54 protein-coding genes (1 of these 54 running past the window's edge) are annotated in these 57,671 nt (G+C 59.7%); 33 read left to right on the top strand and 21 right to left on the bottom strand.

Going from position 1 to position 57,671, the window contains the following annotated elements; genetic code table 11:
• On the top strand, positions 1–453 hold the 3' portion of the coding sequence (locus C7401_RS31895) for an ABC transporter substrate-binding protein (RefSeq protein WP_112175446.1). Its footprint begins 576 nt before the window's first position; the window shows 453 of its 1,029 coding nt (coding positions 577–1,029); the start codon falls outside the window, past its left edge; it ends in the stop codon at positions 451–453.
• A 47-nt stretch (positions 454–500) separates the two neighbouring features.
• Here C7401_RS31895 and C7401_RS31890 read toward each other — a convergent pair whose 3' ends face one another.
• Entirely contained in the window at positions 501–2,045 is a 1,545-nt protein-coding gene (locus C7401_RS31890; RefSeq protein ID WP_112175444.1) for a UxaA family hydrolase, read from the bottom strand.
• Between the two features lie 269 nt (positions 2,046–2,314).
• Between C7401_RS31890 and C7401_RS31885 the strand changes: the two genes are divergently transcribed.
• From C7401_RS31885 to C7401_RS31865, 6 genes are all read left to right on the top strand, one after another.
• Positions 2,315–3,046, top strand: coding sequence for a GntR family transcriptional regulator (locus C7401_RS31885; protein ID WP_112175442.1), 732 nt, complete (start codon positions 2,315–2,317; stop codon positions 3,044–3,046).
• 215 nt (positions 3,047–3,261) lie between these two features.
• Positions 3,262–4,029: a cysteate racemase gene (gene cuyB / locus C7401_RS31880; RefSeq protein WP_224044891.1), complete on the top strand. Its 768-nt coding sequence runs from the start codon at positions 3,262–3,264 to the stop codon at positions 4,027–4,029.
• A gap of 446 nt (positions 4,030–4,475) precedes the next feature.
• Entirely contained in the window at positions 4,476–4,775 is a 300-nt protein-coding gene (locus tag C7401_RS44610) for a hypothetical protein (protein WP_146758035.1), read from the top strand.
• Between the two features lie 114 nt (positions 4,776–4,889).
• On the top strand, positions 4,890–5,288 hold the full coding sequence (locus tag C7401_RS31875; protein WP_112175440.1) for a DNA-binding transcriptional response regulator: 399 nt from the start codon (positions 4,890–4,892) through the stop codon (positions 5,286–5,288).
• Positions 5,289–6,225: 937 nt separating this feature from the next.
• Entirely contained in the window at positions 6,226–7,182 is a 957-nt protein-coding gene (locus C7401_RS31870; RefSeq protein WP_258397308.1) for a GlxA family transcriptional regulator, read from the top strand.
• Between the two features lie 395 nt (positions 7,183–7,577).
• Entirely contained in the window at positions 7,578–7,976 is a 399-nt protein-coding gene (locus C7401_RS31865) for a response regulator transcription factor (protein ID WP_112175436.1), read from the top strand.
• Positions 7,977–8,023: 47 nt separating this feature from the next.
• Here C7401_RS31865 and C7401_RS31860 read toward each other — a convergent pair whose 3' ends face one another.
• Positions 8,024–8,347 (bottom strand): hypothetical protein, encoded by a 324-nt coding sequence (locus tag C7401_RS31860; protein WP_112175434.1) that lies wholly within the window; start codon positions 8,345–8,347, stop codon positions 8,024–8,026.
• 171 nt (positions 8,348–8,518) lie between these two features.
• Complete coding sequence (locus C7401_RS31855) at positions 8,519–8,806, bottom strand: hypothetical protein (RefSeq protein WP_146758034.1); 288 nt, start codon at positions 8,804–8,806, stop codon at positions 8,519–8,521.
• A 198-nt stretch (positions 8,807–9,004) separates the two neighbouring features.
• Here C7401_RS31855 and C7401_RS44605 point away from each other — a divergent pair, with 198 nt between their 5' ends.
• Positions 9,005–9,301, top strand: a complete 297-nt coding sequence (locus tag C7401_RS44605) for a hypothetical protein (protein ID WP_220092877.1) — start codon at positions 9,005–9,007, stop codon at positions 9,299–9,301.
• A gap of 80 nt (positions 9,302–9,381) precedes the next feature.
• Here C7401_RS44605 and C7401_RS31850 read toward each other — a convergent pair whose 3' ends face one another.
• Positions 9,382–9,930, bottom strand: a complete 549-nt coding sequence (locus C7401_RS31850) for a dTDP-4-dehydrorhamnose 3,5-epimerase family protein (protein WP_112175430.1) — start codon at positions 9,928–9,930, stop codon at positions 9,382–9,384.
• 364 nt (positions 9,931–10,294) lie between these two features.
• On the opposite strand from C7401_RS31850, the gene C7401_RS31845 reads away from it, so the two are divergent.
• Together C7401_RS31845 and C7401_RS31840 are read left to right on the top strand one after the other, a co-directional pair.
• A complete protein-coding gene (locus C7401_RS31845) occupies positions 10,295–11,302 on the top strand; it encodes a helix-turn-helix domain-containing protein (RefSeq protein WP_112175428.1) in 1,008 nt (335 codons plus the stop codon).
• Between the two features lie 497 nt (positions 11,303–11,799).
• A complete protein-coding gene (locus C7401_RS31840) occupies positions 11,800–12,834 on the top strand; it encodes a helix-turn-helix domain-containing protein (RefSeq protein ID WP_112175426.1) in 1,035 nt (344 codons plus the stop codon).
• 162 nt (positions 12,835–12,996) lie between these two features.
• On the opposite strand, the gene C7401_RS31835 is transcribed toward C7401_RS31840, so the two are convergent.
• Complete coding sequence (locus C7401_RS31835; RefSeq protein WP_112175423.1) at positions 12,997–14,082, bottom strand: GlxA family transcriptional regulator; 1,086 nt, start codon at positions 14,080–14,082, stop codon at positions 12,997–12,999.
• Positions 14,083–14,554: 472 nt separating this feature from the next.
• Between C7401_RS31835 and C7401_RS31825 the strand changes: the two genes are divergently transcribed.
• The 12 genes from C7401_RS31825 to C7401_RS31775 all read left to right on the top strand — a co-directional run bounded on the left by C7401_RS31825 (position 14,555) and on the right by C7401_RS31775 (position 31,001).
• Positions 14,555–15,724 (top strand): porin, encoded by a 1,170-nt coding sequence (locus C7401_RS31825; protein WP_112175419.1) that lies wholly within the window; start codon positions 14,555–14,557, stop codon positions 15,722–15,724.
• A 564-nt stretch (positions 15,725–16,288) separates the two neighbouring features.
• The gene (locus C7401_RS31820) at positions 16,289–17,668 is read left to right on the top strand and encodes an undecaprenyl-phosphate glucose phosphotransferase (protein ID WP_112175416.1); all 1,380 of its coding nucleotides are present in this window, start codon (positions 16,289–16,291) and stop codon (positions 17,666–17,668) included.
• A gap of 373 nt (positions 17,669–18,041) precedes the next feature.
• Positions 18,042–19,214: a polysaccharide biosynthesis/export family protein gene (locus tag C7401_RS31815; RefSeq protein WP_373864473.1), complete on the top strand. Its 1,173-nt coding sequence runs from the start codon at positions 18,042–18,044 to the stop codon at positions 19,212–19,214.
• A 49-nt stretch (positions 19,215–19,263) separates the two neighbouring features.
• The gene (locus C7401_RS44600) at positions 19,264–20,919 is read left to right on the top strand and encodes a hypothetical protein (RefSeq protein WP_146758032.1); all 1,656 of its coding nucleotides are present in this window, start codon (positions 19,264–19,266) and stop codon (positions 20,917–20,919) included.
• 61 nt (positions 20,920–20,980) lie between these two features.
• Positions 20,981–21,454 carry an arsenate reductase/protein-tyrosine-phosphatase family protein gene (locus tag C7401_RS31810; protein WP_165842078.1) on the top strand — a complete coding sequence of 158 codons (474 nt, stop codon included), beginning with the start codon at positions 20,981–20,983 and terminating at the stop codon, positions 21,452–21,454.
• Entirely contained in the window at positions 21,451–23,709 is a 2,259-nt protein-coding gene (locus tag C7401_RS31805; protein ID WP_112175412.1) for a polysaccharide biosynthesis tyrosine autokinase, read from the top strand. The genes C7401_RS31810 and C7401_RS31805 overlap by 4 nt, the downstream gene beginning before the upstream one ends.
• Before the next feature lie 19 nt (positions 23,710–23,728).
• Positions 23,729–25,861 carry a glycosyltransferase gene (locus tag C7401_RS31800; protein WP_181565750.1) on the top strand — a complete coding sequence of 711 codons (2,133 nt, stop codon included), beginning with the start codon at positions 23,729–23,731 and terminating at the stop codon, positions 25,859–25,861.
• 42 nt (positions 25,862–25,903) lie between these two features.
• Positions 25,904–26,944 (top strand): EpsG family protein, encoded by a 1,041-nt coding sequence (locus C7401_RS31795; RefSeq protein ID WP_112175408.1) that lies wholly within the window; start codon positions 25,904–25,906, stop codon positions 26,942–26,944.
• A gap of 28 nt (positions 26,945–26,972) precedes the next feature.
• Positions 26,973–28,112 carry a glycosyltransferase gene (locus tag C7401_RS31790; RefSeq protein ID WP_181565749.1) on the top strand — a complete coding sequence of 380 codons (1,140 nt, stop codon included), beginning with the start codon at positions 26,973–26,975 and terminating at the stop codon, positions 28,110–28,112.
• Positions 28,109–29,272: a polysaccharide pyruvyl transferase family protein gene (locus tag C7401_RS31785; RefSeq protein ID WP_112175404.1), complete on the top strand. Its 1,164-nt coding sequence runs from the start codon at positions 28,109–28,111 to the stop codon at positions 29,270–29,272. Before C7401_RS31790 ends, C7401_RS31785 begins: the two co-directional genes overlap by 4 nt.
• A gap of 249 nt (positions 29,273–29,521) precedes the next feature.
• Positions 29,522–30,448, top strand: coding sequence for a UTP--glucose-1-phosphate uridylyltransferase GalU (gene galU, locus C7401_RS31780; RefSeq protein WP_112175402.1), 927 nt, complete (start codon positions 29,522–29,524; stop codon positions 30,446–30,448).
• Between the two features lie 253 nt (positions 30,449–30,701).
• A complete protein-coding gene (locus tag C7401_RS31775; protein ID WP_112175400.1) occupies positions 30,702–31,001 on the top strand; it encodes an H-NS histone family protein in 300 nt (99 codons plus the stop codon).
• 93 nt (positions 31,002–31,094) lie between these two features.
• On the opposite strand, the gene galE is transcribed toward C7401_RS31775, so the two are convergent.
• Positions 31,095–32,126 (bottom strand): UDP-glucose 4-epimerase GalE, encoded by a 1,032-nt coding sequence (gene galE / locus C7401_RS31770; RefSeq protein ID WP_112175398.1) that lies wholly within the window; start codon positions 32,124–32,126, stop codon positions 31,095–31,097.
• A 506-nt stretch (positions 32,127–32,632) separates the two neighbouring features.
• Between galE and C7401_RS31765 the strand changes: the two genes are divergently transcribed.
• Entirely contained in the window at positions 32,633–33,007 is a 375-nt protein-coding gene (locus C7401_RS31765) for a hypothetical protein (RefSeq protein WP_146758030.1), read from the top strand.
• 100 nt (positions 33,008–33,107) lie between these two features.
• Here C7401_RS31765 and C7401_RS31760 read toward each other — a convergent pair whose 3' ends face one another.
• From C7401_RS31760 to C7401_RS31735, 6 genes are all read right to left on the bottom strand, one after another.
• A complete protein-coding gene (locus C7401_RS31760) occupies positions 33,108–34,463 on the bottom strand; it encodes a purine-cytosine permease family protein (protein ID WP_112175394.1) in 1,356 nt (451 codons plus the stop codon).
• A gap of 216 nt (positions 34,464–34,679) precedes the next feature.
• Entirely contained in the window at positions 34,680–35,675 is a 996-nt protein-coding gene (locus C7401_RS31755; RefSeq protein ID WP_112175392.1) for a 5-oxoprolinase subunit C family protein, read from the bottom strand.
• A complete protein-coding gene (locus C7401_RS31750) occupies positions 35,665–36,540 on the bottom strand; it encodes a 5-oxoprolinase subunit B family protein (RefSeq protein WP_112175575.1) in 876 nt (291 codons plus the stop codon). Before C7401_RS31750 ends, C7401_RS31755 begins: the two co-directional genes overlap by 11 nt.
• Positions 36,537–38,003, bottom strand: coding sequence for an acetyl-CoA carboxylase biotin carboxylase subunit (locus C7401_RS31745; RefSeq protein ID WP_112175390.1), 1,467 nt, complete (start codon positions 38,001–38,003; stop codon positions 36,537–36,539). Before C7401_RS31745 ends, C7401_RS31750 begins: the two co-directional genes overlap by 4 nt.
• 4 nt (positions 38,004–38,007) lie before the next feature.
• Complete coding sequence (locus C7401_RS31740) at positions 38,008–38,250, bottom strand: acetyl-CoA carboxylase (RefSeq protein ID WP_112175388.1); 243 nt, start codon at positions 38,248–38,250, stop codon at positions 38,008–38,010.
• Positions 38,251–38,271: 21 nt separating this feature from the next.
• On the bottom strand, positions 38,272–39,054 hold the full coding sequence (locus C7401_RS31735; protein WP_112175386.1) for a 5-oxoprolinase subunit PxpA: 783 nt from the start codon (positions 39,052–39,054) through the stop codon (positions 38,272–38,274).
• A 176-nt stretch (positions 39,055–39,230) separates the two neighbouring features.
• Here C7401_RS31735 and C7401_RS31730 point away from each other — a divergent pair, with 176 nt between their 5' ends.
• Entirely contained in the window at positions 39,231–40,139 is a 909-nt protein-coding gene (locus C7401_RS31730) for a LysR family transcriptional regulator (protein ID WP_112175384.1), read from the top strand.
• Between the two features lie 44 nt (positions 40,140–40,183).
• Here C7401_RS31730 and C7401_RS31725 read toward each other — a convergent pair whose 3' ends face one another.
• On the bottom strand, positions 40,184–41,332 hold the full coding sequence (locus tag C7401_RS31725) for a branched-chain amino acid ABC transporter substrate-binding protein (protein ID WP_112175382.1): 1,149 nt from the start codon (positions 41,330–41,332) through the stop codon (positions 40,184–40,186).
• Positions 41,333–41,875: 543 nt separating this feature from the next.
• Here C7401_RS31725 and C7401_RS31720 point away from each other — a divergent pair.
• The 4 genes from C7401_RS31720 (at position 41,876) to C7401_RS31705 (ending at position 45,598) form a co-directional block, all read left to right on the top strand.
• Positions 41,876–43,051, top strand: coding sequence for a porin (locus C7401_RS31720; protein WP_165842082.1), 1,176 nt, complete (start codon positions 41,876–41,878; stop codon positions 43,049–43,051).
• A 181-nt stretch (positions 43,052–43,232) separates the two neighbouring features.
• The gene (locus tag C7401_RS31715; RefSeq protein WP_112175380.1) at positions 43,233–44,066 is read left to right on the top strand and encodes an ABC transporter substrate-binding protein; all 834 of its coding nucleotides are present in this window, start codon (positions 43,233–43,235) and stop codon (positions 44,064–44,066) included.
• Between the two features lie 96 nt (positions 44,067–44,162).
• On the top strand, positions 44,163–44,894 hold the full coding sequence (locus tag C7401_RS31710; protein WP_112175378.1) for an amino acid ABC transporter permease: 732 nt from the start codon (positions 44,163–44,165) through the stop codon (positions 44,892–44,894).
• Positions 44,891–45,598, top strand: coding sequence for an amino acid ABC transporter permease (locus C7401_RS31705; protein ID WP_112175571.1), 708 nt, complete (start codon positions 44,891–44,893; stop codon positions 45,596–45,598). The genes C7401_RS31710 and C7401_RS31705 overlap by 4 nt, the downstream gene beginning before the upstream one ends.
• Positions 45,599–45,630: 32 nt before the next feature.
• On the opposite strand, the gene C7401_RS31700 is transcribed toward C7401_RS31705, so the two are convergent.
• The 6 genes from C7401_RS31700 to C7401_RS31675 all read right to left on the bottom strand — a co-directional run bounded on the left by C7401_RS31700 (position 45,631) and on the right by C7401_RS31675 (position 50,300).
• Positions 45,631–46,395, bottom strand: coding sequence for an amino acid ABC transporter ATP-binding protein (locus C7401_RS31700; protein ID WP_112175376.1), 765 nt, complete (start codon positions 46,393–46,395; stop codon positions 45,631–45,633).
• Complete coding sequence (locus tag C7401_RS31695; RefSeq protein WP_112175374.1) at positions 46,395–47,072, bottom strand: amino acid ABC transporter permease; 678 nt, start codon at positions 47,070–47,072, stop codon at positions 46,395–46,397. The genes C7401_RS31700 and C7401_RS31695 overlap by 1 nt, the downstream gene beginning before the upstream one ends.
• Before the next feature lie 13 nt (positions 47,073–47,085).
• Positions 47,086–47,865 carry an amino acid ABC transporter substrate-binding protein gene (locus C7401_RS31690; protein ID WP_112175372.1) on the bottom strand — a complete coding sequence of 260 codons (780 nt, stop codon included), beginning with the start codon at positions 47,863–47,865 and terminating at the stop codon, positions 47,086–47,088.
• A gap of 16 nt (positions 47,866–47,881) precedes the next feature.
• Positions 47,882–48,484: a nitroreductase family protein gene (locus C7401_RS31685; protein WP_112175370.1), complete on the bottom strand. Its 603-nt coding sequence runs from the start codon at positions 48,482–48,484 to the stop codon at positions 47,882–47,884.
• Positions 48,485–48,644: 160 nt separating this feature from the next.
• Entirely contained in the window at positions 48,645–49,514 is an 870-nt protein-coding gene (locus C7401_RS31680) for a CmcJ/NvfI family oxidoreductase (protein ID WP_112175368.1), read from the bottom strand.
• Between the two features lie 12 nt (positions 49,515–49,526).
• The gene (locus tag C7401_RS31675) at positions 49,527–50,300 is read right to left on the bottom strand and encodes an SDR family NAD(P)-dependent oxidoreductase (protein WP_112175366.1); all 774 of its coding nucleotides are present in this window, start codon (positions 50,298–50,300) and stop codon (positions 49,527–49,529) included.
• A 462-nt stretch (positions 50,301–50,762) separates the two neighbouring features.
• On the opposite strand from C7401_RS31675, the gene zigA reads away from it, so the two are divergent.
• The 3 genes from zigA (at position 50,763) to C7401_RS31660 (ending at position 53,819) form a co-directional block, all read left to right on the top strand.
• Positions 50,763–51,983 carry a zinc metallochaperone GTPase ZigA gene (zigA, locus tag C7401_RS31670; protein WP_112175364.1) on the top strand — a complete coding sequence of 407 codons (1,221 nt, stop codon included), beginning with the start codon at positions 50,763–50,765 and terminating at the stop codon, positions 51,981–51,983.
• Positions 51,984–52,123: 140 nt separating this feature from the next.
• Complete coding sequence (locus tag C7401_RS31665) at positions 52,124–53,212, top strand: CobW family GTP-binding protein (RefSeq protein WP_112175569.1); 1,089 nt, start codon at positions 52,124–52,126, stop codon at positions 53,210–53,212.
• Positions 53,213–53,258: 46 nt separating this feature from the next.
• On the top strand, positions 53,259–53,819 hold the full coding sequence (locus tag C7401_RS31660) for a gamma carbonic anhydrase family protein (RefSeq protein ID WP_112175362.1): 561 nt from the start codon (positions 53,259–53,261) through the stop codon (positions 53,817–53,819).
• A gap of 8 nt (positions 53,820–53,827) precedes the next feature.
• Here C7401_RS31660 and C7401_RS31655 read toward each other — a convergent pair whose 3' ends face one another.
• Positions 53,828–54,313 (bottom strand): Fur family transcriptional regulator, encoded by a 486-nt coding sequence (locus C7401_RS31655; RefSeq protein ID WP_181565748.1) that lies wholly within the window; start codon positions 54,311–54,313, stop codon positions 53,828–53,830.
• A 208-nt stretch (positions 54,314–54,521) separates the two neighbouring features.
• Between C7401_RS31655 and C7401_RS31650 the strand changes: the two genes are divergently transcribed.
• Positions 54,522–56,240, top strand: coding sequence for an FAD-dependent oxidoreductase (locus C7401_RS31650; RefSeq protein ID WP_112175358.1), 1,719 nt, complete (start codon positions 54,522–54,524; stop codon positions 56,238–56,240).
• A gap of 81 nt (positions 56,241–56,321) precedes the next feature.
• Here the strand turns inward: C7401_RS31650 and C7401_RS31645 are convergent, their stop codons facing one another.
• Positions 56,322–56,597: a XapX domain-containing protein gene (locus tag C7401_RS31645; protein WP_112175356.1), complete on the bottom strand. Its 276-nt coding sequence runs from the start codon at positions 56,595–56,597 to the stop codon at positions 56,322–56,324.
• 287 nt (positions 56,598–56,884) lie between these two features.
• Between C7401_RS31645 and C7401_RS31640 the strand changes: the two genes are divergently transcribed.
• On the top strand, positions 56,885–57,571 hold the full coding sequence (locus tag C7401_RS31640; RefSeq protein ID WP_112175354.1) for a hydrolase: 687 nt from the start codon (positions 56,885–56,887) through the stop codon (positions 57,569–57,571).
• Positions 57,572–57,671: the final 100 nt, after the last annotated feature.

The following is a 57,671-nucleotide window of genomic DNA, read 5'->3' as shown; positions in this document are numbered from 1 at the left end:
CTGAAAGTGGTGGCGAGCGTGAACGGCAACTGGACGCAGACGATCGCGCAAAAGGCCGTGGCGGGCGTGTTGCCGACCTTGCCGAAGATCGACGGCGTGACGACCCAGGGCGACGACGGCTTTGGCACCGCGCAGGCGTTCAAGGCGGCCGGCCGGCCGACGCCGATCATCGTGCTCGGCAACCGCTACGACGAGCTCAACTGGTGGAAGAACCAGGCGGGCGCGGGCTACGAAACGACGTCCGTGTCGAATCCGCCGGGCGCGGTGACGGCGGCGTTCTGGGTGGCGCAGCAGGCGCTTGCGGGCAAGAAGATGCCGAAGGACATTCAGGTGCCGCTCGTGACCGTGACGCACGGCGATCTCGATGCGCAACTCGCGAAGCTCAAGCCGGGCGGCGTGAGCGACAAGCTCTATAACGCGGAAGAGACAGTGGCGGTCGTCGACAAGAAGTAGTGCGAACGAGTGCCGCCGCGCGAAAGCGGCGGCGCTCGAATTACGCTTCAGGTGATCGCGCCGATCTGCCAGGGCACGAATTCATTCTGGCCGTAGCCGTGCAATTCGCTGCGCGTGCGCGCACCCGACGCGGTGTCGAGCATCATGCGGAACAGGGTCTCGCCGAGCGCTTCGATGTCGTCGTCACCATCCACGACGCCGCCACAGTTGAGGTCCATGTCGTCGGACTGGCGGCGCCACAGCGCGCTGTTGGTCGCGAGCTTGAGCGAGGGCGAGGGCGCGCAGCCATACGCCGAACCCCGGCCCGTGGTGAAGCAGATGAGGTTCGCGCCGCCCGCCACCTGGCCCGTTGCGGAGATCGGGTCGTAGCCGGGCGTGTCCATGAACACGAGGCCCTTCGCGATTACCGGCTGCGCGTATTCGTACACTTCGACGAGATTGGTGCTGCCCGCTTTTGCAATGCCGCCCAGCGATTTTTCGAGCACCGTCGTGAGGCCGCCCGCCTTGTTGCCCGCCGAGGGGTTGTTGTTCATCGCCGCGTTGTGGCGCGCGCAATAATCCTCCCACCAGCGGATACGCGCTACGAGCTTCTCGCCGACTTCGCGCGTGAGTGCGCGGCGCGTGAGCAAATGTTCGGCGCCGTAGATTTCCGGCGTTTCCGAGAGGATGGCGGTGCCGCCGTGTCGCACGAGGCGGTCCACGGCCGCGCCCAGCACCGGATTCGCGGTAATGCCGGAATAACCGTCCGAGCCGCCGCATTGCAGGCCCACGCTCAGGTGGCTCGCGCTCACGCGTTGGCGGCGCACGGCGTTGGCGTCGGCGAGCATCGACTGCACGATCTCGATGCCTTTGGCGACGGTCTTTGCGGTGCCGCCCGAGTCCTGGATCGTGAAGGTGCGCAGCCGCGCGTGCTCCTTGAGTCCTTGCGTTTCGAGCAGGCGCGGGATCTGGTTCGTCTCGCAGCCGAGCCCGATCATGAGCACACCGGAAAAGTTCGCATGGCATGCGTAGCCGCCGAGCGTGCGTTGCAGGAGCGCAAGCGCCTCGCCTTCGGTATCGACCGCGCAGCCCGCACCGTGTGTGAGCGCAACGACGCCGTCCACGTTCGGATAACCGGCGAGCGCCTCGGGGTGGATGTCGCGGCGAAAGTGATCGGCGACGGCGCGCGCCACGGTCGCCGAGCAGTTCACAGAAGTCAGGATGCCGATGTAATTGCGCGTGGCGACGCGGCCGTCCTCGCGCACGATGCCTTCGAAGGTCGCACGCTGGTCGTCGGGAACGAAGGCTGTCGCGTGCGCGCCCTGACCGAATGCATAGTCGCGTGCGAACTCTCCCATGTCCAGGTTATGCATGTGCACATGTTCGCCCGGCGCGATGGCCTGTCTTGCGAAGCCGATGATCTGCCCGTAGCGATGCACGGGCTCGCCCGCCGCAATGGCGCGCGTGGCCACCTTGTGGCCGGGCGGAATCAGGCCGCTTGCGACAACGCTTTCGCCCTCGATGGGCATACCGCCGATTAACTGCTCGATCGCGATGACGACGTCGTCGGCGGGATGCAGACGGATGACGCGTGCAGGAGAGATGGATTGCATGGTCGACAGGAAGAAGTGGGCGTTGTCGTTCAGTCAGGAGCGCACGAGGGATCCTGCGCGCACAGGATCCACGCAGGCTATAAATTGATACGGTAATATATTAGTTGGCAAATTATAGAAAAACCTGGGCCGCAGAACAACGCAAACCCGGCCGGATCGAGGGAAAACCCCGACTGGAGCGGCAGGCAGGGCCGCAACGATGGGGACACCCATATACTGACGGGTGCGATTCGCCCCGGATGCCGGAGCACGCCGTAACCAATCGACTTATGACTGAGAACCGTAATGAGCCGGCGGCGTTCGTCGCCCGGCTGCTGCCCGCCGATTTCACACTCGATCGCGCGAATGCGCTTTCCGCGCAGCTTTATCAATTGCTGCGCGAGGCGATCGTGACCATGACGCTGCAACCCGACGACGTCATCTTCGAGCGCGCGCTTGCCGATGCGCTCGGCATCTCGCGCACGCCGGTGCGCGAGGCGCTGCTGCAACTGTCGCGCGAGGAACTCGTGCGCATCGCCGCGCAGTCGGGCACCTTCGTCGCGCCGGTGAAGCGCGAGCAGTTCGCCGAGAGCGCGCTGATCCGCAAGGTGCTCGAAACCGCGAGCATTCGCCGCGCGGCCGAGATCATCACCACGCGCGAGCTGGAGCAGTTGCACGACATCCAGGAGGCGCACCGCCGCGCGATCGAACGCAACAACCCGGTTGCGGCCATCAGTTGCGACAACGCGTTTCATGCCACCGTTTGTGCCGCCGCCCGACTGCCGCGCGTGCAGCAGCTCGTGGAGCTTGCGCGCGCACCGATCGACCGCGTGCGCCATATCACGGTGCGCGATCCGGTTGTCGCGGACGCCACGCTCAAGCAGCATCAAAAGGTGCTTGAGGCGCTCGAGCAGCACGACCCGGACGCCGCCGAACGCGCGCTATGCGATCACCTCGACGATGCGTTCGAGCGTCAGCAGGCCGCTTATGACGCGAACATCGGCCTGTTTCAGGGGCGCTGAAGGCGGCAATCGCGCGGCAACCGCGCGACACTGCGCCGCGCATATTGCCGGTATGCGTCGCTCAGTGCGCACTAGAATTCAAGAAGCGGCACGAACGATCCGAACCACATAATCATCGTTCGCCGTATCTCCCGACTACCTGGTTCTACGTATCGAGACGGCTCACGAGGCGGTCTCGCACGCGCAGGGCGTCCTTTTACCCAAAGGAGCTTAAAGTGAAAACGACCGGTCAACTTCAGTCCGCCGTCAACGAAACGCGCTTTCTCGGCGTATTAGGCGGCCTCGGCCCCATGGCGGGCGCATCGTTCCTCGAACGCTTGACAGCGCTCACGCGAGCGCCGCGCGATCAGGACCACATCCCGACCATCCTGTGGAGCGATCCGCGCGTGCCCGATCGCACCGACGCCAAGCTGCATGGCGGCGCGAACCCGTTGCCGCTGCTGCTCAACGGCATCGAACATCTGGAAAAGGCGGGCGCGAGCGCTATCGCCATTCCGTGCAACAGCGCGCATCTGTGGTACGACGAGCTGCTACAGCACACCGACCTGCCCATTCTCAATATCATCGACGCGACTGTCGACGACCTGCACAACCACGGCGTGTGGCGCGGCAAGATCGGCTTGATGGGCACGGCCGCCACGCTCAAGTTCGGCATGTACCAGAAGGTGCTCGAAGCGCGCGGCTTCACGCCGGTCGTCCCGACGGAAGAGGAGATCGATGAATACTGCATGAAAGCGATCCGGCTGGTGAAGGCCAACCGTCTCGACGAAGCTTTCGCCCCCGCTGCCGAAGGCGCGCGCTTGCTCAAGGAACGCGGCGCAACTGCGATCGTGCTGGGCTGTACCGAACTGCCGCTCGCTATTCCCCACCATCGGCGGCCCGAGCTGCCCATGTCGTTCGTGGATTCGATCGACGGACTCGCGGTGGCCGCAATTCACTGGTTCTATGGAACGGGTTTACCAGTGATGAGCGAGGCTGCTTGATACCTTGTTGCTGACCCGGCGCGTTTGAGCGAATTCCAGGCGCGAGCCTGTGAGCTGCTCGCGAAGATGCGCGCCGTGGCGAATCGCAGTGCTTTTTTATTCGATTTTTTTCTTTCTTTTTTCCGGGAAATTGCCGGGCTCGATTGAATTCGATTCTCTGCATGTCGACATACCGGACATGGTCGAATGTCGAAAAATATTGTCGAACCAGACGATACATTACATACGTTCGCTGCGGAGATTCTGCGGCGCAATGAAATAATCGGAATCGCGACGGCGGGCGACGTTCATTTGGACGTTGAGTTTGTTCGCGTAGCGATGCGCACCTCTTGTGTCGGACCTATGTCGTCCACGGAGCCTTGCAGTAGGGTGCAGCCGTGGTTTGCCCGGCAGTGTTGTCCTTGAGCACACGGGCTGCATCGATATCGACGCCGCACATGAGAATCATGGGCGAATCTCGTCGGATTGCGAAGTGGAATGAATCTTTTTCAGCGCTGGAAGGCGCGGACACAGGAATATCGGCGTGGGCTGTCATGGACAGCCCAATGCCCAATCCTGCGCAAGGCGCAGTACGCGCGTTGCTGCAATTGATAGCGACTATGTGCGGCTCACCCTTGACATGCAAAATGGGAGGCACCAGTGTGCTATCGGCACTAAACGAAAAAAGTTTAGGGTTTTTGTTGGACCCCCAGGACATTTCCCAGGAATTGTTAAATCCGACACTTTTTGCACGCGACATCGCGTAGACTCGCTAATATTCAATTTCGCACGTTCTTTCCGGAACGGCGTTGTCAAGCGGGTCCGTGTGGCGGTATCGATAAAACACCGTTTCACGTTACACCTGCGGGTGCCAATGACCTATGAAAATTGCAATCCTCGAATCCGACGTCGACAAATTAGACAAAACCCTCGAAACGCTCTCTGCCTCGGGGCATTTGTGCTTCGGCGTGAGGAGCGACGAGGGCGTGCGGCGGGTGCTCGATGACGTGTCGGTCGATCTGTTTCTCATCGACTGGACAGATCCCGACGGCGTGCGCTATGACACGCTCACCCACCTCTCGCAGTGCGCGCCAGGTGTGCCCGTCGTGTTGTGTGTTGCACCGCACACGCCCGACTCCGTGGTCAATTCCGGCATCAAGTGTGGTGCGAGCCTGGCGCTCGAAAAGCCATTGCGTGGCATCGACTCGCTCAACAGCCTGCATACCTTGAGCCGCGACGGTTTCGCGTCCGTATTCGCCGCCGGCACTCACGTCATGTGAGAGAAAGGCGCTCGGTGATGGAGCACGGCCCCCGCGCCGCGCCGCCCGAACGCCTTCCGCGATGAGGTCGCGCGTCGGCCGTGGTCTCAGCCACCATTGCCGACTTCCCTTGGATGACCGCATCCATCGCCCGCTGACCTTGCGGGCGGCGCCGGGCGCATTCTGGCGGCTGGCGTAATCTTTCCCTCCACCTGGGCGGTATCTCTCCCGAACGTCACCTACAGCGCCGTTTGCAGTCTCGCGCCCGAACGCCTGTCACTGCCGTAGCAGCGGATTGGCGCGTGCAAGCGGCGTTGCCATTGAACGATGACCACGGCAACCGCACTCTCTGGCGCCCGCGAGGCGTGGCTATGGATATTCGTGATACTGGGGATTTCTCCACCGGGTTTATGCATTCAGAATGCATATTTCTGGGCGCGAATTTCTGATACGTGCTGACCCATTGGGAAACAGAAGTTGTCTATCGACCGAGAGCCGCTTTCGGTGATGTAAATGCCGGCAATGCGCTTTTTCGAGGGAATTAGCCGTGATTTTTCTATTGACCGTTGAATGACATTTTTCAACGATCACTTCACTCCACGGTCACATTGCGGGCTCCGGTCAATTCTCGCATTTGTGGCGTTCCGACACGTTGACAGTTGGCTAGACCACATTTCTCTGAAGATATTGAGAAATAGTGGCGAATCGTATATTTATTGCTTATGATCTCGTCTCGGTTCGAAATAGATCGATAAATAATTTCGAAAATTTGAGCAGTGCGGTCAACATGCGGCGATTGCTGCCAGTCACCTCACGAACGTGTGGTGTTTTCTGCTGTGACATTGGCTTGGATTACCAATTCGACTTAACGCAAGCTAATGCGACTATTGAATAGCGGGGGGTACTGATGGAGTGCGGAGGTGGCGGTCAACGAAATCGCGTCGCGGAGTGTTGCGCCTTGCCTGACCCGGATGCGGTCAGGCCAATTGGGGTTCTCCTCTGCGGTGGATTCTCGCTTTCCGAACTGGCCACCGTACTCGAGCTATTTCAGTCGGCCAATGCGCTGTCGCAGTTGGACTACGCCGACGATGGGCGTACCGGTTATGAGATTTCCCTGCTGTCGCTGGCCGGCGGGCGTGTCGAAAGCTCGTCCTCGGTGTCCGTGTGGACGAACAGCGTCGAGGATCGACGCCATGCGGGCGGATTTCACACCTTGTTCGTCGCCGGCGGGCTTGTGCCGCGACACCTGCTTTACGATGAGCGCCTGCTTCATTGGCTGCGCCTCGAAGGCTTGCGCTGTGAGGTCGTGATCCCGATCGGGGAAGGCGAGGCATTGCTCGACGCGGCGGGCATCGAACGCTCAGCCAGCCGGCTGGATTGCGCGATGCAGGCCAGCACAGGCCAGGACCGCATTACCGCAACCGACTTCGCGGACATGGCCACGGGCCCGTTGCGAGAGGCGCTCGCGCTCATCGAGCGAGACCTCGGAAGCGCGCTTGCGCGCGAAGTGGCGGGCCACGCCATGCCGCGCCGACAACGAAACGGCTTCACCGCGGCGATCCGCACGACGCTCTCCGGCGGCGTGAGCGAGCGCATCCAGGCATCCGCAAACTGGCTGGAAGCGAATGGCGATCGCCCGGTGACGATTGACGACGCAGCGCAGATCGCCGCCATGAGTGAACGCAATTTTCTGCGCCGCTTCAAGATCGAAATGGGCGTCACGCCCTCGGATTACCTGCTCCATGTGCGCATCGACATGAGTTGCCGCCTGCTGGTCGAAACCGATCTACCCGTGGACAAGATCGCGCGGCGCTGCGGGCTGGGCAGCGGCGGCCGGTTGGCGAAACTGTTTCGCAAACACCTTTGCGCGACACCTACGGAATATCGCGCCCGGCGCCGTCACACCAACGACTAATATCGCCTCGGCGCCATTGCGCGGCCGGTAGAGCGCCGCAACAGGAATGCCGGATTCGCTGGTTCCTCGCGCCATGTAACCCGAAACGCGAGACGCTCGCATGGGGCAGAAGGGATCAATACACCCGCCGGTGCCTGCAATGTGGCGGAAATTACGTATACATTGACGTACCGGCTTCGATGGATTTCGCATATCTTATGCGTCGTGGTTGGGATCGGGAGCCTGTCTTGTGAGTCCCCCGGCAACGTTTCATCAAGCGCTGCCGTGTGATTTCCGGTGAAAGACGCCAGTGGTTCGGTTCGGCTGATCCGTCCCGGATTATTCCGGGACAGTGCATCGCACCAGGATGGCCCCTTTCGACAACCCACGAGTTGCACCGGCTATCGACTTCCACTATGAAAATTGCAATCCTTGAGCCAGACGTTGGCGAGCTTGACCGTACGCTTCAAATACTTTCTTCCGCAGGCCACCTTTGTTTTGGAACGAGGAGTGACGAAGGGCTGCGGCGCCTGCTCGAAGACGTATCCATCGATCTGTTTCTGCTGGATTGGAGTGAGCCCGACCGCGGACGCTATGAGACGCTGCGATACCTTGCTCGTCGCGAATTCGTGGGGCCGATCGTACTGTTCACGTCGCCACAAACAGCATGTGGCGTGATCAATTCAGGCCTGGAGTGCGGAGCGGACGTTCACGTGACCAAGCCGCTCTCCGAGGGGGAATCCCTCGCGCCTTTGCACGCGCTTGGCAACGGTCCGTACTACGCGGCACGTACGGCAATCAGCCAGATGATGTGATCCCTCGCCGCATCACCGCGCATTGGCCTCGAACATAGCCGTGGTGGTTATTGAAGGTCGCTTACCTGAAGATCACCGGCCCACGTCGGCGAGTCCAGGTCGAACTCCAGCCACGCGCTACCGGCCGATGCAAACACGCCGTCTCTGATCCCCTGTCCAATCGCGGTTCTCACGAGTGCTTCGGTCGACAGCCGGCGGCTCTTCGCCACTTTGACCCTCGGTATCTCGAAGGCGACTACCATCTCCTGTGCGTCCATGCGAGAAAGCAAAACGTAGAGATCTCGCGAAAAGTGAGCCATATAAAGCGAATCGTCGGATTCAACTTCGGGAAGACGGAAGCAAAAAAAGGAATCGTTGTCTGAAATTTCCATGGTGTTGGGTCGCCCCGATGTAGCGCAATTTTCGGGTGAGCGGGTTGATCAGTGATCCTCTATTTCCGGCGACTTTCAATAGCGTGTCGCTTTGAAACGCGCGAAGGCGCTGCGCGGAACCTGGCGCAAGTAAAGCGCCGCTCGCGTGTTTCCAGTACAGCATCGCTGGCGTTAAACGTGAAGCGCGGCTTGAACCGACAAGAGCGTCCTTTTAATCAACTTCTTGTCCTCTACGTCGAGCGCGCTTGCGTGGCCGCGCAACAACTCAGTCATCGAGCCGCCAAGTTGCCGAATATCCAGGTCTGTTGGCTTGGGGATCGGCCAGACGTGCATTAGATACGCAAGCGGGATCACGTTACGCCTGGCACACCAGCGCTCGAACAGCGCCACGCAAGCGACTTCGACAGCGCTGAATTTATCGGACTGCGAATCGCCCGCACCTTCCGGGCGTGCATCCATACTCGCTCGCGGCGCTGGGTCGACGATTGCCGCGAAATCGATTGTATGGCCCATTCCCGGAGAGCATGTAGTCATGGATGAGTGAAAGAGTATTGAAACAGCGTGAACGTGTCACCGCTCGACAATCAGAAAGATCTTTGCTTGCCTACGCTTGCGCTTGCGTTCTCGTCTGAATTGTATGTGAGTGCAGCGCCGAACATGGATCAGATCTCTTGCGATGCTGGAATTGACCAACGTTTGGCGGCGATCGTCGTCCGATCAACCAATTGCATAGCTTGTTTAGAAACCACGGTTCGCGGAGTATTGAACTGTGGCGGCGCATGGTCGGAACGGCTTCGGGAGGAGGTCTCCCTGGAGATCCCGGCCAACATGGTCATAAATCACGATATTTTCGGTGCTTACTTAATTCGTGAATCGAAAATTTCGATGCGATTTTCTGAAAATTCGCTAATTAAATTAGAAGATATTTTCGCAATTTATCAAGATGCTTGCTGATGCGGCTCAGCGTTGAATGGTTGAATATTTTGGAAAACGACAATCGATTGATACCTTATGAATTGGCAGTCAGTTCCCGCCTAAAAGTACTCGGCAACATTGAAATCGACGCAGTTGCGCTGCTTCCTGTCAATGATGGGCGATGCAGCAACACCCCAATCGATGTTGAGATCCGCGTCATCCCAGCAGATTGTGCGTTCGGAATCGGCCAGGCGCGGCGACGACGCCTTTGAGAGTACCTCCGCGACCTCTGATCGAACAATGTACCCGTGCGCGAATCCAGGTGGTACCCAGAGCTGGCGACAGTTCGATGCGGAGAGAGGCTCGCCAGTCCATCGCCCAAAGGTGATCGACATACGACGCAGATCGAGCGCCACGGCGAATACTTCTCCAGACAGCACTCTCAAAACGATCCCGCGCGGATTTTGAACCTGGTAGGTCAGGCCGACCAACGCATTGCGCGGGCAAACCGCCTGCTCGTCATGGGTGAACAGGTAGCCTCGGGAGACGTTCGCATTGAACCAGTCCTGATCAAAGCTCCTGAAAAACGCGCCTGTTGATCGAGCTTCGATCTGCGGCTCAAATACTTTAACGTCACGAAGAGCGGTATTCCCAAGGCGAAAGGACATTCTTTATCTCTGTGTGTTCCGGGTGCTTTTTGCGACTCTTAACTTATCCAATTTCTCCCCGACTATGTCACGAACTCCGACGACTTACCTGTTTCATACCGGACAAAACATTATCCGCTTCCGCCAAAGCGATTCAATTGCGTCAATGACGTTACAAAATTCGCTATCCCGGGAGTAGCCGAAGTTGATGTCGGATTGAACCCGTTCTAGTGCATGTGCTTTAAACCGACAAGATATTGGTTTAATCGGTCAAGCATCCGGACAATTTAGTAGCTCATGTATGATGCGTCGCATTGAAAAGAGGTCGATTCAGCGTCACAAGCCATACCAATATCAAGTACTCGATAATAGAAGAGGGGTGAAGATGGGCGACATCGGTGCCGGGGGTGCTGAGCGGGGAAATGCCGTTTCTGGCGCAGGATGGCCGCGATCCGGAACGACGAGAAGAATCGGCGTGCTGCTCTACAAGGGCTTTTCGCTACTCTCGATCGGCGTGGTTCCGGAGATCTTTCACCTCGCGAATGAGATTGCGGAACGGCAACGCGACGACGGATTGCTGTATGACGTCAAGTTTTACTCCACACAGGGTGGCGACGTAGAGTGCTCGTCCTCAGTCAACGTGTGGACACAAGAATGCGACGCCACGAAGAACCTTGGCTTTGATGCACTGTTTATCGCGGACGGCGGCGACCTGACCGAAGTGACGCGCGACGAGCGCGTTCGCCAATGGCTTCGCGTGGTCGTACCGTCGACGAAAATCGTTTCCGGCATTGGCAAAGCAGCGGCGCTAATCGACACGATGCAGCTCCGTCCCGACTCTTACCGCAGCAGCTTGCTTCAATCGAATACCGATCCGTCTCAGGCGAAAGCGCCAAGCAATAGGGCAAATCGTTACGAGCCGACGAAGACGGCCCTTATGCTGGTCGGTTGGGATCTCGGCCAGGAAGCAGTCAAGGACATCTCACGCAAGCTCTCGGCAAACGGTTTTGCGACGCTTACGCCTCTAATTGCCGACGCGAGAGCTGACACGGCAATCGAAAAGGTACGCGCGTCTGCACGCTGGCTCAAAGAGAACTGTGACCGGCCGATCTCCGTGAGCGATGCGGTGAACGTCTCGGCAATGAGCGAACGCAATTTCCTTCGATGCTTCAAGCAGGAGATGGGCGTCACGCCATCCGAGTACCTGCTGCAAGCTCGACTGGATTTGACCTCCCGCATGCTCGCAGAGACCGAGCTCTCGATCGACAAAATCGCTAAAAGGTGCGGCTGGACGAATGGGGATCGACTCGCCAAGATCTTTCGCCGGCGATTCTCTCTCACCCCTTCCGAATTCCGCCAACGTGAACGGGGCACCGGCCAGCAGAAGGCCTAGGCGGGCCCACCGATCGACTGTCGGCGACGACGCGCTCACAAGTGGGCATATGGAAGCGGTCCCACTGCGAGCTATCGTAAACAGGACCACACTCAGCTTTCCACAAGCAGCCAAGGTAATTAACCGCGCTTTTGGGCCAAGGCCCCGAAAGTGGGTAAATTTGCTTGCAACCGGAAATATGTGGTAAGCATAATTCAAAAGACTGATCGCAAAGAATAACGTAACCGGATCAAAACATAGAAAGCCACTGTGTGATGACCGAAATTGAATCGAAGGAGGCTAGTTAGCTTCCGGGCGGTAAGAAATACCGGAAAATCTTCCAGATTTTTCACGAATTAATCGATAACGCATTGTATTTAAATGTGTTTTCTAGATAAAAAAGTCTTACGCTTTTGGCTGGTTAGCTCTGGTCCGACAAGACTTGTAACTATTTCGCCACTGATGGCGGAAAATGACTGTAAGTTAGGTACGATAGTGCCTTCGACGAATTCGGTTCAATGAAAGCCGAAATAGGTCCAATATCGGGGTGCGCGATGGTGAATTTCGTTAGTCACAGTATTGCTCGCAGTGGCCGCACAGGCGAAGTTCTAGTTCCGAGGTTAAGAAAAAAGATAATTTTTCTTCTCTTCTCCGGATTCCGCCTGCCCGAGGTTGCGACAGTCCTTGAGGTATTCCATGCAGCCAATCGCAGTTCCTCACCCCATGGTGTGGGAGGGACGGCGCCGTTCTACGACGTCCAGCTGAAGTCGCTTGAGGGCGGCCGCCTTGAGAGTTCCTCGGCGGTATCCATCTGGACCGAACCGCTCGCTCAGACCCGCGAAGTGGAGCCTATCGACGCCTTGTTCATCGCCGGACCTGGAAACAGCGCACTGTCTGGCAACGCGACGCTCCTGGAGCGCATCCGGTTCGTCAGCAGCCAGGCCGCGAATTTGATCCCGATGGCGGACTCGAAGGTATTGCTGACTATCGCGGGCGTTTCAGGTCAACCGAGTCATTGGCCCACTGGTGGAAACGTCGACCACGGCATTGCACGCAGGCCCCCGCACGCCCATATCGAACCGTTCAATGGGCCGGTCCAGCGCGCGCTACAGTTGATCAAGCAAGACCTTGGCGCGGCCATCCCTAGAGCGATTACCGACATCACGCTGCCCGGTCGCCAGGAGGTTGGCTTGATGTCGGCGGTGCGCGAACGTGCATCGAAAAGCGCAAGCGAGCGCATACTCGAGTCTGCGCGATGGATTGAGGAAAACGGCGGGAAATCCGTCGCGATTGCAGACGCCGCACAAATTGCGGCAATGAGTGAACGCAACTTCCTGCGTCGCTTCAAGATTGAAATTGGGGTGACTCCATCGGAGTATCTTATGTACTCCAGATTGGAGCTGTGCTGTCAGCTATTGGTTGAGACCGATTTGCCGGTTGAAAAGATTGCCCGGCGCTGCGGATTGAGTGGAGGGGGTTCGCTTTCAAAGCTTTTCCGCAAGCACTTTTCGCTGACGCCAACCGAATATCGTGAGAAGCGAAATATCAACTAGCTCGACGCAAAGAGTCGCTTCACGGGCGGCCGAAGTGCCCCGTGAAGATGCGTAAGTTCAGTGCCGTGTCTACCTGACTGATGTTGCCGCGCGAACCGCTCTCGCGGGCGGAACGAACGCGCCTCGCCTTTGGCGAATGATCACGTCCGCCTGTTAAACATCTCACTCCCCTCCAGCACCACGGACACCCGAAAACTCGCGGGGATTCTCGCTCACGAGGAAAGGTGCGCTCGACTGCCGTTCGACCTCAGTGGATTGCTTTCTATCCCGCTGAACATCCGAACGCTCTGCGCGGTACTCGGTTGGCGTGAGCTGTAAATGCTCGCGAAAAAGTTTGGATAGCCTGCCTCCCCCGTTTATCCCGCACCGCCGTGCAATCTTCTCGACCGGTAGCCGTGTTTGTGTGAGAAGCCGGCATGCCATGTCGAGCCGGACCTTCAGCAGATACTCCGACGGCTTCATGCCTACTTCCAGCTTGAACCGTCGCAGGAAATTGCGCCCACTCATGGCGGCAATTTGCGCAGCTTCGTCGAGTGATATATCCCGGTCGCCGTTCGCGCACATCCACTGAGCCGCATCCTGAATGGGTTGACTAAGCGTTGCCGCGACGCCTCGACGAATATCATCCGTCAAACCCGAGCCGAACTCCGGATCAATGGACTTCGCGATTTGCGCAGCAATCACCTCACCGTGCTCGCGTTCAATCACGGCAACCGCCGCGGAAATCGCACTGTCGGCGGGAAGCGCTTGAGACTGAACATTGATGAAGGAGCGTCCGTTCGAGCTTGCCAACGCGATGTCGCGCCTGAAGCTTCCCAGATGGGCGAGCACAGCGCTGCTCTCGCCAATCGCGAGAAACTGCTTGCAACTCGCCTGCGCGCGATGCAGCCATCCTAGAAATGGATCGCTTCGCAGCGCATCACGGATTCCGCTGCCGCCGGAAAAGATAATTGCCCGTAACGGAGCAGCAGCGACGTGACTCTCGACACTATTTGTCCAGACGCAGACCGAGGACGCGCTGGTCATCCTGCCACCCGCCGCCGAGAGGAGTCGTACGTTGTACCGGACGGCGTGCTTGCCATACCTCGCCATAGTCGTATTCAGCGCGTGAAAAGCTTCGACGACGATGGCCGTATCGGCCAGTGAAAATCGGTCGCACAAAACAAGACCGATTTGTCTCAGTTCCCCACCAACGTATTCGACCGGCTTTGAGGCACCGGCATTCTCGCTAAAAGGTCCCATCTTCATCCCGTTGCATTAACAATTCTTATGACCGCCCCGACCTCCGGCCTTACGACCTGATCATCCTACTTAGCGAATATTATTGAAATGAGAATGTGGCGAGATCCGTCGCAGTTTTGTCTGTTTTCGCCAATTCAAACGCGGCGGTCCTGTTGTCTAACGCATGGAGCCGCAGCGTTGACTATAGCGGTGTGGCGTGGACATGCAAGTGGAGACAGCGTTGCAGTCGTCAAATGAAATCCGCCGTCAATTCAATCGCGTGAATGGCGGAATTGACGAAAGTTTTGGCGATGTGGGTGAAGTGTTGCCATTGTATAGTCGCCCGGCGTACAGACATCATAGATTGGCCAACTGCGTGACGCTTCCTCTTCGGCACTGGGATCGAGCGCTGGAAGCGCAGGAAGAACCCTTCCATCAAACCCCGAGTCATTCTACGTGAACTGATTTTCATAGAGTCGTATATTCATAGGGTTGCAAAATGAAATATAAGATCGCTGCCGCAGCAGTGCTTTCTGCTACTTTCGCGACAGTCGCGCAGGCGCAAAGCAGCGTTACGCTGTATGGTCTGATCGACGCAGGTTTCACGTATGTGCGGGGCGGCGGACAGAACACCTGGCAGATGAAGAGCGGAACGGTCAATGGCAGTCGCTGGGGGTTGCGTGGCTCGGAAGATCTCGGTGGCGGCCTTAAGGCGATCTTCACCTTGGAGAATGGCTTCAGCATTGCGAACGGTACAGCGGCACAATCCGGTCGCATGTTCGGAAGACAAGCCTTTGTTGGTCTCGCGAGTGACCAATACGGGGCGGTGACGCTTGGTCGGCAGTACGACAGCGTGGTTGACTACCTCGCACCGCTCTCGAACACGGGCAGCCAATACGGCGGTACGATCTCCGCGCATCCCTTCGATAACGACAATCTGAACAACTCGGTCAGATTCAACAATACGGTCAAGTACACTAGCCTCAACTACGCGGGGTTCAAGTTTGGCGCGACGTATTCGTTCTCGAACAGCACGCAGTTCGCGAATAACCGTGCTTATAGCTTTGGTGCATCGTACGCGTGGGGTGGCCTGACATTGGCGGCTGCTTATCTGCAATTGAACAACGACATCACATCCACCGTATTTGGAAACAGCGGACCGAGTTCAAGCGCGAGCGGTGCACAAACTGGAGAGTGGACTTTTCTCGCCGGCCGGCAGCGCACATTTGGCGGCGGGGTGAACTACACATATGGGCCAGTAACCGCCGGCGTAGTCTATACGCAGACGAATCTGTCTGACACGCTTGGTGGCGGCATTTCATCGGGTCAGTCCGGAACGTCTGGGGGCATAGCATTCGGTGCAAATAGTGCGCGCTTCCAGAATTTCGAAGGCAACGTGCGCTACGCATTGTCGCCTGCAATTAGTCTCGCCGGGGCATACACGTATACGCGGGCCGACCTTGGCGGCGGTGTGAACCCGATTTATAACACCGTGTCGGCACAGGCGGACTATGCGTTGTCGAAGCGCACCGATGTCTACTTGCAGGGTAACTTCCAGCATGTCAGTCGGAATTCCGGTCATGTTTGGGCATATCTGAATGGCCTGAGTGCCGACTCGAACGCGCAAAAGCAAGGTGCCGTTACTGTTGGCATGCGCCATCGGTTCTAGCCCTCGGAATCAAACGACGTCTCAAGGCGCCTTAGGGCGCCTTTTTCCTTTGTGGAACTCTGCTTGTTCAGGCGCAGTCTGTCTTCGTGTTAAAAGTACATTAAAGAACAAGACATTAAAGATCATTAGAAGTGCGTGATTTCGCATAACAAATATTTGCGATGCGCACTAGTCGGCCAATTCATTGGCGGCTTCAGACAGGGTTATTGCGTCGCATGTTAAAGAAGTTATGATGCGGTGCAACCAGAGAGAATTGATGACTGATTCAATTCAGATATGGGGCCTTCAGCAACCAGGGAGAATTCATTCGAAATCCTCCGATGTTGAAAGAAATTGCGCTATGAAAAAAGTCATCCACGGGCTAGCGTTACTCAACCAGCAGGCATCCCGTCCCGACTTTATCTCAGGCGCGGATCTTTGACTCTTGGCAACCGTTGCCATGGTGCCGACCGCGAGCGATTGTTTTGCGTATCAAAGGATAGCCACGGGCTAGATCACAACGTCTAAGCGTAGATCGAAGACCAGCTTTCGCAGCCATCGATTACGTTTCAGAAGGAGCTGAAAATGCGTGGTGTACAAGGAATCGTAGCGAGATCTGTCGACGGAATCTCGGTTGTCGTCGGCGCCTTGCTTGCGACTGATGTCCGCTTCGGTGGGCTTGTCGAAGGCACTCCGGATACGGCATATATCACCTTCGCTGTCGCGCTCACTCTTGTAATATTCCCGGCATTTGGCATGTATGACTCCTGGCGCGGTCGATCGCTGCCCCGTCAGCTCTCGCAGGTCGCATTGGCATGGTGCACGGTCCAGGCTATCGGACTTGTGCTGACATTCTCTCTGCATCGCGTCGAACTGGTCTCGCGACTTTGGTTGGTATATTGGACGGCGATTGCAGCTTGCTTTCTGCTGCTATCACGCGTAGGCGCACATTACATTTTGAGCAAGGCCCGCAATGCCGGAATCAACATAAGAAACGTTGCTCTGGTCGGCGACGGTATCCACACCGAAGCGGTCAAGGAAAAAATCCGGATTACCCCGGGAAGTGGATTCCGCGTCGCAGCTGCCTACAATACACGTCTCGTCAGTGCGCCGCACAATTGCGCTGAGAAGCCTTTCGACGAGTTTGGCGACTTCGTTGACTATGTACGTCAGCGAGGCATCCAGGAGATCTGGCTGGCGCTTCCGCTCTCGGAGGAGGCATCGATTCATCGATTCGTTTCCGAGTTCAGTGAAGACCTCGTAAATGTCAGGTTTATTCCGGACGTCAAGAGCGTCGCGTTATTTGACGGAGGCGTCATTGATCTTGTGGGGGCACCCGCAATCAATCTTATCGCGTCGCCATTGGCATCAAGGTCGCTCGTAAAGAAGGAAATTTTCGATCGCCTCTTCGCATTAGCAGCACTAACTGCTTTGACTCCACTACTATTGGGAATAGCGATCGCCGTAAAAGCGTCATCAAGCGGCCCTGTATTTTTCAGGCAGTCCCGCAAGGGGGCTGATGGTCGAACGTTCAGAATCTTCAAGTTTCGGACAATGCGACAGCATGCCGAGGTTGCAGGCATCGTAACGCAAGCGACCCGTGGCGACCCTCGCATTACACGAGTTGGCGCGTTTCTTCGCCGCACGAGTTTGGATGAACTGCCTCAATTCATCAATGTCCTTAAGGGGGAGATGTCGGTTGTTGGTCCTCGACCTCACGCCATCGAGCACGATGAAATATATCGAAAGGTGGTGAACGGTTACATCCATAGATATCGTGCGAAGCCGGGCATCACAGGATGGGCGCAAGTAAATGGTTTCCGTGGAGAGACCGACCGCATTGAGAAGATGGTGAAACGAATCGAGCACGATCTCTACTATCTGCAAAACTGGTCGTTTGCGCTTGATATGCGTATTGTGATAGCGACAGTTATTAAAGGATTTGCAGGAAGCAACGCTTATTGAGCGGGATAGATTGATATTTTGTTGGATAGCTTGATGAAGGAAAGTAGATTTATATTAGATAAATATCGATTATTTTCTTTTGTGTTTGTTATCTATCGAATAATTTTTTATCAGATATCCGAATTGATATTGATCGATTGAGAGACGAGAATCAGTTCGACGCCTAAGGAAGGCAATTGTTGGGAAATCCGTAAAGCTCACTCTGCTTGCGCTATCAAATGGGGGGCGCGACTTCTGAGCTTGTGCATCTCCGCGCGAGGTGCGCTTCTAATTAATTCGCAAAACTTCGTCAGAAGCCGCGTGTGCGGGCTATGCCGGCGCGAACGCATCCATGATGACGGTCACTGGGACAAGAATGGAAAGGATTGAACTGATGCAACCGAGGGTGGCGGGGGCTGCTTTGCGTCGGCTGTTTGAACTGCGATCGCGAGTATATCGAGTCGTTCTGCTTTTTTCTGCTCCGGTTGCCATGTCTGCATGCATGTACGCCCCGGGAATGAAAATGCAACAAGCGTCAAGTTTGCCTGTCGAGTCGGCGAGTCAGGGAACCCCTGAGGCTCGCCTGCCAGTTCCCATGACAGACATCACCATGTCGCTCATTAGCAGGATGCGGAGCGACGCCGTACGGGAGACTGGCGTCGAAGCTGGGTCACTGTTTGACAAAGCGCGCCCGTATGCCATCGGGCCGGGTGACGTACTGCAAATTACCGTTTGGGATCATCCGGAACTCGCGGCAGCGCTCGGCGCTCAGCCCCCCGCAGACTCACGGACGTACGATCCACCACCGGGCTTCGTTGTTGATAATGCCGGTCGTCTTAATTTTCCGTTCGCTGGATCCATTTTGGTTCAAGGTCTGCGCGTTGATGAACTCCAGAGCAAACTCGCGAGCGCGCTGGGCAAGTCGTTCCACAATCCTCAGGTCACCGTACGGATCGCTTCTTTCCGTTCGCAGCAAGTGTATGTCGACGGCGACGTGCACACGCCTGGCGCGCAAGCAATTAACGACATTCCTACGACACTCTACGATGCGATTGGTCACGCCGGTGGCTTTGCGACAACGGCAGATCAGAGCGCTATCGAACTAGTTCGCAACGGAAAGTCGTTTCGAATCAACATGACACAGATGTTGGATGGCGGCCACAACCCGGCGAAGATTGTGCTCCGAGGCGGTGATTTCGTTCGTGTATCTGCGCGCGAAGATAACGGCGTCTATGTTATGGGTGAAGTAACAAAGCCAACAAAAGCACTTCCTCTTCGGAACGGAGTTCTTACGCTAAGCGACGCGCTGTCGCAAGCCGGGAGTATTAGTTCTACCACTGCCGACGCGGCCCAGTTGTACGTTATTCGTGGCACAGGAAAAGACGCTGAAGTATTCCATCTGGACGCGTCGTCACCCGTCTCTATGGTGCTCGCGAATCAGTTCACACTCGATCCGAAAGATGTCGTTTATGTCGACGGAAATGGACTTGTTCGATTCAGCCGAGTGCTTTCGCTCTTGCTTCCGGCTATCGATGCGGGCCTCACAGCGGGTTTGGTCGCAAAGTAAGAACGGCGAGACCTTCGACGCAAGCTAACGCAAACTGGACCAAGCAGTTATGAAACGACGTGCGCTTCTCACCCTTTCTGCGAGCAGCATCATTGCCGCTGCGTGCGATCGCGCTGTTGCTGACAAGCCGCAGCTGGTGAACCCTGGACGCGGCTTCCGTTGGATCAGCGAATTTGAAAATGCCGGTAGCGGCAACCGCGACGATGCCGCGACGCTTCAACGAGCAATCGACTATGTGCGGGAAATTGCCGAGCGATCTCAGGACACGTCGCAACTGCCAGTGTTGCTTATGCAATCCGGACGTTACGCCTTGAACCGTACTATCGAGACGGCACCGTGGGTCAAACTGTGCTCAGTCGGCGGCGTACTACTTGACTTCTCACAAGCCGCTGACGATTGCAATGGCATTGAATGCAGAAACGAGACGTCTCTGCCGCCAACATTGCTTCGCTTTCCTGGTAGCCGTTCGCCGTTCCTCGACGGCTCAGGTGGAACAATTTCGATTTTGGGACCCGGCATTCAGCGTGCTCAGGGCTGGGGTGTCGTCATGGGAAACCGCAGGCCCGGATATTCGGGCGTCGTTCGCGACGCAGGCGGCCGCAACGTTGTGGTCAGTGGTTGGCGGGGGGCACTCAAATTCGACCCGATCAACGTCTATCTGAGTAGCTGGATATCTTCCCGGTTTGAGCAAAACCGGGAAGAAGGGCTATATGTCGATCTCCCGATCTCGCAGAGAAGCATCAACAGCGGAGAACGGATGACATTCATCGACTGCACCATTGCCGGTTCGAATCGTGCGGTACGCATAGATTCAGACAGTATGGACTTCGTCTTCGATAGTTGCTCGTTCGACTTCAACGGAGACGTTGTCTACTTCGACCGTAGCGCACGCTATGGGACGGTGTCGCTGCATCATTGCCATATTGAGGGCATAGACCGGCTACTAGTGGACGCGACGCAGGCTGGCGCAAATCTTCGCGTTAATGTCGAAAATTCGATAGTTCTACCTCGTCGTTGGAAAGCCAAGGGTAAGCCGAATTCGCCGCGCCGTCTGGTCTCCGGGAGTGCGCGATTCTCGGCTTCCGCGGTCGAATGGCGATTTGAAGCACCAGCGCAAAACCCCGCTCTACCGCTCATTGGAGAAGAGGTGCCTGTCGAACATATCAGCGGCCTGAGCTTTCAGCGCATCCCCGCACTGGCTTGGCGTGGGTCACTTCTCAACGCTGATAGCAAATTTGATAGTGATCCAGTCGGCATGCAACCAGGATCCCTGACGCATTGGAATATTTCGCCCAGGTCGACCGGTGGACTGGAATTCGCCGCGTCAGACGCAAACAGGGCAATGGAAGATGAAGGCCAATCTACGGAAAGCAGGACGCTTGTTCTGCGAGTTGCGCCAGGGGCGTCGACGATGACGATCCGGAATAAGTCTCCGCTTGCGGTGCGCGTCGGTCAAGCAGTGATGGCAACGTGCGTCGCCGACACTGTAGGGGGCGCATTGGCGATTGACCTGTCTTTTGAGTTTTCGGACGATTTAGGCAACTCGATTAAGACTGATTCGAATCTCGAGTACCCGAGTCGATCACTCCCTGTTGCACGCGCGGTCGTACCCCCCGGCGCGACACGACTTTTCGTAACAGCTCAGATTTCCGGAGCAAGCGGTCGAATTCGGATAACAGAATTTCCGGTCTGGTACGCGAATTAGTGTGCACTCGATGTCGAGTACGGTCCTCTCAACCGAAACCAAATATTCAGCAGATAAACGGATGATCTCCAACGTATTAATCGTATGCCACGCAAACGTGTGCCGTAGCCCCATTGCCGAAGAGTTGTTTCGACGTCGTGCCGGCCGAATTTGTGTCGTCTCGGCTGGGATCGAGGCAGAAGTCGGGTACCCGGCAGCCAGCGGCTCAATTTCGGTCTTGAGCGAGATTGGACTCGACATCTCCGCACATCGCGCACAGCAGTGCTCACAACAGATGATACGCGACGCAGATCTGATTCTCGCGATGAGTAGTGAACAAGTCGAGGGTATCGAAGCCAGATATCCCCTAACGCGTGGCAAGATTTTTAGAATTGGTGAAAGCTTGGGCATTGACATTTCAGATCCAATCGGTTTGCCGATCGACCGCTTTCGCGAATGTAGAGAGACATTGAGTCTTGCGGTGGACTACTGGGTTAGATCTCTCGATTTAGGGGTAGAGTCCTCTGAGCTGCTGAGCGCGGGGGACGAGCAATGAATTCAGCAGTAAGCACGCGCGCGAACGATACCGTGGAGCCGGAGTTCAATCTCGCGGCGCTTTTGGACGTCCTCGTTCTCTATCGACGAATGATGCTTTGGATATTCGGCATCATCGCCACGCTCGGCCTCGTGGTGGTTTTTCTCGCTGATCCGGAGTACCAGGTCGACATCCTCACGCAGGTCGACGAAAGCGCGGCGGCCTCTACCGCGACGTCACTCCTGGGCCAGGGGCTAGCAGCAATGTTTGATGTCAAGTCGTCGGCGGACACCGAAATGCAGGTGCTCCAATCCCGCCTTGTCGTCGCATCTGCGGTCGACAATCTGAAGCTATACATAACGGCGGAGCCTGTGCGTTTCCCGATCATCGGGCGAGCGATCGCGCGGTCGAACAGGGGAATTTCAACGCCGGGCCTGTTGGGATTCGGCGGGTATGCTTGGGGATCGGAAAGTATCAAGGCCTCTCACTTTGAGGTCCCGAATTCTCTAGAAGGTGAGCATTATTATCTTACGGTGCTCCCTGGTCAAAAATATAGCTTCTCTGGTCCAGGCCTGGATAAAGATGTGGTCGGAGAAGTCGGCCGCGCGGAGACATTTCTGACCGACGACGGCCCGATCACGCTCCAGATCGATTCGGTCAATGGGAATACGGGAACCCGATTCCGGCTGACACGCGACTCACGTCTTGAGACGATTAATCAGCTTCAACGAAAACTCTCAATTAGTGAGCTAGGTAAGGATTCCGACATATTGCAGGTTAAGCTCCGTGGAACAAACCCGAAGCTGATAACTAGCATTCTCAATGATATTGCAGGCCAATACGTTGACCAAAACGTCGCACGAAAGGCTGAAGATGCGGCACGGTCGCTGGACTTCCTGAGAGGTCAAGTATCGGTATTGAAAGAGAAGCTGGACGCGTCGGAGAGCGAATACGCGAAGGTGCGAGCCACGCTTAGATCGGTTGATATTGAAGGAGAAGCGAAGACGATTCTTCAGCAATCTGCCGACAACGAAACTCAACTCGCAGAGTTACAGCAGAAGCGTGCGGCGGCGGTAACATTGTTTTCGGAGACTCATCCGACCGTCACGGCGCTGGATAAGCAGATCGCGGTGTTGCAAGGTCAAGCCGACACCTTAAAGCAGCGAATCGATCGACTCCCTGGCGAGCAAAAGCAGGTCCTGCGCGTGGCAAGAGATGTAAAGGTCAACAATGATCTCTATGTTGGTCTGTTGAACAACATAGAGCAACTCCAGTTGATGCGAGCCGGGCGGATCGGAAACGTACGCGTTCTCGACAATGCCATTTTCCCGGATCGCCCCATGCGCTATTGGCGGCCGGTCTTGTCGTTGGTTGTTGTCGCGTTTGCAGCTTTCGCGGCGGTCGGTTCCGCGTGGCTGCGCGATCTGCTCTTCAGCGGAATTTCCGATCCGCACCAGATTCAGGGCGACACTGATCTTCGTGTGTTCTCTGTTGTTCCGCTTTGCCGGGTACGCGGCTTCGGGTGGTCCAATGGAATGCGTCGCAATAAGGTGGGCCGCCGGTTATTGGCGTTCCTAGAGCCTGACGACCCATCTGTCGAAAGTCTTCGTAGCTTCCGTACGGGCCTCCAGTTTTCGATGACCGACGCGAAGAACAATGTCGTGATGTTCGCAGGGCCAACGCCATCGATTGGAAAGTCGTTCGTTTCATCGAACGTAGCAGGTGTTTTGGCACGTGCAGGTAAGCGAGTCTTACTGATCGACTGCGATTTGCGCCGAGCGAATCTGAGTCATGCATACGGCGCAAGCGCGAAATTCGGACTGACGGACGTCATAGCAGGGAAGGCAACTGTGGAGCAGGCCGTGATCAAAATCGAGCACAAGAATCTGGACTTCCTGGCGGCCGGATCGCATGTGAATAACGCGGCGGACTACCTCACGCAAACATCCGTCGAAGCGATCTTCAAACATGTGTCGAGTCTCTACGATGTCGTGGTGCTCGACACCGCACCTCTGCTTGCCGTTCCGGATGCAGCGATCCTTGCGCCACTCGCGAGGGGGAATGTGTTCCTCGTCGCAAGAGCAGGAGCAACACGGGCTGGAGAGTTAGTTGAATGCGCACGGCGCCTTGAGCAGGTCGACGTTACGGTTAAGGGCGTGGTGCTGAATGGGATTGATCCGCAGGCGGGGAGATTCCGTTACGGGGCGAAGTACACGAGCTACAGCTACCGTTACGCACAGGAGACCGGTGATCCGGCCATACAAGATGAACGCTAGAACGCGCGACGCATGGAGCATGATGCTTCTCGCCGTTAGCTCGCTTGGATCCGCGGCGTTTGCGTTCGCAGTCCAAGTGGTGCTGGCTCGCCTTTTGCCCCCAGAAAGCTTCGGCCATTTTGCGTCCGCGCTTGCGGTAATCACGATCATCGCGCCGGCAGTAGGTTTCGGTTTGCCTGCGTTTTGGCTAAAGGCGTATGGAACGGAGGGATGGACGGCAATCCGGTGGATGGACGTTTCCGTTAGCTTCGTTCGGCGTAGTAGTGTCCTGTGCCTAATTGCTGCGTGTCTTTGGGCGCTCGCGCAGCCATGGGACGTGGGTGTAAATATCGTTCTGCTAATGCCGGCGCTCTTGACGCAGGGAGCCATTGAGATGGCTGCCGCGAAGTTTCAACTGGAGGAGCGTTTCGGACTTGTAGCCATATGGCAAATCCTCCAGAACCTTGGCAGATTTGGCTTCCTCGTCGCCTGCGGTGCATTCCACGCCGGCAGTACGGTGATTGCGTTGGGGTTCGGAGTCATCGGTGCGTTGATTTCGATCGGCGCATGGATTTCTATCAAAGGCCTAATAGGCGGATCGGCTCAACTTGCCGGTCATGGGAAACGTCCGAGTGAGGACGGAATTTTCGGGACGCCGAACGCGCCGAAGATGAAAGAGCTTTGGCGTAACGCGATGCCTTTTGGACTCGCAAGCGTGATTTTTTACGCCTACAACCAGAGCGGGCTAGTTCTCCTCTCTCATCTTGGAAGCAGTTCTGACACGGCAGTGTTCAGCGTCGCGATAACGGTTCTTTCTGCGCTCTATCTTGCGCCAACTGTGCTCTTTCAGAAGCTCTTGATGCCCAGGTTTCATCGGTGGGCTGCACTTCGCGATGGGCGCCTCGCAGCGGCCTACCGGACGGGCAATCTTTGGATGGTCATTACGGGGTTAGGAACTGCCGCTATTGCCGCCTTAGCCGTCCCGGTCGTGTTGCCGCTCGTATTCGGCGCTCGGTATACAGCGGCGGTTCCCACCGTAACTTTGATGACGCTCTGCGTTCCGTTCCGCTTTCTGACGACTAGCGCATCGTCAGTAATGACGACGTCGAATCTGATTCGCGTACGCAACTATTGTGCGTCGGCGGCGCTGCTTTTTAGCGTGATCCTGAGTTGCGCACTCGTTCCTCTTTATGGACTCAAGGGAGCTGCGATTGCCACTGTGCTGGGCGAAGCACTTTGGGCTGCGGTGTCAGTGGCTTCGGCGCGCATCTACGTTCTGAGGGGTAAGGGGAATAACATGAACCGTGAATTGAGTGAGTCCTCGCGGAAGTCTGCCGAGAATGTGATGGAGGCCAGTGACGGAACGGGCGAGTTGCCAGTTAGTGTCGTTATCCCGTGTTTCAATTGCAGTCGAACAATCGAGCGCGCGATCGCGTCGATCGCAGCTCAAACCGCCCGGCCACGCGAGGTGATTCTCGTCGACGATTGCAGTACTGATGGCACACGGGAGTTTATTGGGACGGTGATATCCCGATACGAAACGGGCTGGATCAAGCTAGAAAAGCTCGTATCCAACAGTGGTCCGGGTAAAGCCCGAAACGTCGGTTGGTCGATGGCACGGCAACCCTATATCGCGTTTCTCGATTCCGATGATGCCTGGCATCCTCGGAAGCTCGAGGTCCAATGCGGTTGGATGCTTCGAAATCAGGACGTCGCAATTACCGGTCATCCCGTTGCTGAACTCGATGCGAGAGCACGTTTTGATTCGATTGCACTTCTAGACGTCAATGAGCCGAAAGCTGTTTCTCGCGCGAAGGTCTTGTTCTCGAACCGCTTTACGCCGTCGAGCATAGTGATGCGTTCTGATTGTTCGTCACGGTTTGATGAAAAGAAACGCCACGCGGAGGACTATTTCATGTTGCTAGGTGTCTTCCTGATGGATGGCGGAAAAGGCTCGCTCTTTTCGACACCACTGTCGTATGTCTACAAATCCCAGTTTGGGGCAAGTTCCGGGTTGAGTGCACAACTTTGGAAAATTCAACAGGGTGAGCAGGATAACTATCTCCATTTCAGGAAAATTGGGGCGATTACCAATGTCGAATGGGTATGTTTCTCCATTCTCAGTGCGATGAAATACCTACGTCGGTGTGTCATATCTCGTAAGTTTGCCTAAATATTATGCGTCGTGAGTGACTTTCTCATCGCAGCCTGACAAATGACATATTATTTACTTCCACTTTTGGTTTTCTACCTCGGGGTAGCGCTTTGCCTGACGTATGGCGGGACGAATAGAGCGGTAATCGTAGTTTGTAGCATTCCTATGATTGCACTCGTCGTTCTGCGCGGCCATAGCGGCACGGATACTGCGGCCTATTACACGGCATTTATGGACCTGGGGGAGGGGGGGACTTATGGTGGGGAGCCTCTATTCAATGGTTACGCGCATCTTCTTTGGGCAATCTATCCGGACCCAAGATTTGTAACAAATGCAATTTCTGCGACAACCTGCGCTTTACTAATTTTTTCAATAGCAAGAAATCGCTATGGTGCATGGTTTGGCGGATTGCTGCTGGTGCCGGCGATGTTCTACGAATTGACGATGAACGTCATGCGGTTCGGTCTGGCATCGTCAATATTTATACTCGCGACGCGAGTACCGATGCAGCGTAATCCGGTCAGGTACTTCATCTATATGGCGATAGGGACGTGTACGCACTTCTCTTCGATCTTGCTATTCCTGTTCTTCATTGCCGCGACGAGACGAGGGCAAACACCTTTGCTCATTGGTGTTTCGATCGTTGCTGTTGGTGCATCGTTCTTGATGCCGGACTACATTGCGGACAAAGGAAACTTGTACAGCGGCATTGCCGCTCCCAGTGCATCCTCGGGACTGCTGCTTCTGATTGTGCAGATATTGATTCTTAGAACGATGATTGTCTTTCGGAAGCAATTTGACATTCCGCCGGTTGGTTGGGTTGTTTGTGGTGGACTGGCGCTCGCGTTCTATGGGTTGACGCAGATTACGTATGCGGGAATCCGGTTTCAACTCATTCTGGTTGTCCTGATGGTCGTAATGCTATGGCGGCAATTTGCGCCGCAGAAACCACGAGTAAGTCCTCGGTTGGCTGCCTGGTTGTTTGTAATTGGCTGTGTCGCCCTGCTGGGACGGGTCCACAACATGGTCGACGAAGAAGGACACGGGGAGTCTCCATTCATCCCGTACCAACTGGCCCCGACTCTGCAACAACTTGGGTGAGGTAATCATGAGACAAAAGATAGTGCACGTGACTGAAGCCCTCGGAGGGGGAGTATTGCAGTATCTCCTTCTCCTCGCAAACAGCCAGGCGCGCGCGGGCGATGACGTCGTGATCATTCATTCGATGCGTTCGGACACGCCATCATCGGAAAGACTCGATCGTCTTTTTGATCCTCGGGTACGCCGTCGAGTGATCGATATGAAGACAGCGGTTGGACTTCACGATCTTTGGACTGCTCCGGTTCTGGCGATGGTGCTACGGAGCGAGAATGCAGATATTTTTCATTTCCATTCGTCGAAAGCGGCCGCGATTGGTCGTATTTCCGCAAAGATTCTCGGAATCGGGGACCGGGTTCTCTATTCTCCTCACGGGTTTGCATTCTTGAAGAAGGACATTTCACCAAGAAAAGCAAAAGCGTACCTTTTTATCGAGAGATTTCTTCACGCTCTAGGTGGCCACATCGTCACTTGTTCGAAGAGCGAGCGGTTGTACGCAAGCAGGTTACTCGGCCGATCCGATCGAATTAGTGTCGTGGAGAACGCAGTGGAGTTGACCGACTTCTCGGAAAGCGATGCTACGCGCGGCCGGCGAGCGGTAACGGTGTGTACGGCCGGGCGCGTGACGTACCAAAAGGCACCGTGGCGTTTTTCGCGGATAGCAAAGCGAGCAAAGCGCGACGCGGTTGATTTTGTTTGGTTCGGCGACGGGGAATCTACCGCTGTAAGCGAATGGATCGATCGGGATGCGCTTGAGCTAACCGGTTGGATTGAGAGTTCACGGCTTCGCAAGCAACTAGCGGAGTGTGACGTCTTTGTTTTGACGTCGCTATGGGAGGGAATGCCAATCGCACTGATCGAGGCACAGGCAGCGGGACTTCCCGCAGTAGTGAGCAGAATTGTGGGTAATCGCGATGTGGTCATCCATGGTGTTACCGGGTTCCTGGCGAACAATGATGAGGAATTATTTCTGTACACCGAGCGCTTGATCAACGACAGCGCGTTGAGAAAGAGAATGGGTGCGGCGGCGCGTGAGTTTGCGTTTCGTAGATTTGGCGGCCACAAGTTCTTTAGTTCATACGTCCGTCTATATCGACAACTGCTAAATGGACCACAAAAGCATCATCCTGCTGTGATTTCCGATTACTGGATTGAGGGAGCTAAAAAGTGAATAGCGCTATCGAGGAGTCGACGTCGGACACTAAAAGACCGGGTTGTGGCGACGTTCGTAACGACTCCGCTCGCCATTCCAGTGGATCGAAAGTCAGCGATAAGCGGGTCGCGTTCTTCGGGTTCTATGGAAGACATAACTTTGGAGACGATCTCTTCGGATTTCTGCTGCAAGGAATTTGCCGAACGCACGCTGGAATCCGGCCGGTCATTGTTGGAGCTTCTGCACAGATCGAACTGGTTGATGCCTTTCATGTTCCGATTGCGAGATCACTTTGGAATCGCCCTGGTTTTGTCGGCGCAGCGGCAAGGGCATCGACGTATCTCGCAGCGATTTTTAAATGCGACGTTGCGATATTTGGTGGTGGATCTCTTTTTGGCGCGGATGCTTCTGTTGGTTTCGCAAGATTTGTTTCGTTGTGGAGTGGATTATTTCAGAAACCGGTGGCCGCCATTGGGGTCTCAGTTGGACCTTTCAAGACACCGGAGAGAAAGCGGAAATTTGTGGAAATCGTGTCGCGTATCCGTTATCTGGCGGTGAGAGACCACGCTTCAGCGCAAGTCGTTTCAATGGAGATCGGGAGAACGCCGCCTAATTTAGGTGATCTCGCGTTTAGTTTGCCAGCGATATATACGCCGAAGCGGACGGAGTCTCGTCCGAAGACATTGATTGTCGCAATTCATCTTGAGGCGTATGTTGACGTTGTACTTGCTACGCTGTCGGAGGTTGATCGACTAGGTCTGGTTGACGAGGTTGTGTTTCTCGCCTTGGACGATGAAAGCGTATCGGTAACCGGGGATATTTCTCGCCTTTTTCTCCCGAAAAATGTTCGCGTTAGTCGATTCACGTACGCTCATTCGATTACAGAAGTCATCGATCGTATTGCCTTGGCTTCCTGTGTGCTGACATCGAAGCTTCACGGCGGAATTGTGAGCTACGTTTACAACGTACCTACCCTTTTGTTTTGCTATCAAAAGAAGTGTGTCGATTTTCTGGACGACAATGCGTTGCCAGGGCCACGCGAAAGCATGCCGACGTCGGAGGATTGCATTGTAACGGTGAGCCGTATGCTCACTTCCGGGCAGAATGAGTCCCGATTCTCAGGTGCCGAAACCAGATTGCTCGAGTTCGATCGCTTCCTCAGGTCTATATCAAGGTAGTCATTTTAAGTTTTGGTATTTTTATGCAACACTGATGTCGTTAGGATTACTTTGTAGATTAGAAGGTTATACATCAATCACCTGATTGAGTGGCTCGTACTGAAGAATAGGCCATCGTTCGTGAGAATTCGAATCGCCACACCTAACCGAATCCGTCAAAACCCGAACGTTTTCAGCCAGTCGCCCCCCGCAGCGCCAAACCAAAGCTATGCTGTCGCCAGATATCAGCACATTCATCTTGGAGTTCGTATGCTTAAAGTCACGAAGGCCGTTTTTCCCGTTGCTGGTCTCGGTACACGTTTTCTCCCCGCTACCAAAGCCAGCCCGAAGGAAATGCTGCCTGTGGTGGACAAACCGCTGATCCAGTACGCCGTCGAAGAAGCGATTGCCGCCGGCATCACGGAAATGATTTTCGTGACCGGCCGTAGCAAGCGGGCGATCGAAGACCATTTCGACAAGTCTTACGAGATCGAGGCAGAGCTCGAAGCGCGCGGGAAAAAGCAGTTGCTCGAACTGGTCCGTGGCATCAAGCCCAGTCACGTCGACTGCTTTTACGTGCGGCAACCGGAAGCGCTCGGGCTCGGGCATGCGGTGCTTTGCGCAGAAAAGCTCGTGGGCGACAACCCGTTCGCCGTGATTCTCGCCGATGACCTGCTTCACGGTGAACCGCCGGTCACGTCGCAGATGGTTGAACTGTTCAATCACTATCACAGCTCGGTGCTCGGCGTCGAAGAAATTCCGCGTGAAGATACGCGCTCGTACGGGATTGTCGATGGACGCGCGTGGGAAGAAAATATCATCAAGTTGTCCAGAATAGTCGAGAAACCGGCCCCCGACGTGGCGCCGTCGAATCTGGGCGTGGTCGGCCGCTACATCCTCAAGCCGCGCATCTTCAATCATCTGCGCGCGCTCAAGCCAGGCGCCGGCGGTGAGCTTCAGCTCACGGATGCAATCGAGTCTCTGCTCGCCGACGAGCAGGTACTGGCCTACAAGTATCGCGGCAAGCGATACGATTGCGGCAGCAAGATCGGTTATCTGAAGGCAACCGTTGAGTTTGCGCTTCTGCACCGCGAGGTCGGGCCGGAGTTCACGCAATACCTCAGCGAACAATTGCGCCGCATTGACCAGGGCGACTCCAATGCGTACGCACAAGCGGAAGCCGTGAACGCTGCTTGAGGTTTTTGCGCGCAGCGTCGTACCGAGTCACAGTTGATCCGTGTTCTTGAAAGTCCCAGTACATGTCTACCCGGGATGGTCCCCCGCCGTCCTGGTTTCGCCTGCCATGTTTTAGGATATGGCGGGCTTTTTTTCCTTGCGTGACGCGTTCAAGCCGTATTCGACCGGAGGGTTGCGAACGCAAGTCGTCTACGTGCGTGAGCAGGAATTGTTGTGGTGATCGGGCATAGACAATCATTTGAGGAGGCCATCCGTGCCAACATATAAAGACCTGAGAGCTCAGTTGGTCGCGCTGGAACAGCAGGCATTGGAAGCTCGTCGGGCCGAGCTGGATCAGGTTCTCGCGGAAATTCGCGAGAAAGTAAAAGAATACGGAATCACCCAGCGCGATATCTTTGGTAGCCGGGGCGCGTCGGGAAGCAGCAAGCCGAAGAGTGCGTTGCCGCCGAAGTACATCGATCCCAAGACCGGGGCGACGTGGTCAGGAAGAGGGCGGGCGCCGGCCTGGATAGCGGACACAAAGAATCGCGATCGCTTTTTGATAAAGCGCTGAGCGCCTCAGCCGGGGCGATCTCCGGCGGTGATCCGGCTGCGTCCGCGCTTGCTGTCGTAGCGCGAACGCAGGCCTTGCGTCGTTAGACCCTCGTTAGACAAACCCTCGCGGATTCTTCTCCTGCCAGCGCCAGTGATCGGCGCACATGCGCTCGATGCCGTATTGCGCTTCCCAGCCGATGAGCGACTGCGCGGTGGCCGGATTGGCGTAACACTCGGCGATGTCACCTGGGCGGCGCGCGACGATTTCAAACGGCACCGCGCGTCCGCAAGCCTGCTCGAACGCCTTCACGACTTCCAGCACGCTGTAGCCGCGTCCCGTGCCGAGATTCACGGTGAAGCCTTTGTCATGCGCGACGAGCGCATCGAGCGCCTTCAGGTGTCCGTGAGCCAGATCGACCACATGAATATAGTCGCGCACGCCGGTGCCGTCCGGCGTCGGGTAATCGCCGCCGAACACGCGAAGCTGTGCCAGTTTCCCCACCGCCACCTGCGCGACGAACGGCATGAGGTTGTTGGGAATGCCCGCGGGATCTTCGCCGATCAGGCCGCTGTCGTGCGCGCCCACCGGATTGAAATAACGCAATACCGCGATGCGCCACGACGGATCGGCAATAGCGACATCGCGCAGGATCTGTTCGGCGATCAGTTTGGATTGCCCGTATGGATTCGTCGCGGTGAGCGGGAAGGTTTCGTCGATGGGCGAGCGTTCCGGCGCGCCGTACACCGTTGCCGATGAACTGAACACGAACTGCTTGCAGTCATGGCGGCGCATGACGTCCAGCACGGCCAGCAGTCCGTCCAGGTTGTTGCGATAGTACTCGATCGGCTTGGCCACCGATTCGCCAACGGCCTTGAGCGCCGCGAAGTGGATCACGCCCGTGATCTCATGCGCCTCGAAGATGCGCTCGAGCGCCTGTGCGTCGCGCACATCGGCTTCGTAGAAGGCGAGGGACCGGCCCGTGATTGCCTGGACGCGCGTGAGCGATTCCCGGCGGCTGTTGACGAGATTGTCTACGACAACGACGTCGATACCCGCATCGAGGAGCGCCACGCAGGTATGCGAGCCGATGTAGCCCGCGCCACCGGTGACGAGGATCGTGCCGCGGGCATTCGTCGTTGGCATGGTGTCTGCTGGAGTCATCTAAGGAGTGTTCGGCGCTTTAAACCGGCAGCGTGCGCGTGGCGGGGAGGAGCCGACAGGAAGCTGCCGGTAAGCCGCCGAATCAATTGAGGTTGATAGAACTTCCAAGCTATCACATGCCGCAAGGTGCGCCAGCCAATCGGCAAAAAGTGAAATGTTTTGGCGCGTTGCGTCTATCGTCGGTCCGCTTCGCGAATAAAAAAAAACCGCCAGGCCTTGCCAACCTGGCGGTGCGAGTCCGGGTACGATCGAGTTCGGGGGGAACCGACCCGGTGGACCACATTCAGCTCAGGGCAGCACGAGCCGAACGCCGAAGACAATTTAACAGAGCGCTTTAGCGCGCAGTTTTCAATGGCGGTCGTACACCAGATTTTGGCCGCCCAATCCGGTTTTTACGAGGCTGATCGAGAGAACATCGTGTGCACCATGAATATTCATCCCCGGAGGCTTTGAAAAGCAGGTACCTTTGTCGTGAGTCGTCTTTTCGCTTGGCAGGAAAGCAGCACGCAAGCGGCTTACATTGCTTCAAACAAGGAACGGAATCATTCATGGTCATGTTAAAAGCGAAAGCAGGCGAACTGGTTGAACGGTTCATTGAAGAGGCCATCTCCGCGGGCCTGACCTGGGACGAAGTCGTCGCGGTGTTTGGCCTGGCATCGAAGGCGTTGGCTCAGGCCGCGGTGGCGGCCGGCGAAGGCGCCGAAGCCGACTGCGTGGCGCACGCGCGCAAGCGGCTGGAAGAGGCGTTTGCGCAGGACGTTCGCGTGGTGATGGCAGACGGCCCCGAAGCGGAATTCGAGGCGGAGAGCGGCGACAACGCGTTGCTGGCGACCGCTCACCGGCGGCACGCTTACAAACATTGAGTCACAGGCCGGGCGCGCCACAGGGGGAGTGCGGCCGCCCGGCTGCCTCGTTGGCGTAAGACTCGCGCAACGATCAGGCGTTGTCGAGTCGAAGCGTGCTTCAGGTATTGCGCACGAACCACGTCCGCTTGGCCGTGGCCAGCAGTCCGCTATAGACGACCCACGAAACGACGAAGGTGGCCGGCGCGGAAAGCGACGCGAGAAAGCCCGACGCGGTGTTCAACGCGAACCCCACAAATGCGCCCGCGAACCACGCGATCAAACCACCGGGATTGAACTGCGGTACGTGGGAATCCCTGCATTCGATATCCTCGCCGATGAGTTGGCCATAGCGCGCGGACGTAATATGAGCGAGTGCGACGCCGACCCACGCGACAACGAAAATGCCCTGCCAGGCGAGCGCCAGAAGGATCTTCGAGAAAATATCGGCCATCATCAGCACATAGACCACCACGCCGACCACGAGCGCCCAGAGGAACTTCGGCGCCCGCAGGCCCGCAACCTTCTGGAAGAACGCTTGCATGTTGATGGTGGCGAGATAGTAGTTCGCCGTGTTGATGCGTGACTGCGTGACCCACACGAACAGCAGTCCCCAGATGCCCATCAGCTTGAGCAAGGCCAGCACGACCGACACTTCGGAAAGCGTGCCAAGGCCAGGAATCGTGCTGACGAGATAAATGCCCGCCGCGCCGTTGACGAGAAAGGTGACGAGATAGAACGGCATGCCGAAATTCCATCGGCCGTGATATTGCGCATCTTGCTTGCGCCCGAAGCGCGCGTAGTCGAACGTGAACATCATGAGCACCCACACGCCCATGTAATAGACGAAACAGTGCCACCAGCCGTCCGCCGGCACCGCACTCCTGGGGCCGAAGTCGAGCCACGCGGCGTTATAACCGTATTCCCAGGTCGCGAGTCCCACGGCGGCGAGCAGCCCGAGCAGATAAAACGGCAGCAGCACGCCGTTGAATTTGTCGAGCCAGTGTTGCACGCTGCCGAATACGAGCGGTACGCTATAGCAGACCACGATCAGCGCGGCCCATTTGTAGGCGAGCGCGGGAAACAGATGGTTGGCCGCGACGGCGATGACCGAGCCTTCGAATACCGCATAGTAAATGGCGGTCGCGAAGAAGATGAGCGTCGCGAGTGCGGCGCCCGCGCTACCGAACAGCACCCGTGAAAAGAGCGCGACCGACAAACCCGTGCGAATGGCGTAGCGGCTGATGATCGTGTTCACGGCGCCATAAGAGACGACCGATAGCGCCATGCCGATCAAGGCGTTACGCGCGCCATAGTTCAGCGCGAGCGTCGCACCCACCACGATGTAGAACACCGCGCTGCATACCGCCCACCACGCCATCGTCAGCGCAAAGGGGGGCATTCTTGCGCTGTCGGGGAGGGCGACTGTCGAAAGATCGACGTCCGCCTCCGTGCTTTCCTGCGCCAGATTGGCCATGGTCCTGCTCCTCGAGTCTGAATTTTTGCGAACGGCGTCCGAACCGCGGTGCGAGATGGCCGCGTGGCTGCCTTGACGCCGGGCGGGCAGCCGATGCTGCGAAAAAAAAGGCGCGAGCGCTCCCGCCGTGTGGCCCAGGGCCGCCCGGAGCGCGGGTTGCGAAAGGAAAAGCAGGGGAGCGGCGCGGCTGCCAGCCGCTCCCTGGCCCCGGAAGGGCTAGTGCGCTAGCGCTTCACGCAGCAGGGCGAGGCGATGTTGATATTCGCGTCGGGCCGCGAGCGCCTCATTCATGGTGACGCTCACGAAGCGCGCGCGGTAGTTGGGCTGCATCTGGCCGATCAGATCCATATTCGCGCTGATCACCGTGCCGATCGTGGCGTATCCGCCGCCCGACACCGCATCGCGATGCAGGATGATCGGCTCCAGTCCGGCCGGCACCTGGATCGAGCCAATGGGATAACAGGCGTCGACGATATTCGACGGATCGGCCCCCGCGCCGAACGGCTGCTCGCGCTCCATGAAGTGGAGCGGGCGTCCGTTCTTGTAGCGATAGCCAATGCGGTCCGCTTCGGGCGCGACGGTCCATTCGTCCTCGAAGAACGTTTGCGCCGATTCGGCGGTGAGGCGGTAGTGATACAGCCCCGTGAGCACGCGCAGTTCAACCGTGGTGTCGAGCTTCGCCCGCAAGGCGGCCGGCAGTTCGATCCCCTCAGCCGCTTTCGTGCGGCTCGCGCCAGTCGTAAGGCGGTCGCCCTTTTGCAGGCGGCGGCCCGCGAGTCCACCGATTGCGCCGAGCGTGTAGGTCGAGCGGCTGCCGAGCACGGACGGCACGTCGATGCCGCCGGAGACCGCCAGATACGCGCGTGCGCCACGCTTCACATAGTCGAACGTCAGCTTGCTCCCCGCGCGAATGCGCAGCGCGGTATTGCCGGTCCAGGCCACGCCGTCGATCTTCGGCGTCATCTCCGCGCCCGTCAGCGCGATGACGGCGTCCGAGTGGAACAGGAGATCGGGGCCCAGCAGCGTCAGTTCGAGCACGGCCGCGTCTTCGGCATTGCCCACCAGCAGGTTCGCCGCGCGGGACGAGTACTGGTCGAGCGAGCCGGAGGGCGGAATGCCGACGTGGTAGTAGCCCTGGCGTCCCGTGTCCTGCACCGAAGTGGCGAGTCCCGGCTTGAGCACCTCGATTACATTGAGCGTATCAGTTGGCATTCAGCACCTCCACGAGGGAACGGTTGTATTCGTCAGGATCGCGAAGGAAATCGTCGAGCGAGAATTTCACGGGCTTCACGCGTAGCGAGAACGTGCCCGCTTCGACGGCGGCCACGGCCTCGTCGTAAGCCGCCCGGTCGATGGGTTTGAACTTCACGATGTCGCCCGGCCGGAAAAACACCATGAACTCGCGCAGGTAGTCGAGCCGCTGCGCGGGGTCGAAGATCGGCGCGGGCGTCACGCCGAACATCTGGTAGCCGCCTGCGCCGCGCACCGAGTAGATGCAGCCGAAGCAGCCGCCATGGCCGACCGTGAGTTTCGGCGTGTCGGTGCGCGGCCGCAGGTATTTGGGCACCTGAAGCTGGCGCTCGCGCTCGACCATCTGGTACATGAACGGCAGCCCCGCCACGAATCCGACCATCGAAACGAACCACGGCGAGCCCGCATGCGCCGCGATGAATTCGTCGACGTCGCGTTTGCCGTTGATGCGCGCCGCGTATTCGAGGTCCGTCGAAGACGGGTCCTGGTGACGCTCGCGAAAGCGCATGAGCGTCTCATGCGTCCACGGATCGTTGTAGAGCACCGGGACTTCGACAATGCGCGTGTCGATGTCGAGCGCGGCTTCGCCCACTGCGGTCTCGATGTCGCGCAGGAGCGCGACGAGCGCATCGGGGGCGATCACGTCCGGGTCGTAGCGCACCTGGTAGGAGGCGTTCGCGGGGCAAATCTCGGTCACGCCGGCCACGTTGCGGCGCTGGAGTTCGCGTGTGATCGCCGTGCCCTTGAAGAACGCGTCGAGCGACATCGCTTCGCTGATCTCGGCGAACACGAATTCGTCGCCGCCAAATGTGTAGCGTATGGTCATGACGCCTCCCGTGCGCTCGTCGATCCCGCCACGGCGTGCTCGCGCGCCGCATTCGATGCGGCCTCGCTGCTGGCGCGCCACGCCGCCATCCAGGTTTCCAGATAATTGGTGTGATAACGGGCCGCGCGCACGTCGTCGTCGGCCACGAGCGCGCGGTGCAGCACGGCCGTGGTTTTCAGGCCGCCAATCTGCAACTCGCGCAGCGCGCGGGCGAGGCGTTCGATGGCCGCCGCGCGGCTTTCGTCGTGCACGATCAGCTTGGCGAGCAGCGAATCGTAGAAGGGCGGCACGACATAGCCGGGGTAAAGCAGCGAATCGACACGCACGCCTGGGCCCGTCGGCCAGACCAGTTCTTCCACACGCCCCGGATTCGGGCGGAAATCCTGAAGCGGATCTTCGGCGTTGATGCGGCATTCAAGGGCCGCGCCGCGCAGCACGATGTCGCTCTGCTTGAAGCGCAATGGCTCGCCGTCGGCGATGCGCAGCATTTCGCGCACGAGATCGACGCCCGTGATCGCCTCCGTCACCGGATGCTCGACCTGGATGCGCGTATTCATTTCGATGAAATAGAACTCGCCGCGCGTTTCGTCGAAGAGATATTCCAGCGTACCGGCGCTGCGATAGCCCACTTGCCTGGCGAGGCGCGCCGCCGACTCGCAAAGCTGCGCACGCAGCGTCGGCGTGAGCGAAGGCGAAGGGGCTTCTTCCAGAATCTTTTGACGCCGCCGTTGCAGCGAACACTCGCGCTCGAACAGATGGATCACGTCATTGCCGTCGCCGAGCACCTGGACTTCGATATGCCGCGCGCGTGCGATGAAGCGCTCCAGATAGACGCCGCCGTCGCCGAACGCGGCCTGGGCTTCGCGCTGGGCAAGCGGCAGTTCGGCGTCGAGCTGCGCGGCGTCATGCGCCACGCGGATGCCGCGTCCGCCGCCGCCCGCCGCTGCCTTGATCATGATCGGGTAGCCGATGCGCGCGGCAACCTCCCGCGCTTCGTCGAGCGAATTCACGATGCCTGCGCTGCCGGGCACCGTGGGCACGTCGGCGCGCTGCGCGGTTTCGCGGGCGCGGGCCTTGTCGCCCATCGTCGCGATGACCTGCGAGCTCGGACCGACGAAGATGAGGCCTGCCGCTTCCACCTGCGCCGCGAAATCCGCGTTCTCGGAGAGGAAGCCATAGCCCGGATGAATGGCGTCCGCGCCGCATTGCCGGGCCGCCGCGAGCACCGCAGCGGCATTCAGATAGCTCTTGGCCGCGTGCGAAGAACCGATATGCACGGCTTCATCGGCCATGCGCGCGGCGAGGCTGTCGCGGTCGGCGTCGCTCACCACGACTGCCGCGCGCATGCCAAGCTCCTGGGCCGCGCGTATCACGCGCACCGCGATCTCGCCGCGATTGGCGACCAGCACAGTGCGAATGCGCGAGGGGCGGTAGAACGCCGCCGTCGAATTGTCCACGTTCATCGCTTCACTCCTCGATGCGCATCAGCACCTGTCCCGCATCCACGGGCTCGCCGTCCTCGACGAGAAGCTCCGCCACGCGGCCCGACACCTCGGTCTCGACTTCGGTGAACTGCTTCATCACTTCGACGAGGCCGATGACCGCGCCGGCCTGAACGGCGGTGTCGATGGCGACGTAAAACGCCGCGTCGGGCGAGGGACGCCGGTAGAACGTGCCCGGCAGGGGGCTCACGATATCGTGCAATGCCATCATGTCTCTCCTTGAATGGGTTTAGAACCGGGGCGTCGGCGCGAGCGGCCCGGTGATGCGAATGCCTTCGCGAACGAGGTGCTCGCGCGTGGTTTGCACGAGCTCCAGCGCGCCGGGCGTGTCGCTGTGGATGCAGATGGAGTCGAAATCGATGTCGATGTCGTCGCCGTCGACCGTGCGCACCTTGCCTTCGATGCACGCACGCAGAACCTTCTCCGCGACCTGTCCGGCGTCGAGGCGGCCAACGCGGCGCGTGAAGACAATCGAACCGCTGCGGTCGTAGTCGCGGTCGGCGTAAAACTCGCGCACGACCGGCTGGCCGATTTCACGCGCAATGCGATAAGTGGCCGACGACTCCATGCAAAAGAGCAGCAGATTCGGATCGACCTGTTGCAGCGTTTCGACGAGGAGCCGCGAGAATGCCTCGTCGCGCGCGGCGTGCATATAAAGCGCGCCATGCGGTTTCACGTGCTGGAGCCTGAGGCCGTGCAGGCGCGCGAATTCGCGCAGTGCGCCGAGTTGGTAAAGGATGTCGTTGACGAGCGCCTGGGGCGTTTCGGCGATATTGCGGCGGCCAAAGCCGACCAGATCGCGAAAGCCGGGATGCGCGCCGATCCCGACGCCGGACTCCCTCGCCAGTTGCACGGTGCGCGCCATGATGTTCGGATCGCCGGCATGAAAGCCGGTGGCGATATTCGCCGAGCTGATGAGCGGCATGATGGCTTCATCCACGCCATCGCCAATGCGCCACGGGCCGAAGCCTTCTCCCATATCGGAGTTCAGGTCGACGGACTGCTTCTTCATACGGTTCCCCTCCTGGTTCGCTCGGCCGGGTGTTTCGAAACACGCGCAGCCGACTGTCGAACTGAGGTTATACGGAGGCAGGTGGTCAAAAAAGTTTTATTTTTATATGCCTCGGTATCGATTTTTTCGATAATGCGGGCTAGTCTTCGGGCTGACACATTCACTTTCTATCGAAGATGGCGCTCACCCTCAGGCAGCTCAAGTACTTCGTCGCGACGGCCGAACTCGGGCAGCTCTCGCAAGCGGCCATTCATCTGACCATATCGCAGTCGGCGGTGACGAGCGCCATCAAGGAACTGGAAGACAGCCTCGGCACGCAGCTTTTCGTGCGCACCGCTTCAGGCGTGACGCTGACCGACACGGGGCGGCGCTTCCTCAATCACGCCTACACCATTCTCGCCTCGGTGGACGAGGCCATGCGCATTCCCAACCTGGAAAGCACGCTCACCGGCACGCTGGCCATCGCGGCGAGCTACACGGTGCTGGGCTATTTCCTGCCGCATCATATTCAGCGGCTCAATGCGCTGTATCCGCGCCTCACCATTCAACTGCACGAGTTGAACCGCGATGCGATCGAGGAGGGATTGATCACGGGCCAGTACGACATGGCCGTTCTGCTCACGTCGAACGTCTCGAACCCGGAACTCGCGCTGGAGCCCATGATTCATTCCGTGCGGCGGCTCTGGGTGGGTGCGCATCACGCATTGCTCAAACGCGAGAGCGTGACCTTCGCCGAAGTCGCGCACGAGCCCTTCGTGATGCTCACCGTGGACGAAGCCGCGCAAACGGCAATGCGCTACTGGAACGAGACGCCCTGGCGGCCGAACGTGATTTTGCGCACCTCATCGGTGGAAGCGGTGCGTAGCATGGTTGCGAACGGCTCGGGCGTCGCCATTCTGTCCGACATGGTCTACCGGCCGTGGTCGCTCGAAGGCCGGCGCATCGAAACGATCATGCTGCTGGACGCCGTTCCCGCGATGAGCGTGGGTCTCGCGTGGCGCAAGAACAAGGAACTGAGTCCCGCGATGCACGCCGTGCGCGAGTATTTCCGGCATACGTTCATGGAGCCGCGAGCCAGCGGCTAAAGCGCCCTGAAGCGGCACCTGCGCGCGCTGGCCCGCGTGAGCGATCAGAGGCCGCTGACCGTCTTGACCGTCACCCACTGGCCGTTCTTCACCTGATAGACGGTTGAGGAGCCGTTCTTGAGCGAGCCATTCGCGTTGTACTCGATATGGCCGGTGATGCCGTCGAAGTTGATGCCTTGCAGCTTCGAGCGATAGTCGTCGGGCTTCGTCGAATTCGCCGCCTGCATCGCCTTGATGGCGGCCCACGCCGCGTCATAGCCGAACGGCGCGTACGAGAGCACGTCGTCGCCGAACTTCTGCTTGAAGCGCTCGGCGAACTTCGCGCCCGTCGGCGTGCTGTCGAGCGGACGGCCGTATTCCCACGCCATCGCGCCTTCGGACACGTCGCCCGCGAGCTTGATGAAGTCGATGTCCTTCACGCCGCCGCCGCCCACGTACTGCGCCTTGATGCCGAGCTGGCTCATCTGCTTCATGATGCCCGCCGCCTGCGGATTGAGGGCGCCCACGAAAATCAGATCGGGGTTCTTGCTCTTGATGGTCGTGAGCTGCGTCTTGAAGTCCGTCGCCTGGTTCGAGGTGTATTCGCGATCGATGATGTCGCCGCCATGTGCCTTGACCGCCTTCACGAACTCGTCCGCCTCGCCCTGGCCGAACGCCGTGCGGTCGTCGATCACGGCGATGCGTTTGGCCTTCGTCGTCGTGACCGCATAGGCGCCCGCCGTGCCCGCGTTTTGCGCGTCGCTCGAAATCACCATGAAGATGTTCTTGAAACCGCGGTTGCTGATAACCGGATTGGTGGCGGCCGGATCGATATCGGGCAGCCCCGCTTTCTCGTAGAGATCGGAAGCGGGAATGGTGGTGCCCGAGTTGAAGTGGCCGACGACCGCGGAAACGCCTTCGTCCACGAGCTTTTGCGCGACCTGCACGCCCACGCGCGGGTCGGCCTGATCGTCTTCGGCAACGAGTTCGAACGAGACAGGCTGGCCGTTGATCTTGACGCCCTGGGCCTTGGCATCGTCGAGGGCCATCTTGACGCCGTTCTCCAGGTCCTTGCCGTAACTGGCGTTAGGTCCGCTGAGCGGCGCGGCAAAGCCGATCTTGACGACGGTATCCGCGCGGGAGGCGAGAGGCGCGAGGGCGAGGAGGGCGCCAACTGCGACGGCGCCAGGGGTGAGGGTCTTCGCAAAACGCATGTTGTTTCCTTTTGTCGGCAAGCATGGGTTCATTGCTGTGGCGTGCGTGCCGGCATAGCTCGCCCGCAGCGCTCGCTGCAAGCGCGAGCCAGGCGGCCGGTTCACGGCTCTTGTTCGTATCGGCTGCGCGTATCGACTACGTGTGGGCTCCTTGTAAGCAGGCGTGGTGTCGAGCGAATCGCTCCGGGCAGGAAGCGCCGGGGCGATTAGCGGAGGCGACTGGAGCCGAATATAGGAAGCCAATAACGGTCCGTCTTGACCGTTTTCGACGCCATCCATGCGCATTTCGGCATAGTGCGCCGCGAGCGGTCGCGCGTGGCGAGCCGTGCGTCCGGCGGCCGCGCCCGCCGCGTCGATTCCGCCCGGGTCTGGAAAAGTGCATTACGGAATTGGCACTTAGTCGCAAATTTTCGATGTTTGAAACTCCCCTCCTGCAATGCAACACGCTTATCGGCTTCCGGTTCGTCCGGCTGGGCGCATAAGCGGAACGGGGGCGGCGAACGCCGCGAAATCGCATCTACGCGCATCTACGGGAGAACAGAATTGAACGCAAAGCTGGGGGGATGCCTGCTCGTGACACTGATCGGCAGCAGTGCGGCTTACGCGCAGAGCAGCGTCACGCTCTATGGAAAGATCGAAGACGGGCTCAACTTCACGAGCAACGCGCGGGGCAACTCCGCGTGGCAACTGGAGAGCGGCTACGACTACGGGAGCCGCTGGGGCTTGAAGGGCACGGAGGATCTCGGCGGCGGCGTGCGCGCGCAGTTCCAGCTGGAAAACGGCTTCGACGTGAACACGGGCCATAACGCGCAGGGTGGCCGCCAGTTCGGCCGCCAGGCCTGGGTCGGCCTTTCATCCGATCGATTCGGCGCGCTGACGCTGGGCCGCCAGTACGATCCGAGCGTGGACATGTTCTCGCCGATGACGGCCAACGGCAACTGGACCGGCTACATCTTTGCGCACCCGTACGACAACGACAACACCGACTACTCGTTCCGGGTGAACAACTCGGTCAAGTACGTGTCGCCCACGTATCGCGGCTTCACGGGCGAAGCGATGTATGGTTTCAGCAACGAGGCTGGCGGATTTTCGAATAACCGCCTGTATGGCTTCGGCGCGCAATACGTCAACGGCGGCCTTTCGCTCGCCGCGTCGTACCTGAAGATGAACAATGCGACCAGCGCGACGACCGCGGACGCGAATGCGTCGGGCGCCGTCACGAGCGACAACACGTTCAACGCGAGATCGCAGCAGAATATCGGCGTGGGTGTGAACTACACGTTCTCCAACTGGCTGCTCGGCTTCGCGTATTCGCACGTGGATGTCTACGATCCCACCGCCAACGCGTACTTCACCTCCGATGGCGGCAACACGCAGCCGGCCGGCGGCGTATGGCACGCGTGGAAGTTCGACAACTTCGAAGTCAGCGCGCTGTACCACTTCACGCACGCGCTCTACCTGGGCGGCGCTTACACGTATACGCAGGCGCATTTGACCGCGAGCACCGGCAGCTACAATCCGAAGTGGCATCAACTGAGCCTGAAGCTCAACTACGATATTTCGGCGCGTACGTCCGTGTATCTCGAAGGCGCGTACCAGCGGGCCGTGTCCGCGAATACGGGCACGCAGTTCGACTACGCGAACATTCCCGGCTCGGCGGACGTCTCATCGGGGCAAAACCAGATGCTGTATCGCATCGCGCTGATTCACGGCTTCTAAAGCGCGGCTCCCCGCTTCTCGCACGGTCCTTCGCATGGGGGCCGTGCGAGCCAAATCGCCTGCATCGCTTTCGATCTGAAAAAAGCTTGGTTCCCTCTTGCCTGTCGTGCCGATAGGCTGCGTGCTTCGCCAGCGCAATGTCCAGTGACGGCGCACGGGCAACGAACGAAGGAACTCGATAATGAAAAGCAGACTCTGGGGCGCAGTGCCCGCCGCACTGTTGACGGCGCTTCTGGCCGTGGCATCGAACGCCGCACATGCGGATCGTCTGGACGACATCAAGCGCGCGGGCGTGCTGCGCGTGGCCGCATTCGACAGCAACCCGCCGTTCGGTTTCGTCGATCCGAAGGACAACCAGATCGTCGGGCTCGACGTGGACTATGCGCGCGCCGTGGCGAAAAGCCTGGGCGTGAAGCTCGAAGTCCAGCCGACCAATCCCGCCAACCGCATCGCATTTCTGAAGTCGGGCAAGGTCGATCTGGTCTTCGCCAACTTCACGATCACCGACGATCGCAAGAAGGAAGTGGATTTCAGCACGCCGTACTTCGCATCGGGCACGCAGTTCATCGCGAAGAAGGGCGTGCTGAAGGCGCCCGAGCAACTGAACGGCCTGCGCATCGGCGCGGATAAAGGCACGACCAACGAACAGCAGGTGCGCGCGAAATTCCCGAGCGCGACCATCGTCGCCTACGACGACACGCCTTTTGCTTTCGCCGCGCTGCGCACGGGCAACGTGCAAGCCATCACCCAGGACGGCCCGAAGCTCGTCGCGCTGCTTGCACGCACGCCGGACAAGGCGAACTACGAGATTTCCCCGTTCACGATCTCGAACGACTACGAAGGCGTTGGCGTGCCCAAGGGTGAAACGCGCCTGCTCGACGCGGTCAACGGCACGCTCACGCACCTGGAAACCGACGGCGAAGCCGCGCAGATTTACGACAAGTGGTTTGGCCCGAAGAGCGCCGCGCCGCTGCCGCGTCTGTTCAAGATCGGCGATCCGCAAAAGAACAGTTGAGCGCCGCAACGGCCTTCGCGGTTTCAGGGTACCGGGTTCATTGCGCCTCGCGACAGGGGGCGCTGTGGACCCTTCCCGCATTTCCTTGCCTGATTCATGCATAACTGGCTTGAACCGAAGTATCTCGCGTGGCTGGAACAGGGTTTCTTCGTTACGTTGATGCTGTCCGCCTGCGCGGCGCTGTGCGCAACGCCGCTGGGCTTTCTGCTGGCGGTCGCGCGCACGGCCCGCAGCGGCGCGGTGACGCGCGCGGCGGCGCTCTACGTGTTCGTTTTCCGCAACTCGCCGCTGCTCGTGCAGTTGCTGTTCTGGTACTTCGGCGCGGCGGCCGTGCTGCCCGCCGACTGGATGACCTGGCTTAACACGCCCCACGTGGCGACGCTTGGCCCGCTCACGCTGCGCTGGCCGAGTTTCGAACTGTTCGCGGGCTGGGTCGGCCTGACCTGCTACACGACGGCGTTTATCGGCGAGGAATTTCAGGCCGGCATGCGCGGCGTGAGCCACGCGCAGTGGCAGGCCGCCGCGGCGCTTGGCATGGGCCGCTACGCGACGCTGCGCCACGTGATCCTGCCGCAGGCGCTGCGTATCGCCACGCCGCCGCTCGCCGGGCAATACATGAACGTGATTAAGAATTCGTCGCTGACGATGGCGATAGGCGTCGGGGAACTGTCGTATATGTCGCGTCAGGTCGATACGGAAAGCTTCCGCACCTTCCAGGCATTCGGCACGGCGACCGTCTTTTATATTCTGGCCATCGCGGTGATCGAGGTCGCGCTGGTGCTCTGGCAACGCACCGGTCAGCGCGCATGGCAGCGAGGCCGCGCGTGAACGAGTTCGACTGGCTTCCCGCGCTGCGCTACCTGATGATCGGCGCGTTTCCTGCGGGCCCGTTGGGCGGCGTGGCGCTCACGATCGTCCTTTCGGCGGTCTCGGCGCTGCTCGCGGCGCTGCTCGGTCTCGCACTGGGCGTGGCGCTCGCCATGACGCGCGGGGTCGTGCGCCTCGCGCTCACGGCCATGGTCGCGTTCTTTCGCGCGATTCCCGTGCTGATGCTGATTTTCTGGACCTTCTTCCTGATGCCGATCCTGCTGCACGTGAACGTGCCGGGCCTCGCGACCGTGGTGTGCGCGTTGGCGCTGATCGGCGGCGCGTATCTCTCGCACTCGGTGTACGCGGGCATCACGTCGATCAGCGACGGCCAGCGGCAGGCGGCGCTCTCGCTTGGCCTGACGCGCTGGCAGGCGCTGCGCGAAGTGATCCTGCCGCAAGCCGCGCGTGTGATGATGCCGTCGTTCGTCAATCAGTGGGTGTCGCTCATCAAGGACACGTCGCTGGCCTATATCGTCGGCGTGCCGGAATTCACGTTCCTCGCCAATCAGCTCAACAACCGTCTGCTGGTGTATCCCGCACAGATCTTCCTGTTCGTCGGGCTCGTTTATCTGCTGCTGTGCGGTGCGTTGCAGTGGTTCGCCGGTGCGCTGATCGCGCGGCGCAAGTTGCCGCGGGTGCAGGGGAGCGACGCCGCGCGGTAATGTCGCGCGACCGAACGATCCGGCCGCGCCGCCTATGCCTGAAGGCCCGGCGCGGCTTGAGCCAGCGTGGAGACGAAGCGCGCCGTGCGCGCGTCGCGCGGGCGCGAGAACAGCGCCTGCGACGGCGCGGCCTCCACGATCTCGCCATCCATCAGGAACACCGCGTCGTGCGCGACGGAAGCCGCGAGCCGCAGGTCGTGCGTGGCCATCAACATGGTCGTGCCCTCCAACGCAAGCTGCCTCAGCACATCGACGACTTCCGCCGAGAGTTCGGGGTCGAGCGCCGAGGTGGGTTCGTCACACAGCAGCACCTCGGGCGAGGGCGCCAGCGCGCGCGCAATCGCCACGCGCTGCTGCTGACCGCCCGATAGCGTGGACGGCCAGGCATCGGCCTTCTGCGCGATCCCCACTTTCGCAAGGAGCATGGCGGCGCGTTCGCGGGCGCGATCCTTGTTCCATTTGAGCACGGTGACCAGACCTTCCGTCACGTTGTCGATGACGCTCAAATGCGGGAATAGCTGGAAGTTCTGGAACACCATGCCGGTGTGTTTTCGGACCGCAGCGATTTCGGCGTGAGCGAGCCGCCGGTCGCGGCGAAACTCGATGCGGGCGTCGCCCACGCTCAGCGCGCCGTCATCGGGGACTTCGAGCAGGTTGATACAGCGAAGCAGCGTGCTCTTGCCGCTGCCGGAGGGACCGATCAGCGCGGTGACGCTGCCCGCTTTGAGCGTCAACTCGATGGCCGAGAGCACCTGATGTTCGCCAAACGACTTGTGGAGCTTCTCGACACGGATCATCAACGTCCCGCCGAAAACACGGCGTGGCGACCGAAGCGCGCTTCGAGTTTGCCTTGCGCCTGCGAGAGCACGGAACTGAACAACAAATAGATCAGCGCGGCCTCGGTATAGAGAATGAGCGGTTCGTAGGTCACGGCGGCGATGCGCTGCGCGGCCTGGAAAATCTCCGGCACGGTCAGCACCGCCGCAAGGGACGTGTCCTTCACGAGCGAGATGAACGAGTTCGAGAGCGCGGGCAACGCCACGCGCGCGGCTTGCGGCAGAATCACGCGGCGCAGCGCCTGCGCGCGTGTCATGTTCATCGAATAGGCGGCTTCCCACTGACCACGCGGAATCGATTCGATCACGCCGCGTATCACCTCGGCGTTATAGGCGCCGACGTTGAGCGAAAAGCCGATGATGGCCGCGGTCAACGGATCGAGCACGATGCCCACGTTCGGCAAGCCGTAAAAGATCACGAACAGTTGCACGAGCAGCGGCGAGCCGCGAAAGAGCCAGATATAAAAGCGCACGGCGGCGACCGCCCAGCGTGGCCCGAAAAGCCGCACGAGCGCGGCGCAAAACGCGAGCGCCATGCCGAGCGCGAAGGAAGCCAGCGTGAGCGGGACGGTAAAGACCAGTCCCGCGTAAAGCAGCGGCCACAACGATTGCGCCATCAGATGCAGCCATGCCGGCATCGTTCAATCCGCCTTATTGCGAAACGTCTTTGCCGAAATACTTCTGCGAAATGCGCGCATAGGTGCCGTCGGCCTTGATGTCGACGAGCGCCTTGTCGATGGCCGCGAGCAGCTCGGGGCTGCCCTTGCGGATCAGCACGCCCGACTGGTCGCCGGCCGAGGTGGTATCGGCGGCAACGATCTTGAGCTTCGCGTCGGGCTTGTGCTTCTGGAAGTCGAGGAACGAGAGCGAGTCGTTGATGGTGGCGTCCACGCGGCCCGAAGTGAGCAGGTCGATGGACTCGTTGAAGCCCTGGACCGGCACGACGTCGGCGCCGTGCGCGGCCGCGAGCTTGCCGAAGTTGCTCGTGAGCGTATTGGCCGACTTCCTGCCCTTCAGGTCGTCGAACGAATGGATCGTCGTGTTGTCCGAGCGCACGATCAGCACGGCGCGCGTGGCGATGTACGGCGTGGAGAAGTCGTACTTCGCCTTGCGCGCGTCGGTGATCGACACCTCGTTGATCACCGCGTCGTAGCGGTTCACGTCGAGGCCCGCGATCAGGCCGTCCCACTTGCCCTCGACGAACTCGGGCTTGACGCCGAGCCGCTGGGCGATAGCCGTTGCGATGTCCACGTCGAAGCCGGTCAGCTTGCCCGACGCGTCGTGGTAAGTGAACGGGGCGTAGGTGCCTTCGGTGCCCACGCGAAACACGCCGGATGCCTTGACCTGCGAAAGGTCGTCGGCGGCGAAGGCGGGCGCGGCGGCCACGACGGACAGCAGCGCGGCAACGAGCGCGGAACGGATGATTTTCATGATCGATCTGTCTGGATTATTCGGCGAATACGAAGCGGCCTTCGGCGGCGATCGCGGTCAATGGGACGCGTGAGCTCGGCACTTCCCGCGCGCGCAGCGCTTCGCTCAACTGGGCGGGGTCGCCGGGGCGGCCGATCGCGAGCGCGGCTTCGATCGCATAGTCGTCCGGCAGCGCGAGTTGCTCGCGAATGCGCTCACGCTCGATGCCGGCCAGCCCGTGCGCTTTCCAGCCGGCAAGACTCGCCTGGAGCGCGAGTTGCGCCCACGCCGCGCCGCTGTCGAACGAGTGCGTGGCCAATGCGACCGGGTTCGCCGTACCGGGCGGCACGAAGGTCTTCTTCGACACCACGATCACGATGGCGGCGGCATGCTGCGCCCAGCCGCGATTGAACTCGTTCAGAAAGCCGACGAAGCGCGACCAGTGCGCGGTGCCCCGGCGCGCATAGACGAAACGCCAGGGCTGGGCGTTGTAGGAAGACGGCGCCCAGCGCGCGGCTTCGAGAAACGTGAGCAGCGTGGCTTCTGGCAGCGTATCGTCCGTGAAGGCTCGTGGCGACCAGCGGTCGAGAAACTGACGGTCGATGGGATGGTCGGCGGTGCGTTGATTGGAGAGGGTCATGGGGTCGTCCCGTGGATGGTCGCAGAACAGGAACGGGGGCCGCGCGTGTACGCAGCCCCTCGATGCGACGAGTATAGGGTCGCCCCACTGACCGGCTAACGCATTTGTTTTGGGTTGCTTATGAGTTATTTGCGCGTCCGGCGGGCAGCACCGCCGACGGTCAATGCGCGCCCTTGTCGGCAGGCCAGAACAGCAGCGCGCGCAATTCGATGCTGCGGCGGGGGGCGGCATCGGGCGCGCTGGCGGGATCCTCGAACGCGGTGTGAGCGGTGAGGCGCGCCGTGCCGTCCTCCAGCGAATCGTAGATCTTCAGCAGCAGCGCCTCGTCCGGGCGCAAGCGGGGGAAGTAGAACCAGCGATGCTGCGGGTTCGCGAGAAACGAATAGGTTTCGCCGGTCTTGTCGCGGTAGACGAGGTCGCTCGGCACGAGATCGCCGGGCGCGATCGAGCGTGCATCGCATAGCGCGAGCGGCAGTTGCTCGACCACGTCGAGCGGGCGCCACAGATTGACGATCGCAAAGCGATGCTGGAGCCGCTGTTGCGCTTCTTCAGCGTCGAGATGGTCACGCACGCGGCGCGGCCCGGACACGAACGTCTGGTCGTTGTGCACGCGCCGCACCGGCTCGCGCAAGGCGGAATTCGCGCGCGAGCCGTTCGCGCTGTCGCGTAGCGTATGGTCGAAGATCACGACTTTTTCCGCGCCGGTCAACTCGCGCAGCAAGGCCTCCGCCTCCGGCCGATAGACAAGACGGATCAGGCTTTCCTCGCTGAAATCGCTCACGGCGCTGCGGTGCGAAACCAGTTGAAAGCCGTTGCGGTCGAGCGAGATCTCGCCCGCTTCCGCAAGCGGGCGCGCATTGTGGATTGTTACGCGACGCGCTTCGAGTGCTCCCGAACTCCAGGGCGTGCCCTCGGGCGGCTCGAACGTGTAGCTCACCGGCCGGGCAACGCCTGGCGCGAGATAGTTGAGTTCCGCTTCGACGGCGGATTTGCGTGAGATGACAACAGGGTCAGGCAGAACGGTGCTCATTAGGTATCCCGATCAAAACGGTTCGCGCCACGGGCGCAGGTCCAGCTCCTGTGTCCAGGCGCTGCGGGCCTGGCGGTGCAACTGCCAGTAACTTTCGGCGATCGCTTCGGGTTGCAGCAAACCGTCCGGGCCGGCGGCCTGCACGCGTTGCGGCGCCGCGCTGCGTAACCGCTCGCCGTCGATGCCGCCGTCGATCACGACGTGCGCGACATGCACGCAGCGCGGTCCGTACTCGCGAGCAAGCGTTTGCGCAAGCGAGCGCAGGCCCGCTTTGGCCGCCGCAAATGCCGCGAACGGCGGCTTGCCGCGCAGCGAAGCCGTCGCGCCGGTGAAGAGGAGGCTGGCGGCTCGTGCAGCGCCGCCCGTTGTGTCGGGGCCGTCCAGCAGTAGCGGCAACGAAGCGCGCGCGAACAGGAAACCGCCGAGCACGTTCGTGCGCCACACGGATTCGAATGCCTCGACGCTCAACTCCAGCGTTGGCGCCCGCACGGCATTGCCTGCGTTGAAAATCGCGCTGCGCAAGACGCCCTCGCGTTTTACAAGCTGCGCGACGCGCGCGAGATCCCGCTCGCTCGTGATGTCGGCGGCGGCGGCAAGCGCATGGCCGCCTTGCTCGCGGATTTCAGCGGCCACGGCTTCCACGCGTTGCGCGGTGCGGCCGGTCAGCACGATTGTGTAACCTTCGCGGGCAAAGCGGCGGCCCAGCGCCGCACCCAGGCCCGCGCTCGCGCCCACGCCGGCAATCCACGCAACCGACGGGGACGGTGAAGAAGAGAGTTCGCTCATGATCCTTCCAGGGTAGTCGCCGCGCGGGCTTTTGGAAAAGAAGGAAACGGCATATCGATATTCGCGCGGCCACGCGATGCGATGCACGTGGCGTGCCGGTGGTCTTTGCCCTGGCGTGTTCCGCGGACAAAGAAAAGGGGCCCCGTCGCGGAGAGCGTGGGGCCCTGAAACAAGGCTCAAGGAGTGTCATCAAGATGACGCCACCCATTCTATGGATGACGGGAAGGCTTGCGAACCACGCTTTGCGCATAATGATATGCGTGCGCGTGCAAATGCCGACGCCCTTCGTCGTGTGCGGCAGAAACCGCCTGCACCCTGGGCATTCCGGGCTGAGCATAATAAATGCAACAAGGTTGCGATAAGTGCTATATTGCAACCCTGTTGCGATATAGATGGGCGGCGGGCGCAGGCGCCCGTGTGATGGCTGTCATCGATATCCCCTGATACGCAAGGAGCCATTCCATGGATGCACGACTGCCGGTTACGGTCCTCTCGGGCTTTCTCGGTGCAGGCAAGACCACGCTGCTGAACCATATCCTGAACAATCGCGAAGGGCGGCGCGTTGCCGTCATCGTCAACGACATGAGCGAGGTGAACATCGACGCGACGCTCGTGCGCGACGGTGGCGCGCAGCTCTCCCGCACCGACGAGCGGCTCGTGGAAATGAGCAACGGCTGCATCTGCTGCACGCTGCGCGAGGACCTGCTGCTGGAGGTCGATCGTCTCGCGAAGGAAGGGCGCTTCGACCAGCTGGTGATCGAGTCGACGGGCATTTCCGAGCCGCTGCCGGTGGCGGAGACCTTCACGTTTGCGGACGAGCGTGGCCAGAGCTTGTCCGACGTCGCGCGGCTCGACACGATGGTCACCGTTGTCGATGCGTTCAATTTCCTGCACGACTACGGCTCGCAGGACAGCCTCCAGTCGCGTGGCGAATCGCTCGGCGAGGAAGATGAGCGCACGGTCGTGGACCTGCTGATCGACCAGATCGAGTTCTGCGATGTGATCGTGTTGAACAAGGCGGACCTGATCGACGAAGTCGGGCGCGAGCGCCTGATGGCGATCCTGCACAGCCTGAATCCGCGTGCGCGCATCGAGATTGCGCAATTCGGCCGCGTGCCGCTGGACCGGCTGCTCGGCACCGGGCTTTTCGACTTCGAGGAGGCATCGAAGGCGCCGGGCTGGCTCAAGGAACTGCGCGGCGAACATACGCCCGAGACGCAGGAATATGGCATCCGCAGCTTCGTGTGGCGCGCGCGCCGTCCGATGCATCCACAGCGATTCTGGGACCTGGTCAACAGCGAATGGCCGGGCGTGGTGCGCTCGAAGGGGTTTTTCTGGCTCGCGAGCCGCCCGACCCACGCGGGCTCGTGGTCGCAGGCCGGGGCCGTGTGCCGTCACGGCATGGCGGGCCTCTGGTGGGCGGCGGTGCCGAAGTCGCACTGGCCCGAGGATCCCGAATCGCTCGAATTCATCGAGCGCAACTGGGAGCCCAATGTCGGTGACGCGCGCCAGGAACTGGTGCTGATCGGCATCGACATGGATGAGCCGGCGTTGCGCCATCGGCTGGATGCCTGCCTGCTGAGCGATGCGGAAATGGCCGAAGGCCCGCAACGTTGGATCGCTTACGACGATCCGTTCCCCGCTTGGGGCGCACGCGTGCCGGAGGAAGAAGGCGCGGCATGAGCGAGCGGCCCGGCGCGGCGCTACGCCGCTCGCATCGTGACGGCCGGCGCTCGTCGCGGCGCGAGCGTGCGCCGCGCACGGGCAAGCGCGCGCAACTGCCGGATTTCGAAGGGCTGGACACACGACACGGGGAGGGCGCAATGGACCGGATTCCGGTAACCCTGCTGACGGGTTTTCTCGGCAGCGGCAAGACGACGGTGCTCAACCGGCTGGTGCAGCAGCCGGAAATGGCGGATGCGCTGGTGCTCATCAACGAGTTCGGGGAGATCGGGCTCGATCACCTGCTGGTCGCCCACAGCCGCGAAGACATCGTGGTGGAGATGAGCAGCGGCTGCCTGTGCTGCACGATCCGCGGAGATCTCGTGCGCACGCTCAAAGATGTTCACTGGCGCTTCGCGCGGGACGGGCAGCGGCAGTTCAGCCGGGTGGTCATCGAGACCACGGGCCTCGCGGACCCCGCACCGATTGTGCATACGCTCGCGACGCATCCCGACCTGCATGACCGGTACCGGCTCGACGGGCTCGTTGCGACCATCGACGCCCGCAACGCGGAAGCGACGCTCGACGCGCACGTCGAATCGGTCAAGCAGGCCGCGATGGCCGACAGGCTGTTGCTGACCAAGACCGATCTGGTGGGCGCCGATGTGCTGGCGCGGCTCGATGAGCGGCTGCGTGCGATCAATCCGGCCGCCGATGTCATTCGTGTCGGCCACGGCGAACTCGCGGCGAACCGGATACTGGAGCTGAGTCTCTTTACGGCGAACGGCAAGATCGCCGATGTCGAACGGTGGCTTGCCGAGGAGCGGTATCGCGGCGACGACCACGGGCATCGCCATGACGGGCCGCACCATCATCACGACCACGATGCGCACGCGCACGACGTCAACCGCCACGACGACCAGATTCGCGCATTCTGCTTCACGGTGGACGAGCCCATTGCGCAGCGGGTGCTGACCGACTGGCTGGACGTATTGCTGTCGCTGATGGGGCCGTCGATGCTGCGCATCAAGGGAATCGTGAACGTGGAAGGCGAAGACCGGCCGATTGTCATTCATGGCGTCCAGCACGTGTTTCATCCGCCGGTGCCGCTCGAAGCCTGGCCGGGCGAGGATCGCCGTTCGCGGGTGGTGTTTATTACGCGCGGGGTGGAACGCGAAACGGTCGAATCCACTTTCCGGCTGTTCCAGCAAGTAGGGGCCATTCGCGCACAGGAGGCGAATTCCGCATGACGACGCCTGAAGCCATCGCTTGGCAGCGCAAACCCGGAGTCACGGCATGATCCGCAAGAATCCACGCGGCGACCTGCCGGTGGTCCATGAAAGTGCGTTTGTCGATCCGACCGCCATCCTGTGCGGACGCGTCGTCGTCGCCGGGAATGTATTCATCGGTCCGTACGCGGTGATCCGCGCGGACGAAACCGATGCGAATGGCGGCATCGAGCCGATTCTGATCGGCGCGCATTCGAATATCCAGGACGGCGTCGTGATCCACTCGAAGTCGGGCGCGGCGGTAACGGTCGGCCGCCATACGTCGATCGCCCACCGCGCCATTGTGCATGGCCCGTGCGAAGTGGGCGACCGGGTCTTCATCGGCTTTAACAGCGTGCTGTTCAACTGCACGGTTGGGGAGGGCTGTGTCGTGCGCCACAACGCCGTGGTCGACGGCTGCGATCTTCCCGCCGGCTTCTATGTGCCGTCGACCCAGCGCATCGGGCCGGGCACCGACCTCTCGACGATCCCGAAGGTGAGCGCCAGTGCGTCGGAGTTCTCCGAGGACGTCGCCCAGACCAATGTGAGGCTCGTGCAGGGATACCGCCGCATCGCGAACGAGCTGTGAGCGGGGAATTACGCGCCGTGGGCCGAACAGTCCCGGCACGTACCGTGAATCGTGAGAGCGGAATTTGTGCTGTGCACGCCGCGTCGGCTGAGCTTGCGCTCGATGCGGGCCAGCACGCTGGCCAGTTCCGGGTCCTGGGGCAGCGCCGAGATGGTGTGGCACAGGTCGCACTCGAAATAGCCGCTGGCGCTTTCCTGCTGCGCGATCGCGTGACGCCAGGCGCGGTCCGACCCCTGGATGCGCGTCAGCAGACCGGCGGCGGTGAGGCGGTCGAGTATCCGGTACAAGGTCACGCGGTCCACATTCTCCCGGCTTCCCGTCGCGGCGAGTTCGCGCGCGAGTTCCTCGTGAGACAGCGGCTGCCCGAGGCGTTCGAGCCGTTCGAGCACCGCGACCGTGAGCGCCGTCGAACGCAGCCCCGCTTCGCGCAGGCACGACGGCCAGTCTGTCGCTGCGTGGGAGGTGCTCGGGCGGGCGGGACGGCGGGTGGGCATGGGTGGCGATGTCTGCGTACTGGCGGATAGCGAAATCATACATCGTCCCGTAGGCAGGCAGGGGAAGGCCACGGGCCAACCACCTGATTCAGAATTATTAAGCTTATCGATCGTGCCTTTCGGTTCTGCCGTCGATAGCATTGAGGTTTCACGCAAGTTGAGCGACCCGCGCACAGGCGCATCGCACGAAACCGCAGACGAGATGCTCATGAACCACGCCGACGATACGCACACCGGACCAGTCGAAACCGAACATCCGTTTTCATCGCTTGAGCACCGGCAGCACCAGATGTTTCCGCGCCTGTCGAGCGCGGAAATACGCAGCGCCAGTCGCTTTGCTCGCCAGAAGTCGTTTGCCGCCGGCGACGCGATCTTTGAAACGGGCCGCGTAGCCGACGGGCTATTCGTTTTGCTGAGCGGCCGGGTGCGCATCTATTCACGCGACCCGCAGGGAAACGCCACGCTGGTGACCGAGCATAGCGAGGGCCATTTTATGGCTGAAATGGCGCAGCTCACCGGCAAGCCATCCCTCGTTGATGCGGTCGCCGTCACCGATTGCGATACGCTCGTCTTGACCTCGGAGCAACTCCGCGCCCTCATCATCGCGGACGCCCAACTCGGCGAGCACATCATGCGCGCCCTGATCCTGAGGCGTCTCGGGCTCATCGAGCAGGGCCTGGGTCCGATCATCGTCGGCAACGGGGATGATGCCCGGCTGGTACGTCTACAGGGCTTCCTGCGACGCAATGCGTATCCGGCCGCCGTGATCGATGCACGTAACGATGCCGATGCCGTACGACTGCTCGCCGGGCTGACTTCGGCACCCGATGATTTTCCGCTTGTCTTTTGTCCGGACGGCTCGGTGTTGCGAGCGCCGGACGAGGCCGAACTCGCCACCAGGCTCGGTCTGCTGCCGATTTTCGATGGCGCACAGCGCTACGATATCGCGATCGTCGGCGCCGGACCGGCGGGCCTGGCGGCAGCGGTGTACGCGGCGTCGGAAGGCCTCTCCGTCGTGGTGTTCGACAAGCGTGCGCCGGGAGGCCAGGCCGGTGCGAGCGCGAGAATCGAAAATTACTTAGGTTTCCCAACCGGAATATCGGGGCAGGCGCTCGCGGCGCGCGCGTTCCAGCAGGCACTGAAGTTTGGCGCGCACGTGGCCATTCCGACCGGCGTCGAGAGGATCGAGGCCGGCGAGAGCGAATTCACGGTCGAACTTTCCGGTCAGCAGCGTGTTCGCGCGAGCACCGTCGTCATTGCGAGCGGCGCCGTGTACCGAAGGCCCGCGGTAGACGGCTTCGAGCGCTTTGAGGGGAGAGGGCTGTATTACTGGGCCTCCTCGATAGAGGCCAGTCTCGTGAAGGGCCAGGACATCGTGCTGGTCGGCGGCGGCAATTCAGCGGGACAGGCGGTCGTTTTCCTCGCCAACTTCGCACGCAGCGTACGCGTTCTGATACGCGGCCATAGCCTCGACGCCACGATGTCGCGCTACCTGATCGATCGAATCGGCGCACTCAAGAACGTGTCGATTTGCACGCGCTGCACGGTGGAGTCCCTCGACGTCCATGATGGAGCGCTCGAGAGAGTCCACGTCGTGCATCAGGACGCGGGCGAGGAGATCATCGAGACGCGACATCTCTTCCTGTTTATCGGCGCAGATCCCAAAGCCGACTGGCTGACTCCGGCTGGCGTTCAACTGGATGATCGCGGATTCATTACAACCGGGCAGCCTGAGGGGGCGATTGCCCCGGAACGTTTTCCGCTGGAGACCAATGTATCGGGTCTCTTTGCAATAGGCGATGTTCGTTCGGGAGCGCCGAAGCGGGTGGCGGCGGCTGTGGGTGACGGCGCTGCGGTCGTCGGCCAGATTCACGCATGGTTAAGCCGCAAGGCGATGCGTGACATGCCTCACCGAGAGGCGCAATAGAAGTCGATAGACGAAAGGCATAGCGTCATAGATGAGTATGACGCTCGTATGTCAAACGAAAAATACGTTCGCCAGGGCGGCTCAGGACGATTGCCGCTCCTCCTTTCCCGCACCAGGAGCACGACCGCCCGGCAGCGCGCCGAACATGTGCTGGCTGCATTTCGCTTCACGCCACGCCGTTGCGGGCTTCAAGCCGGACAGGATCTGCCGCGCAAGGGGCAAAATCTGCTCACCAGCCAGAATGCCAAGCAGGCCTACTAGGGCGATAGCGGGCGGGGCTGGCGATTGCACGCCGATCAGACTGTAAACGACTCCCGCGAGAATGCCTGCGAGGAGCGAAAATAAATATGCATTCATCTGATGATTTCCTTTTGTTGCAGTGAAAAATGATATTTAATCATGATCGATAAAATTATCAGATTGCTACTGGATAGAGGGCGCTAATTCAGAATACTTCAGGAAGTTTGCGTTAGCCGGGAATTCCACGTCAGATTTCTTCAGAATTCTTCAGAGCTACTGGCTGGTGATTGCGTGTCAAATGGCGCTAGCTGGAGTGACGAACTCCAGGCAGAAGACAGACGGAAATTCGGCTGTCCCGCCCAGGAGGCGGTCTACCTATTCCTCGATCAAAGGACGCAAGCACCATGAGCAACGCCAAACTCGAAGTACTCACCCCGCAAAACAGCCAGTTGATCTTCATCGATCAGCAGCCGCAAATGGCCTTTGGCGTTCAGTCGATCGACCGCCAGGTATTGAAGAACAACGTCGTTGGGCTGGCCAAGGCAGCCAAGGTGTTCAACATTCCCACCACGATCACGACGGTCGAAACGGAAAGCTTCTCGGGTTACACGTACCCGGAGCTGCTCGACGTGTTCCCGGGCCAGAAGCTGCTCGAACGTACGTCGATGAACTCGTGGGACGACCAGAAGGTGCGTGACGCGCTCGCCGCGAACGGCCGCAAGAAGGTGGTCGTTGCCGGCCTGTGGACGGAAGTCTGCAACACGACCTTCGCGCTGTGCGCGATGCTCGAAGGCGACTACGAGATCTACATGGTCGCCGATGCATCGGGCGGCACCTCGAAGGACGCGCACGACTTCTCCATGCAGCGCATGATCCAGGCCGGCGTCGTGCCGGTCACCTGGCAACAGGTCATGCTCGAATGGCAACGCGACTGGGCACATCGCGAGACCTATGACGCTGTGATGGCGATCGCGAAGGAACACTCGGGCGCGTACGGCATGGGCGTCGATTATGCGTACACGATGGTTCACAAGTCGAAGCAGCGCACGTCCGTGCAGCACGAAATCCTCCCGGCGGTTCCGGCCCGCTGATCGGCTTCACGATCATTGTGGAAATGGATGCGGCGCGCTCCAGGCGAGGGCGCCGCGTCTATTGCCACTAGTGGGCAGCGTGCTCGCGCAGGGTTCGAGC

It is taken from the genome of Paraburkholderia unamae (genome assembly GCF_003268775.1).
Lineage (GTDB): Bacteria > Pseudomonadota > Gammaproteobacteria > Burkholderiales > Burkholderiaceae > Paraburkholderia > Paraburkholderia unamae.
Note: the sequence above shows the minus strand (reverse complement) of the source record. Positions and strands in the feature narration are given on the sequence as shown.

Bases quoted from the DNA above. Each gene is read 5' to 3' on its own strand.
- C7401_RS31890 (WP_112175444.1), bottom strand. From the start codon at position 2,045: ATGCAATCCATCTCTCCTGCACGCGTCATCCGTCTGCATCCCGCCGAC.
- C7401_RS31885 (WP_112175442.1), top strand. From the start codon at position 2,315: ATGACTGAGAACCGTAATGAGCCGGCGGCGTTCGTCGCCCGGCTGCTG.
- C7401_RS44610 (WP_146758035.1), top strand. From the start codon at position 4,476: ATGGGCGAATCTCGTCGGATTGCGAAGTGGAATGAATCTTTTTCAGCG.
- C7401_RS31875 (WP_112175440.1), top strand. From the start codon at position 4,890: ATGAAAATTGCAATCCTCGAATCCGACGTCGACAAATTAGACAAAACC.
- C7401_RS31865 (WP_112175436.1), top strand. From the start codon at position 7,578: ATGAAAATTGCAATCCTTGAGCCAGACGTTGGCGAGCTTGACCGTACG.
- C7401_RS31860 (WP_112175434.1), bottom strand. From the start codon at position 8,347: ATGGAAATTTCAGACAACGATTCCTTTTTTTGCTTCCGTCTTCCCGAA.
- C7401_RS31855 (WP_146758034.1), bottom strand. From the start codon at position 8,806: ATGGATGCACGCCCGGAAGGTGCGGGCGATTCGCAGTCCGATAAATTC.
- C7401_RS44605 (WP_220092877.1), top strand. From the start codon at position 9,005: ATGGATCAGATCTCTTGCGATGCTGGAATTGACCAACGTTTGGCGGCG.
- C7401_RS31850 (WP_112175430.1), bottom strand. From the start codon at position 9,930: ATGTCCTTTCGCCTTGGGAATACCGCTCTTCGTGACGTTAAAGTATTT.
- C7401_RS31845 (WP_112175428.1), top strand. From the start codon at position 10,295: ATGGGCGACATCGGTGCCGGGGGTGCTGAGCGGGGAAATGCCGTTTCT.
- C7401_RS31840 (WP_112175426.1), top strand. From the start codon at position 11,800: ATGAAAGCCGAAATAGGTCCAATATCGGGGTGCGCGATGGTGAATTTC.
- C7401_RS31835 (WP_112175423.1), bottom strand. From the start codon at position 14,082: ATGAAGATGGGACCTTTTAGCGAGAATGCCGGTGCCTCAAAGCCGGTC.
- C7401_RS31825 (WP_112175419.1), top strand. From the start codon at position 14,555: ATGAAATATAAGATCGCTGCCGCAGCAGTGCTTTCTGCTACTTTCGCG.
- C7401_RS31820 (WP_112175416.1), top strand. From the start codon at position 16,289: ATGCGTGGTGTACAAGGAATCGTAGCGAGATCTGTCGACGGAATCTCG.
- C7401_RS31815 (WP_373864473.1), top strand. From the start codon at position 18,042: ATGCAACCGAGGGTGGCGGGGGCTGCTTTGCGTCGGCTGTTTGAACTG.
- C7401_RS44600 (WP_146758032.1), top strand. From the start codon at position 19,264: ATGAAACGACGTGCGCTTCTCACCCTTTCTGCGAGCAGCATCATTGCC.
- C7401_RS31810 (WP_165842078.1), top strand. From the start codon at position 20,981: ATGATCTCCAACGTATTAATCGTATGCCACGCAAACGTGTGCCGTAGC.
- C7401_RS31805 (WP_112175412.1), top strand. From the start codon at position 21,451: ATGAATTCAGCAGTAAGCACGCGCGCGAACGATACCGTGGAGCCGGAG.
- C7401_RS31800 (WP_181565750.1), top strand. From the start codon at position 23,729: ATGATGCTTCTCGCCGTTAGCTCGCTTGGATCCGCGGCGTTTGCGTTC.
- C7401_RS31795 (WP_112175408.1), top strand. From the start codon at position 25,904: ATGACATATTATTTACTTCCACTTTTGGTTTTCTACCTCGGGGTAGCG.
- galU (WP_112175402.1), top strand. From the start codon at position 29,522: ATGCTTAAAGTCACGAAGGCCGTTTTTCCCGTTGCTGGTCTCGGTACA.
- galE (WP_112175398.1), bottom strand. From the start codon at position 32,126: ATGCCAACGACGAATGCCCGCGGCACGATCCTCGTCACCGGTGGCGCG.
- C7401_RS31760 (WP_112175394.1), bottom strand. From the start codon at position 34,463: ATGGCCAATCTGGCGCAGGAAAGCACGGAGGCGGACGTCGATCTTTCG.
- C7401_RS31755 (WP_112175392.1), bottom strand. From the start codon at position 35,675: ATGCCAACTGATACGCTCAATGTAATCGAGGTGCTCAAGCCGGGACTC.
- C7401_RS31750 (WP_112175575.1), bottom strand. From the start codon at position 36,540: ATGACCATACGCTACACATTTGGCGGCGACGAATTCGTGTTCGCCGAG.
- C7401_RS31745 (WP_112175390.1), bottom strand. From the start codon at position 38,003: ATGAACGTGGACAATTCGACGGCGGCGTTCTACCGCCCCTCGCGCATT.
- C7401_RS31740 (WP_112175388.1), bottom strand. From the start codon at position 38,250: ATGGCATTGCACGATATCGTGAGCCCCCTGCCGGGCACGTTCTACCGG.
- C7401_RS31735 (WP_112175386.1), bottom strand. From the start codon at position 39,054: ATGAAGAAGCAGTCCGTCGACCTGAACTCCGATATGGGAGAAGGCTTC.
- C7401_RS31730 (WP_112175384.1), top strand. From the start codon at position 39,231: ATGGCGCTCACCCTCAGGCAGCTCAAGTACTTCGTCGCGACGGCCGAA.
- C7401_RS31725 (WP_112175382.1), bottom strand. From the start codon at position 41,332: ATGCGTTTTGCGAAGACCCTCACCCCTGGCGCCGTCGCAGTTGGCGCC.
- C7401_RS31715 (WP_112175380.1), top strand. From the start codon at position 43,233: ATGAAAAGCAGACTCTGGGGCGCAGTGCCCGCCGCACTGTTGACGGCG.
- C7401_RS31710 (WP_112175378.1), top strand. From the start codon at position 44,163: ATGCATAACTGGCTTGAACCGAAGTATCTCGCGTGGCTGGAACAGGGT.
- C7401_RS31700 (WP_112175376.1), bottom strand. From the start codon at position 46,395: ATGATCCGTGTCGAGAAGCTCCACAAGTCGTTTGGCGAACATCAGGTG.
- C7401_RS31695 (WP_112175374.1), bottom strand. From the start codon at position 47,072: ATGCCGGCATGGCTGCATCTGATGGCGCAATCGTTGTGGCCGCTGCTT.
- C7401_RS31690 (WP_112175372.1), bottom strand. From the start codon at position 47,865: ATGAAAATCATCCGTTCCGCGCTCGTTGCCGCGCTGCTGTCCGTCGTG.
- C7401_RS31685 (WP_112175370.1), bottom strand. From the start codon at position 48,484: ATGACCCTCTCCAATCAACGCACCGCCGACCATCCCATCGACCGTCAG.
- C7401_RS31680 (WP_112175368.1), bottom strand. From the start codon at position 49,514: ATGAGCACCGTTCTGCCTGACCCTGTTGTCATCTCACGCAAATCCGCC.
- C7401_RS31675 (WP_112175366.1), bottom strand. From the start codon at position 50,300: ATGAGCGAACTCTCTTCTTCACCGTCCCCGTCGGTTGCGTGGATTGCC.
- zigA (WP_112175364.1), top strand. From the start codon at position 50,763: ATGGATGCACGACTGCCGGTTACGGTCCTCTCGGGCTTTCTCGGTGCA.
- C7401_RS31665 (WP_112175569.1), top strand. From the start codon at position 52,124: ATGGACCGGATTCCGGTAACCCTGCTGACGGGTTTTCTCGGCAGCGGC.
- C7401_RS31660 (WP_112175362.1), top strand. From the start codon at position 53,259: ATGATCCGCAAGAATCCACGCGGCGACCTGCCGGTGGTCCATGAAAGT.
- C7401_RS31655 (WP_181565748.1), bottom strand. From the start codon at position 54,313: ATGCCCACCCGCCGTCCCGCCCGCCCGAGCACCTCCCACGCAGCGACA.
- C7401_RS31650 (WP_112175358.1), top strand. From the start codon at position 54,522: ATGAACCACGCCGACGATACGCACACCGGACCAGTCGAAACCGAACAT.
- C7401_RS31645 (WP_112175356.1), bottom strand. From the start codon at position 56,597: ATGAATGCATATTTATTTTCGCTCCTCGCAGGCATTCTCGCGGGAGTC.
- C7401_RS31640 (WP_112175354.1), top strand. From the start codon at position 56,885: ATGAGCAACGCCAAACTCGAAGTACTCACCCCGCAAAACAGCCAGTTG.